Origin of the sequence: Mangrovicoccus algicola (assembly GCF_014903745.1) — a bacterium.
Lineage (GTDB): Bacteria > Pseudomonadota > Alphaproteobacteria > Rhodobacterales > Rhodobacteraceae > Mangrovicoccus > Mangrovicoccus algicola.
In genome coordinates, this window is the sequence record NZ_JACVXA010000034.1 from 1 (window position 1) to 56,113 (window position 56,113).

Here is a 56,113-nt window from a genome sequence, read left to right on the forward strand (position 1 = left end):
CGGCGGCTGGGACCGACGGCGGACTGGATCCGCGGCCTGGGGCCGGCGGCGGCGGCGGCCGGGGAGGCCGCGGCGCGGCCCGTCTTCCTGGGGGGGGATCACGCGATGGCGGCGGCGACCCTGCCGGCCATGGCCGCCCGCGCCGCCCGCAGGCGGCGGCCGCTCTTCCTGCTGTGGCTGGATGCCCATCCCGACCTGCACAGCCTCGACAGCACCACCAGCGGCAACCTGCACGGCACCCCGGTCGCCTATGCGATCGGCGAAAGCGGCTTCGCCGCCTTCCCGCCCCTGCCCGCGCGGGTCGATCCCGCGCATATCTGCATGATGGGGCTGCGCTCCGTCGATCCGGCCGAGGCCGACGGGATCACCCGCCACGGGATCGAGGCCCATTCCATGCAGGCGCTGCGCGCGCGCGGCCTCGCCGCGGTGCTGGAGCGGTTCCTGTGCCGCGTGGCGGCGGCAGGCGGCGATCTGCATGTCAGCTTCGACCTCGATTTCCTCGACCCAGCCCATGCCCCGGCCGTGGGCACCCCGGTGCCCGGCGGCGCGGCGCCGGGCGAGGCCGCCGCCATCGCCGCAACGCTTGCCGCCAGCGGTCTCGTCACCTCGATGGACCTGGCCGAGCTGAACCCCGCCCGCGACCCCGCGGGCACCTCCGCCGCGCTGATGGCCGGGCTTGCCGCGCGCATGCTGGCCCGTCCCGCGGCCCTTTCCCGCACAGGAAGCTGAGCCATGACCGATCTTTCCCCCGCCGCAACGCCGCAGACCCCCGCCCCCTCCGCGCTGGCCATGGTGCCCTTCGTCTCGGTCGGCGACATGATGCGGCTGGTCCATCGCGAGGGCATCGACCGCGTGCTGCGCGACCTGGCCGCGCATATCGAGGCGGATTTCCTGCGCTGGCCGGAATTCGACAAGACCCCGCGCGTCGCCAGCCATTCCGAGGGCGGGGTGATCGAGCTGATGCCTGCCGCCGATGCCCGGCTCTACGGGTTCAAATACGTCAACGGCCATCCCGGCAACACCCGCAGCGGCCACCAGACCGTGACCGCCTTCGGGGTGCTGTCGGACGTGGCGACGGGCTATCCGCTGCTCCTGAGCGAGATGACGCTGCTGACCGCCCTGCGCACGGCGGCGACCTCGGCGCTGGCGGCGCGGGCGCTGATGCCCGCGGGGGCGGCCACGATGGCGATGATCGGCAATGGCGCGCAATGCGAATTCCAGGCGCTGGCCTTCCGCGCGCTCTGCGGGATCGACCGGCTGCGGCTCTACGACACCGATCCGCGCGCCACCGCCAAGGCCATGGCCAACCTGCGCCGCCAGGGATTCGAGGTCACGGCCTGCGACGCGGCCGAGGCGGCGGTGGAGGGCGCGCAGGTCATCACCACCTGCACCGCCGACAAGCGCAACGCGACGATCCTGACCGACAACATGGTGGGGGCGGGCGTGCATGTGAACGCCATCGGCGGCGACTGTCCCGGCAAGACCGAGCTGCATCGCGACATCCTGGGCCGCGCCACGATCTTCGTCGAATACCCGCCCCAGACCCGGGTGGAGGGCGAGATCCAGCAGCTGGACCCCGATCACCCGGTGACCGAGCTGTGGCAGGTCCTGGCCGGACAGGCGCCGGGGCGCCGCGACGCGCGGGAGATCACGCTGTTCGACAGCGTCGGCTTCGCGATCGAGGATTTCTCGGCGCTGCGCTACCTGCTGGGCCGGGTGCGCGCAGGCGCCGCCCATGCGCGGCTGGACCTGCTGGCGGATCCCGACGACCCGCGCGACCTCTTCGGCATGCTGGAGCGCGCCCGGCCCGCGGGCTGAGCGCGCGCGCCCTCAGCCTTTCGGGGGTTTCAGGATCCCCGCGAGGATCTTGTCGGCGCGGGGGCCGAAGGGCGGGCGCAGCATCGTCGCGATGTTCCAGCGGCCCTGCACGAAGACCCCCTTGGCATGGCTCATCGCGCGGAATCCTTCGATCCCGTGATAGGCGCCCATGCCGCTGGGCCCGACCCCGCCGAAGGGCAGGTCGTCCTGCGCGACATGCAGCAGCGTGCCGTTGACCGTGACATTGCCCGAGACGGTGCGGGACAGGACCCGGTCGCGCTCCGCCCCCTCGGGGCCGAAGAAATACAGCGCCAGCGGCCGCGGCCGGGCATTCACATAGGCGATGGCATCGTCGATCCCGTCATGGCCGATCACCGGCAGGACGGGGCCGAAGATCTCCTCCTGCAGGATGCGCATCCCGTCCGTGGCGCCCAGCACGAGGGTCGGCGCCATCTTGTTGTGCAGCCCTTCCGCCGCCTGCGGGTGGTGGCCGACGGGGCGGATCTCGGCGCCGCCTGCCCGGGCCTCCTCGACCAGCGCGCTCAGCCGCGCATGGTGGCGCGCGTTGACGATGCTGGAGTAATCGGTGCCGGCCGGCCCCTCGGGATAGAGCGCCTTCACCGCGCGGTCATAGGCCTCGGCAAAGGCGCCGATCTCGGCGCGGGGGACCAGGACGTAATCGGTGGCGATGCAGGTCTGGCCGGAATTGGCCAGCTTGCCATAGGCGATGGAGGCCGCCGCCCGGTCCAGGTCCTGCCCCGCCGCGAGGATGGCGGGCGACTTGCCGCCCAGTTCCAGCGTCACGGGCACCAGGTTCTGTGCCGCCGCCGCCATCACCTTGCGCCCGATGCCGGTCCCGCCGGTGAAGAGGAGATGATCGAAGGGCAGCCCGGCAAAGGCCGCGCCGGTTTCCGCATCGCCGGTGACGATGGCCACCTCCTCCTGCGCGAAGATCTGCGGGATCAGCCGCGCCGCCAGCGCCGCGGAGGCCGGGGTCAGCTCCGACATCTTCACCATCGCGCGGTTGCCCGCCGCCAGCGCCGTCGCCAGCGGCAGCAGCGCCAGCTGCAGCGGATAGTTCCAGGGCGCGATGATGCCCACCACCCCCAGCGGCTGGTACTCCACCCGCGCCTGCCCGGCGCGCATGGTCAGCACCACATGCCGTTTCTCGGGCTTCATGAAGCGCTTGAGGTTCTTCAGCAGGTAGTCGATCGCCGTGACGACCGGCATGATCTCCATGATCCCGGTCTCGTGGCGCGAGCGGTGGCCGAAATCGGCGGTCAGCGCCGCCTCGATCTCGGCGCGATGGGCGATCAGCGCGGATTTCAGCCGGTTCAGCGCCGCGCGACGGGCCTCGGCCGGGGGCGGGCCATCGGCCAGGAAGGCCGCGCGCTGGCGCTCCAGGATCGCGGCAAGCCCGGCATCGGGAACGGGGGCGGCGGCGGAAAATTCGGTCTGGGCGGTCATGGCGGCATCCGGATCTGGGGTAAAAAGCATTTTCATCAGGCATGGCGGGCGGGCGCTGCCTTGTCAACGACGCGCTTCCGCCGCGGCAAAGCGGCCCGCGTCTTGACGCATTGGCACCCTGACGCGAAGCCGATAGCCTGGACATGCGCCCGTCCTGGCGCGCGATGCCCTGCCCTGCCGGGAGACCTCATGCCGAACCGAACCGATCCTGCCATCGGGCGCCCCGCCGCCTGGGCCCTGCTGGGCGTGCTCTCCGTGGCGGCGGCCGCCGCGCTGGAACTGGTGCGCCTGCCCGCCGCGCTGCTGCTGGGGCCGATGGCGGCGGCGATCTTCGTCGCGGCGGCCCGTCCCGCCCCTGCCGGACGACCGCTGTCGCTGCCCCGCGCGGCATTCGAGATCGCCCAGGCCGCGGTCGGCGTCTCGGTGGGCAGCCAGCTGCCCGCCAGCGTCCTCGACACGCTGCGCGCCGATTGGGCGGTGTTCGGGCTGGGCGTCGTCTCGGTGATCGCGGCCTCCTCCTGGCTGGGCTACCTGCTGGCGCGGCGGCAGGTTCTGCCGGGAACGACCGCCGTCTGGGGCGCCTCGCCCGGCGCGGCGCAGGCGATGGTCTTCCTCGCCGGGGCGCATGGCGCCGACATGCGGCTGGTCGCGGTGATGCAGTACCTGCGGGTCGGCATGGTGGCGGGGGGCGCGTCGCTGGTGGCGATGCTGGCCCATGCCGGGGGCGACGCCCCCGCCCCGCCGCCCTGGTTCCCGCCCCCCGATGCCGGGCTGGCGGCGGCCTGCGCGGTGATGGCGGCGGCGATCCTGGCCGCACGGCTGACGCGCATGGCGGCGGGCAGCTTCCTTCTGGCCCTGCTGTTCGGGGCGGTGGCGGCCAATGCCGGGCCGGTCGCCCCGGCCATGCCGCACTGGCTGATGGCGCTGGCCTATGGCGCGGCGGGCTGGGCGGTCGGGCTGCGCTTCACCCGCGCGATCCTGGCCCATGCGGCGCGGGCCCTGCCGCGGCTGGCGCTGTCCGTGCTGCTGCTTATGGGGCTGTGCGGCCTGATGGCGGCGGCGCTGGTGGCCTTTGCCGGGGTCGATCCGCTGACCGCCTACCTGGCGACCAGCCCCGGCGGCGCCGATACCGTGGCGATCATCGCCGCCTCCAGCAATGTGGACCTGCCCTTCGTGATGGCGATGCAGACGCTGCGCTTCGTCATGGTCCTGCTGAGCGGACCCTGGATCGCGCGGCAGGTGGCGCGGCGCCTGCCCGGCGCGCCGCAGGCGCCGGGCTGAACCGGGCGGCCGGGGGCCGCGCGGCTCAGGCCGCTCCGGCCGGTTCGGTCCCCACCAGCGCCGTCAGCACGTCGCGCATGGCCAGCACGCCGGTCTGGCGCCCGCGCTCCATCACCCGGAAGACCAGGTCGGCATCGCCGCCGCCCAGGGTGATGACCTCCTCCAGCGTGGCAGTGCCCGCGATCTCGACCGCGCCCTCCGGCGGCGAGATGTCGGTGCGGGTCATCACCGTGCGCGCGCGCAGCACCCGCGCGCGGTTGATGTCGGCGATGAAGTCCACGATGTAGGGATCGGAGGGGTTCATCAGGATATGCTGCGGCTCGCCCTGCTGCACGACCTCGCCATCCTTCAGGATCACCAGGTGATCGGCCAGTTTCAGCGCCTCGTCGAGATCATGGGTGATGAAGACGATGGTCTTCTGCAGCTCGCGCTGCAGCTCCAGCAGAAGGTCCTGCATGTCGGTGCGGATCAGCGGGTCCAGCGCCGAGAACGCCTCGTCCATCAGCATGATGTCGGAATTGGAGGTCAGCGCCCGGGCGATGCCGACGCGCTGCTGCATGCCGCCCGACAGCTGGTGGGGATACTGCTCCCCCTGCCCGTCCAGCCCGACCCGGTCCAGCCACTTGACCGCCTCCGCCTCGTAGTCGCGCCGCCTGGCGCCTTCCACGATCAGCGGCGTCGCGACGTTTTCCAGCACCGTGCGATGCGGCAGCAGGGCGAATTTCTGGAACACCATCGACATCGTGTGCCGCCGCATCCGGCGCAGCCGGGCGGGGCCGTATTCCATGATGTTCTCGCCATCGACCACGACCTCGCCCGCCGTGGGTTCGATCAGCCGGTTGAGATGCCGGATCAGGGTGGATTTCCCCGATCCCGACAGGCCCATGATGACGGTGATCTCGCCATCCTGCATGTCGACATTGATGTCGCGCAGGCCCAGCACGTGATTGTGCTGCTCCAGCAGCTCGGGCTTGTGCATCCCCGCCCGCGCCTGTTCCAGCGCCGCCGCGGGGGCGTCGCCGAAGATCTTGTAGAGGTTGCGGACGGAAATCTTGGGAGTGCTCATCGGCCGGTCCTCACTGTTTCTGCGCGGCATTGACACGCGCCAGCGCCGCCTTGGTGGACCGGTCGAGGATCACCGCCAGCAGCACGATCCCCAGCCCGGCGATCAGGCCCACGCCCAGTTCCAGGTTGCGGATGCCGCGCAGCACCAGCACGCCCAGCCCCGGCGCCGAGACCATCGAGGCGATGACGACCATGGCGAGGCTCATCATGATGGTCTGGTTCACCCCCGCCATGATGTTGGGCAGCGCCAGCGGGATCTGCACGCCGAACAGCTTCTGGCGGTCGGTCATGCCGAAGGCATCGGCGGCCTCGATCACCTCGGGATCCACGAGGCGGATGCCGAGATTGGTCAGCCGCACCACCGGCACGATCGCGTAGAGGATCACCGCAATGCCGTAGAGCTTGGGCTCGGTCACCGAGAAGAGGAAGATCAGCGGGATCAGGTAGACGAAGGGCGGCAGGGTCTGAAGCATGTCCAGAACCGGGATCATCACCCGTTCCAGCCGGTCCGAGCGCGACATGGCGATGCCGATCGGCACGCCCAGGATCACCGCGATCAGCGCGCAGACGGCGATGATCGCCAGGGTCTGCATCGCATAGTCGTAATAGTTGATGAAGGCCAGCCCGCCGAAGGCCAGCAGGATGAAGCCGGTCAGCCTGGCCGAGCGGCTGACCAGCGCCACGATCAGCGCCAGAACCGGGATCATCACGAACCAGGGCGTGGCCTGGAACAGCCACAGCGCGCCTTCCAGCGCCCAGGACAGCGGCTGCGTCAGCGGGTCGAGCACCACGGAGAGCGAGTCCTTGATGTCGAGAAATCCGCGCTCCAGCCCGCGGGTCAGGTCGCGGGACTGCGGAAAGCTGGCGCAGGCGTCGTTCAGGGCATCCATCGAGGGAAACGGCGTTTCCCAGACCGAGGCGTCGGGCGCGCTGCCCGTGCGGCTCATCAGGTCGGCCATGGACATGGGCGCGGCGGCGTCGCTGCCATCGCACCAGTCGCGCAGGCCGAGCGTGTCGAAAATCCAGTCATAGGTGGCCATGCACCTCTCCTTCTTCCGGGGGCGGGGCAGCCCGGGGAACCCGGGCCGCCGAAGGGTCCGGCGCAGGGCCGGACCGCGTCGCGCTTATTGCTGCAGCAGGGCCGAGAGGCGTTCGGTCGCGGCCTCGTTCAGCCAGGCGGACCAGATCTCGGGGTTGCTGGTCAGGAAATGGACCGCGCCTTCCTCGCCCGATGCGCCGTTCTCGTCCATCCAGCTGAGGAGGCCGTTCATCGTGTCGACCGGGAAGGTCATCTTGGACAGGAACTCGACCAGCTCGGGATGGTCGGTCTCGAAATCGGTGGTCACGGCGGTGGCGACCGGCGCCGGCGGGAAGGAGGTGCGCTCGACATCGGTGGCATCCTGGTCCTGCGCCGCCTCGTGCGCGGCCTGGTCATACTCGCCCATGTCGACCTGCACCATGTTGTAGCGCCCGATCACCGCGGTCGGCGCCCAGTAATAGCCGAACCAGGGTTCGCGGTTCTCGTAGGCCGAGGCGATGGAGGTCGCCAGGGTCTCGCCCGAGCCGTGGTTGAAGATCTCGATCCCCGCATCCGCGACGCCGAAGGCCGGCAGCAGGTTGTCGTTGAACACCCGGCAGCCCCAGCCCTCGGGGCAGTTGTGGAAGCGCCCGCCGACCAGCTCGGGATTGGCCAGGATGCCGTCGATCGTGGTCAGCTCGGGATGCTCTTCCGCCAGGTAGTCGGGGATCCACCACGCATCGATGCCGCCGGGATCCAGGACCGGGCCCAGCTCGACGATCCGGCCTTCCTCCTTCAGCCGCTCATAGACCTGCCCCGTCGCGTTGGTCCACAATTCGGTGACGATGTCGGGCTCGCCATTCTCGGCGACCGAGGTGATCGCGGGCACGGTATCCGACGGCACGATGGACACCTCGCAGCCATAGCCCTGCTGCAGGATGAAGCTGGCCACGTTGGTGACGACCGAGGCCGAGGCCCAGTTCATTTCGGTGATCGAGACCGCGCCGCAGGCATCGTCCTGGGCAAAAGCGGGGGCGGCAAGCAGCGACAGCGCCGCGCCGGTGAGGAATTTGTTCATCGGAAGCTCCTTTCAGGGGAGGGATCGGCCTGCCGGGCGGGCGCGGAAAAACGCGGCCGCCGGCGCCCCGGAGGGCGCCCGGTTATCGGGAAACAGCAGGTCATGCCGCGCCCCTATAGGCAAATTTGCGCCGAACCTGAACCGGAAATGTCGCAGGCGTTATTCCGCCTGTCGCAAAACGGCGATCTGCGCCCTGCACTGCCGGCCTGCCGCGGCGCCCCGCCGGGGGCGGCGGTCAGGCCTGCGATATGATTCGCACGCCAACGACCCCGCGGGCCAGGCCCGCCTCAGGGCTCGGCATAGGCCCCCGCGCCGAGCGCCACCTGCACCGCCGCCCATTCCGACGCCAGGTCGCGCACGGTTCCCGCCAGGCTGATCCGCGCCCCCGCCAGGGTGCTGTCATCATCCAGAAGGTCGGTCAGCTGCAGCGACCCGGCGGCAAAGGCCCCCCGCGACAGCCGCGCCGCCTCCTCGTAGGAGCGCACCGAGGTTTCCCGCAATTCCGCCTCCCGCCGCAGCCGCAGCCAGCGGCTATGCGCGGATTGCACGTCCTCCACCGCGCCCAGGATCGTCGCGCGCCAGTCGATCTCGGCCTGTTTCGCCTGGGAAATCGCCCGCGCCCGCTCGGCGCGCAGCCGCGGCTGCGACAGCACCGGCAGCGAGATGTCCGGCCCGAAGCTCCAGGCATTGCCGCGGGTCTGCGACAGCGTCCCCGACAGGCTGATGGAGGGCAGCAGATCGGCCTCGGCCACGCCGACATCCGCCGTCGCCCCGATCAGCGCCTGCTCGGCGGCGCGCACATCGGGGCGGTTGCGCAGCAATTCGGCGGGCATCCCCAGGCTCAGCCCCTGCCCCGCCCGCGGCTGCGCCCGGCCCGGCTCCATCGCGGCGATCAGCGGCCCCGAGGGTTCGCCCAGCAGCGTCGCGATGGCATAGACCTGCGCCAGGAAACTGGATTCCTGCCCCGGGATCCCCGCCTGCGACGCGTCGAAGGCCGCCTGCGCCTGCACCAGCTCGTACCGCGTCGCCGATCCGGCGGCCAGCTTGGCGCGGGTCATCTCCAGCGTCTCGCGCTGCAGCTCGATCTGCTGGCGGTTCAGCGCCAGCGCCTCCTGGTAATAGCGCGCGTCGATATAGGCGGCGGTGATGGCGCTCAGATAGGCCAGCCGCGCGGTGCCCTCGTCGGCCTCCGCCGCCGCCAGATCCGCCGCCGCCGATTGCGCGCCCCGGCGCAGCCCGCCGAAGAGATCCAGCACCACCGACCCCGACAGGGACACGGAATTGCCCTGGGTCACGCTCTGCCCGTCGCCGCCCTGCCGCGTCCAGGACCCGCCCGCATCGCCCGATACCGCCGCCGCCGCCCCCGCGGCGCGCAGCCCGGCCTCGGCCGCGCGGATCCGCTCCACCGCCACGGCAATGTCCAGGTTCTGGGCCAGGCCGCGCGCCACCAGGTCGTTCAGCATCGCGTCGTTATAGGCCGTCCACCAGCGACGGGTCGCCACCTCGCCGATCGCCGCCGCGTCGCCCTCGGCAAAGCGCGCCTGCATCGCCAGGTCGGGACGGACGTAATCCGGCCCCACCGGCGCGCAGGCCGCGGCAAGAAGGGCAAGGCAGATCAGGCTGCGGGTCATGGGCAGGGGTCCTTTCGCGGGCGGTCAGTCACGGCTCAGCGCGACCACCGGATCAAGCCGGGCCGCCGCGCGGGCGGGCAGGTAGCCGAAGGTGATGCCGATCAGGGTGGAGGAGGCGACGGCCGCCACGACCGACAGGGTCGAGAAGCTCAGCCGCAGCCCCTCGGCCAGCTGCATCGCCAGCGCGCCCCCCCCGAAGGCCAGCGCGATCCCCGCGATCCCGCCCGCGAGGCTGACCAGGACCGCCTCGATCAGGAATTGCGCGACGATGTCGGCGCGGCGCGCGCCGATGGCGATGCGCACGCCGATTTCCCGGGTGCGCTCGGTGACCGAGACCAGCATGATGTTCATCACGCCGATCCCCCCCACCACCAGCGAGATCACCGCGATCGCCGCGATCAGCACGGTCATGGTCCGCGTCGTCGAGGTGATCGTCTCGCGGATCGTGTCGCTGTTCTGCAGGAAGAAATCCTGGGTGCCGTGGCGCAGCGTCAGCAGCGTGGTGATCGCCGCCTCGGCATCGGCCATGTCATGGCCGTCGGCCACCTGCACGGTGATGCTGTCGAGGTTGCGCTGTCCCGAGACGCGGCCCATCACGGTGGTATAGGGCAGGAAGGCGTTCAGCGACTCCGGCCCGAAACTGGCCCCCGAGGACCGCACCACCCCGATCACCCGCACCGGCACATTGCCCAGCCGCAGCACCTGCCCCACCGCGTCGCCATCGGGAAAGAAGCTGTCGCGCGTCGCCTCGTCGATCACCGCCACCTGCGCCAGGTCCGCGATATCGGCCGCGTCGAACAGCCCGCCCGCGACGGTGCTGTAGGAGCGCAGCGCGAAGTAGTCGCTGCTGACCCCGCTGGCCGAGACGCTGGCCTCGGTCGCGCCGACCCGGCCCGTCAGGCTGGCCGAGACCGCGGGCGAGACCGCCGCGGCGTAATCCGCCCCCGACAAAGCGGCGGCATCCGAGGGCATCAGCGTCTTGATCCGCCCCGCGCCCCGCGCGCCGAAGCCCGATCCCGCGCGCACGGTGATCGTGCTGGTGCCCAGCGACGAGATGTTTTCCAGCACCCGCTGCTGGCTGCCGCTTCCCAGCGCGACGGTCAGCACCACCGAGGCGATGCCGATGATGATGCCCAGCATGGTCAGGAAACTGCGCAGCCGGTGCGCGGCGATGGCGCCGGTGGCCATGCGGAACGCCTCGAGGATCCGTGTCGCCGCCGCCCCGGGCCCCCGGCGCGGCGCCTGGGGCGCGGGGGCGGAGGCCCCGGGCGTGCTGCCGCCTGCCCCGCCATCGGACAGGATGCGCCCGTCGCTGATCTCGATCACCCGGTGCGCATGGGCGGCAACCTTGGGATCATGGGTGACGAGGATGATCGTGTGGCCCTGCCGGTTCAGCTCCAGCAGCAGATCCATCAGCTCGGCACCGCTGCGCGTGTCCAGCGCCCCGGTCGGCTCGTCCGCCAGGATCACCTCGCCGCCATTCATCAGCGCCCGCGCCACCGCCACGCGCTGCTGCTGTCCGCCCGAAAGCGCGGCGGGACGATGGCCCAGCCGGTCGCCCAGCCCCAGACGCGCCAGCAGGTCGCGCGCCCGGCGCCGCCGGCGCTCGCGCGGCTCGCCCGCATAGATCGCGGCGACCTCGACATTGCCGATCGCATCCAGCGTGCCCAGGAGCTGGTAGCGCTGGAAGATGAAGCCGAAATGCGCGCAGCGCAGCTCCGCCCGCGCCTCGGCATCCAGCCCCCCGACATCGCGGCCGCGGAACAGGTAGCGCCCCGCCGACGGCCGGTCGAGGCAGCCCAGCAGGTTCATCAGCGTCGATTTCCCCGACCCCGAGGCGCCGATGATCGCCACCAGTTCGCCCGCGCGGATCTCCAGGTCGACCCCGTGCAGCACGGTGACCATCTCCTCGCCCGCGCGGAACTGCCGGGTCAGCCCCTCCAGGCGGATCAGCGGATCTTCCATGGCGTCGCGTCCTCAGAACATCGGCGGCGGACGCATCCGGCCGGTGCCGCGCGCGGCGCCCGCCGGGGCTGCCGCGGCCAGTCCGCCGCCCGCGACGATCCTCTGGCCCTCGCTCAGCCCGTCGCGGATCTCGGCAGTGACCTTGTCGTTCAGCCCGACCTCGACGCGCTGCGGGCGCACCTGCCTAGCCGCCGGGTCCCAGATGCCCACCGCGCTGCCCCGCGGCGTGCTGCGCAGCGCCGCCGCGGGCACGGTCAGCACGTCCTCGGCGCGGCCCAGCTCGATGGAGACCTCGGCGCTCATGCCGATGCGCAGCCGTCCGTCGGGATTGGCCACCTCCATCAGCGCGTTGTAGTAAACCGCGGTTTCGCTGTCGATCGTGTCGGCCTCGGCGATCTCGTCGGGGGCGGGCTCGATCTCGCGCAGCGTCGCGCGGAACGGCGCATCCGGCGCGCCCAGCGTGGTGAAGGTGACCGCCTGCCCCGGCGCGACCTTCATCACGTCGGCCTCCGAGACCTCTGCCTTGACCACCATGGTCGACAGGTCCGCGATCTTGACGATGGTCGGCGCCGATTGCGAGGAGTTCACCGTCTGGCCCTGCTTGACGACCACGGCCACCACCGTGCCGGCGATCGGCGCGGTGATGCGCGTGCGTTCCAGTGCCACCCGCGCCGTGGCCAGGGTCACCGCGGCGCTGGATTTCTGCGCCTCCAGCGCCTCCAGATCGGCCCGGGCGACGCGCAGATCGGCTGTGGCGGCCTCGACATCCTCCTCGGTGGCATAGCTGCCGCCCTGCAGCGTCTGCAACCGCGCCAGCGCGCGCTCGGACTTGTCGATGGTGGCCTCGGTGGAGGTGATCTGCGCGGCCAGGTTGGCCAGCGCGGCCTCTGCCTGCAGCACCTCGTTCTGCTGGTCCTGGGAATCGATGCGCGCGATCAGGTCGCCCTCGGCCACCACGTCGCCAAGCGCTACGGCCAGGGTCTCCACCTGGCCCGACACCCGGGCCCCGACGCTGACCAGCTCATGCGCCTCCAGCATGCCCGAGACCAGGACCGTCTCGGCCACGGTGCCGCGCGTCACGGCCACCTGCGGCGGCGCCGCGACGCTTCCCTCGCCCGGGGCCAGCCGCCAGGCCGCGGCCGCCCCCAGTGCCGCCAGCACCAGGATCGCCGCCGCCGCGCTGCGCGCCCTCATCGTCCGACCTCCGCGCGGCCGGGACGCCGGCGGCACGGTTCCGCGATCACTGATAGAGTCATGTCACCCGTTCTTTCCCGGCCTTGCGACAGAAGATGGCTAGCAGCGCTGCGTTTCCGGCACATGTCCGGTGCGTGGCGAAAGATGTCCGGCGGCGGGCGCGATGCGGCCGAATCCCGCCGGTGGGCGCAGATAGAGGAAGAACCCCGGTCAAGGCAACATCGCCGAAGACCGCAGCCGCGGCTATTGCCATGAGCGGCGGCGCGGATCGGTCATCGCGACGGCATGGGGCGGCCCGGCCGCCCAGATCCAGAAGACCAGGTTCACATCCGCCGCCCCCGCCCCCCGCGCGAAGCTCGGCACGATCAGCGCCGCATAGCCGCGCGCCACCAGCCGTTCCGCCAGATCCTGCGACGGCACCCGGTCGCCGCGCATCTGCCGCAGCGCCCAGTCGGCGCAGTCCAGCTCCGCCGCCGCGACCCCCTCCGCGCGGCACATGGCCGGGTCGGTGGCGTCGAAGACGGCCGCGCAATCCACCGCGTATTCGCACAGCGTCACCGGCTTCATCGGGCGGCCCAGCGGGCTGGCCTCGAGGATCGCGGTCAGCGGCGACAGCGCGGTGTAGAGCGCGGCCCGCCCGGGGCGGTTGAACCGGCCGCCATGGCGCCGCGCCCCCTCCCCCGAGACCGGCGCGAAGGTCCATTCGGGATTATGCGCGCGGAAGACGGGACCCGTGAAACGCGTCCCCGGCCCGGCGCTCACGCAAAGCCGCCCGACATCACCCGGTCCAGATGCGCGCGCACGACATCGGCCCGGCCCTCGCGCACCAGCTGGTCGGCGGTCATGCCGCCGAACCCCGCCAGCGGCTCCGAGCGGAACCAGGCATAGGCGGCCAGGGGCGATCCCGCCTGCCCCTCGACGCGGTTGAGGATCTCGACCATCTCGCGCAGCCGCGTCTGGGTCTTGACCGCCCGGATTCGCTCCTTGCGGCTGAACGCGTCGCGGCCAAGGCCCAGGGTCGCGGCGATCTCGGCCCGCGTCGTGCGCAGCGCGGCCGAGATCAGCTCGGGGCTGAACCCCCCCTCATCGGTCAGGCTGCGGAAATCCATGGCGATACCTCATGTTTCATGACGCATATTAGCGTCATGATCCGCGTGGTGCAAGGCCGACCCGCCGGGATGACAGGGGCAGGCCGCCATCTCGGCGCAGGCGACCCCTATTCAGTTTCGCCGGTCATGTCAGGAAACTGTAGATCTTCGAGGGAAACATGATATGGGTAGGCAAAACAGAATCCCTGAGGCAGCCATGTCCGGCCGAATCCTGGCATCCGAACAGCTGATGTCCTTCAGCTCGATCATCGATACCGCGCTGACGCAGCAGCGCGAACTTCTTTATGCGCCGGACCAGCGCAAATCCGACAAGCCGCTGCGGCCCTTCTCGGTGCGCGAGGTCAGCCATGCGCTGAAGGTGAAGTACAATTCGCTGCGCCAGTATCTGAACACGCTCGAGGGCATGCCCGCCGGCACGCTGGAATCGGGCAACCGCAAGTATTTCACCGCCGAGGAAATCGCGGAGATCCAGGCCGTCCTGCACCGCGAGGGAAAGATCGGCGACGAGCGGTTTCCGCGCCGCAATCCCGGCGACGCGCAGGCGCGGCTGGTGGTCTACAACCTCAAGGGCGGGGTCTCCAAGACCTCGCTCTCGGTGAACCTCGCGCAATTCCTCGCGCTCAGGGGCTACCGGATCCTTGCCGTCGATCTCGACCCGCAAGCCAGTTTCTCGGACATGTTCGACATCCAGGCCGATCTGGACGGACAGGCCTCGATCTATGACGTGCTGCGCTATGCCGACCCTGCCTCCGGCGAGGGGCCGATCCCGATTACCGACGCGATTCAGGCCACTTACGTGCCGAATATCGATATCGTCCCGGGGTCGATGTCGATGACGGAATTCGAGTACGAAACCTCCGCCTCCTTCCGCGCGGGCGACGGCACGCCGTTTCACCGCCGCATCGCCGATGCGCTGGAACAGGTCGACGGATATTACGACCTGGTGCTGTTCGACACGCCGCCGCACATGTCCTTCGCCGTGATCGCCGCGGTCTTCGCCGCCACCGGGATGCTGATCCCGCTATCGGCGGGGATGCTCGACGTCGTGTCGCTGGCCAAGTTCCTGGAACTTGCCGCCTCCACCATGCAGGTGGTCGAGCAGCACCAGGACAAGCGCTATGACTTCATCCGCTTCGTGCTGACGCGCTATTCCGCCTCCGACCCCGCGCAGCTGCAGCTCAGCTCCTTCCTGCGCACCCATCTGGGCGGCGCCATGCTGAAACACGACTTCGTCAGCTCCACCGCCATCGCGGATGCCGGCAACACCATGAATCCGCTGCTGGAACTCGATCCGGGCAGCTTCCACCGCAAGACCTATGACCGCATCTTCGACAGCCTGTCGGGGATCGCGGACGAGGTCGATTCCGAGATCATGCGCGCCTGGGGCCGCAAGCCCTTCGAGAGGGAGGATAACTGATGGTCCGCCGTCCGCGACAGGCATTCCCCACCGCATCCGGTGACGGGACCGAGCCGCCCAAACCCGCCCAGCCCGCGCGCCGCGCGCCGATGTTCGCCCGCGGCGCGGCCAGCCTGGACACCGCCGCCCGGTCGGCCGCGGCCGAGGACAGGATGTACCGCAACCTCGCGGTCGAGCTGATCGACCCCTCCCCGATCCGCGACCGCATCGACCTGAGCGAGAATCTCGACGAGCTCAAGCGCAGCCTCGCCGAGGAAGGCCAGCAGATCCCGATCCTGGTGCGCCCGAAACCGGGCAGCGACCGGTTCGAGATCGTGACGGGGCGTCGGCGGCTCCAGGCCACCCGCGAACTGGGCCAGGCGACGATCCAGGCCTTCGTCCGGGTGATGAGCGACGAGGAGGCCTTCGTCGCCCAGGGGGTGGAGAACAACGCGCGGCTGGAAACCTCCTTCATCGAGCGGGCGCGGACCATCCTTTCGGCGCTGGAGGCCGGGTTCACGCAGACCCAGGTGGAGAAATTCCTCGGAACCGATCAGACGATGATCTCGCGGATGAAATCCATCTATACCGGCCTGGGCGAGGAGCTGGTGCTGGCGATCGGTCCGGCCCGCGGCATCGGGCGGCGCAAATGGGACAGGCTCCTCGCGCTGATCCGCGCCGATGGCCGCGCGCCGGAAAGCCTTGCCGCCATCGTGCCCGCGGACATCCCCGACAGCGCGGAGCGGTTCGATGCCTTCCTGCGGCAGATGGAGGAGGCGGCACCGCCCTCCCCTGCCCCGGCGCCGGCGCCGAAACCCGGAAAACCTGCCAGGGCGGCCCGCGATGACGGTCGTCCGCTGGTCACCGAACGCCGGTCGGACCGGCTGGTGATCCGCACGGGCGAGGGCGTGCCCCCGGCCTTTCTCGAATTCGTGGAAGCCTGCCTGCCGGGCCTTCTGCACCAGTATTACGAAAACGTTCCCGGGGAACCCGGGGACGACTGAGCCCGGCCCGCCAGGGCGCCGCAGAGCGCCGGGCCGAAACGACGGAAAACAAGAAGAGGAGCAGACGACAGGCAAAAGAAAACCCCTCAAAGCCGGGGCTCCGAAGGGTCTCCAAGATACGTAGCAGTTCCTTGGTACCCGAAAATCCGAATCTTTGGCAACACCGATTTTCGGTGAACGGGTGATTTTTGCCGTCTGATACAGGCATGAGTCATGAAACTTCGGCGGGTCTTCCGTCCGGAGACAGGGATCCTCTGTCTCCGCCTCCCCCCATCGGGCATTTCTCCCTCGACCGCTGGCAGGTGCTGCAGCTGGTCAAGGACACGGCGCGGGCGCTGGGTCTGGGCGAACGCGACATCGCGGTCCTGGCCGCCCATCTGAGCGTCCTTCCCAAGGGGCCCGTGCAGTCGGACCGTCTCTGCATGTCCTATGCCGAGATCGGCGGGCTTCTGGACCGCGCCAACTGCATGGATGAACGCCGGTTCCGGCGCGGAGAAACCCGGCTTGCCGAGGCCGGGCTGATCCTCCGCAAGCTTTCGGGAAACGGCCGACGCTATCCGGTGCGCGATGGCCGCGGTCAAATCGTCGATGCCTACGGGATCGACCTGCGGCCCCTGTTCCTGCGCGTCCCCGAACTTCGGCAGCTGCGCGATGACCTGGCCCAGGCAGAGGCCCGGCGCCGCGCGGTGAGATCGCGCCTCAGCGCCCGGCTCGGCGCGCTCCGCCGCGGCCTCGGGGACGCGCTGCCGCAAACCGTGCAGGAGATCATGGGCGAGCTGCAACGCCTGTGCCGCCGCAGCTCTGCCCGGATCGCGGAGCTCCAGGCCGCCGAGCGCCGCATGGACGAGATCGAAGCCGCGATTTCAGAGGCCCCGGAATGCAGGGACAGCCAGCCATCGCCGGACATTCCGGCCGCCGATGCCGGACAAACTGTCCGGCGCATGGAGTCCCCAGAAAAAGAAATACATACCCCGCACGATCCCCAAGCCCTGCTGCGGGCCTCTCCGAGAGTCGCAGGATACTTTCCGGAGACCCCGCGAAACGCCCAGGCCCTCAAAAGATCGATTCAGGATTTCATAGGATTTCTTGGATTGGACAGGGACAGAGGACGGCAGATCACGGATACCGTTCCGCTATCGGATTTGCTGCAGATGCTGGAGTACCTGATGGGGCGTCTCTCGGCGATACGGGATCCGGCAGGATACCTTCTGACGATCATAGCGCGTTATCAAACCGGGAACCCCGTGGCGGGCGGACAGGTCAGGAGGCGATGCCATGCCTTATGACCGCGGTCATATCCGCCATCCACCATCGGACGTGTTATGACCGCGGTCATAAGTGTCAGACCCCCGCAAGCCAGCCGCGCCAATATAAAATTACCGGACATTTGTGTTGATGCCGTTCGGAGCCTTCTTTCGCGCAGCGCTTTATCGGGGCGATCCGGGAAATCGGACATTTGCCCGCGGGCAGGCGTCGCCATCGGGTCTTCCGGTCCCGTTCCTTTGTGGAACCGCCCGGGCTTGGCCAGCCAAGCACGGCCGGTCGGATAGGCAAACGCTGTCCATATCTTGAGCAGGTTGTGATCGCGGCCGCGGAAACTTTCGCAGAACGGCGCGTTGGGTTCGGGAACGCAAGACGCAGTACGGGAGAACGACCATGTCCGGCATCACGACCATCAACCCGGCAACGGAAGAGCGGATCGGCAGCTATGACCTGATGAGCGACGCCCAGGTCTCGGACGCGGTCCAGGCATGTCACGCTGCATTCCGTGACTGGAGGGGAATGCCCGTCGAGGACCGCGCGGCGGTGATCCGGGCTATTGGCGGGAAACTGCGGGAAAACAAGGAGGAGTTCGCTGCGCTGATGACCCGGGAAGTGGGCAAGCTGATCGGGGACAGCCGTGACGAGATCGAGCTTTGCGCGGCGATCTGCGAGTTCACGGCCGATGCGGGACCGCGGGAACTGGCGGATGAGGAACGCGACATTCCAGGGGGCAGGGGTGTTGTCAGCTACGCGCCGGTCGGGGTTATCTACGGCATCCAGCCATGGAACTTCCCCTGCTACCAGGCGGTGCGCTACGCGGTTGCCAACCTGATGGCCGGCAATGGCGTCCTGCTGAAACATGCCGAGAACTGCACCGGATCGGGGCTGATGCTGAAACGCATCTTCGAGGCGGCGGGCCTGCCGCGGAACCTGTTCACCGTCCTGCTGATCGACCACGACCAGTCCGACCGGGTCATCGAGAACCCGCTGGTGCGCGGCGTGACCATGACCGGCAGCGACGGCGCCGGGCGGGTGATCGCCGCGAAGGCGGCCGAGAACCTCAAGAAGACGGTGCTGGAGCTGGGCTCCAACGACGCGTATATCGTGCTTGACGATGCCGATCTGGACGTGGCGGTCGAGGCCTGCGTGCAGGGCCGGATCTACAATAACGGCCAGACCTGCGTGAACGCCAAGCGCTTCGTGGTGACGGATCGCAATTACGACGCCTTCGTCGAGCGTTTCGCCGAGAAGATGGCGGCGATCGAAATGGGCGACCCCACCGAGGAGGCCACCCGGCTGGGCCCGATGGCGCGCAGCGACCTGCGCGACAAGCTGGCCGAGCAGGTCGAGGAGAGCATCCGCAAGGGGGCCCGCGCCATCGTCGGCGGCACCGTGCCGGACCGCAAGGGGGCCTATTACCCGGCAACCGTGCTGGTCGACGTGGCGCCCGGGCAGCCCGCCTATGATGACGAGCTGTTCGGCCCGGTGGCCTCGGTCATCCGCGCGACGGATGACGCGGACGCGATGCGCATCGCCAATGACAGTCGCTACGGGCTGGGCGGCGGCATCTTCTCGAAGGATGTGGAGCGGGCGCGGCGCCTGGCCTCGGAGCAATTCGATACCGGCATGATTTCGGTGAACGGGTTCAACGTCGCCATTCCCAACATGCCCTTCGGCGGCGTGAAGGATTCCGGCTATGGCCGCGAACATGGCGGGTTCGGCATGAAGGAATTCGTCAATGCCAAGTCGGTCTACCTGGCCGAGGCGTGACGGGCCTGCCGGAGGACCGCCCGGTTGCGGCCCGGTGCTGGCAGAGCCTCCGGGCCTGCCCGGGCCTGGTCGCCGCCACGGCCCGGACCGGTCCGATGACGCCGCCCGCGGGCGGTCCCGATCCCAGACGCAAGAAAGAGCAAGACGCATGAGCGACATGTCCCCCCTGTTCACCCCGCTGCGCGCGGGCAACCTGATGCTTCCCAACCGCGTGCTGATGGCACCGCTGACGCGCAACCGCGCGCCGGCGGATGGCACCCCGGCGCGCATGGCCGAAACCTATTACGCACAGCGCGCCTCGGCGGGGCTGATCGTGTCGGAGGCGACGCAGGTCAGCCCGATGGGCAAGGGCTATATCGACACGCCCGGCATCCACGAGCAGGCCCATGCCGATGCCTGGGCGCGGATCGTGGAGGCGGTGCATGCGGCGGGCGGGCGCATCGTGCTGCAGCTGTGGCATGTCGGACGCATCAGCCACAGCTCGCTCCTGCCCGGGGGCGCGGCGCCGGTATCGGCCAGCGCGGTGCGCGCCGAGAGCAAGACCTTCACCGCGAACGGGTTCGAACCCTGTTCCCCGCCAGAGGCGCTGAGCCTCGACGGGATCGCGCGCACCCTGGACGATTACGAAACCGCCGCGCGGCTGGCGAAGGCGGCGGGGTTCGACGGCGTCGAGGTCCATGGCGCCAATGGCTACCTGCTGGACCAGTTCCTGCAGGACGGGGTGAACCGGCGCGACGATGCCTATGGCGGTTCGGTGGAGAACCGGATGCGGCTGCTGCGCGAGGTGGTGGAGCGGGTGTCGTCGGTCTTCGACCCCGGCGATGTGGGCGTGCGCCTCTCGCCCCTGGGGCAGGCCAACGACATCTCGGACAGCGACCCCGAGGGGCTGTTCTCGGCGGTGATCGACATGCTGTCCGGGCGGGGCCTGGCCTATCTGCACCTGATCGAGGAATTCTACGGCGCCGATACGACCGATGCCGATCGCGACATGCTGCGCCGCCTGCGCGGGCGCTTCGACGGGGTGTATTTCGGCAATGGCGGCTATGACGGCGCACGGGCGGCGGCGGCGATCCGCGAGGGCGGGGCCGATGCCATCGCCTTCGGGCGGCCCTTCATCGCCAATCCCGACCTGCCGGAACGGTTCCGCCGCGGCGCCGCGCTGACCCCGCCGGATCAGGACACGTTCTATGGCGGGGACGAGACCGGCTATACCGACTATCCCTTCCTGGATCGCTGATCCGCCGGGGGCAGGGCAGGGCGGCCGGGGCCGCCCGCCCGAGGCGCCGGGGGCTTGACGGACCGGCCATCGCCCTGACACGGTCACGCGCCCGCAAGCGGCGCGCCCGGCGGCCTGCCGCGCGTCTGCCGGGACCGATACCGGAGATGACCGCATGACCCATCCGTCCCCGCAACAGCGCAGCTTCATCGCGAAGGCCGGCGTCATGCTGGAGGGGCTGGGCCCGGATGGCGGGATGCGCCTGCGCCATGACGTGGCGATCCGCGTGGAGGACGGCGTCATCGCGCAGATCGGACCTTTGCCGGGCCTGGTCGAGGGGCATGAGCAGCTGCCGCAATTCGGCGGGCCGGGCATGGTCGCGATGCCGGGGCTGGTGAATGCGCATCATCATTTCGGGGTCACGCCGCTGATGAACGGGGTCCCCTTCGCGCCGCTGGAGTTCTGGCTTCCGCAATTCCGGGCGAAGCGGCAGGTCGGGACGCGGCTCGATACGCTCTTCTCGGCGATCGAGATGCTGGAATCCGGCGTGACGGCGACCCACCACATCGCCAGCGGCCTTGTCGGGGGGCGCGAGGACTGGAACCGCGCGGCCGACGAGACCCTGGCGGCCTATGACGAGATCGGCATGCGGGTCGGCTATTCGGCGATGCTGCGCGACCAGAACATCCTGCATTACGACGGCGACGCGGCGGTTCTCGCGGCAATGCCCGAGGCGGCGCGGGCCTGGTTCGCCGCGCGGCTGCATCCAACCGGGGGATCGGTGCGCGCCTATGCCGGGTTCCACGATGCCCTGCGGGCGCGCCATGCGGCCAACCCGGCGGTGCGGATCAACTACGCCCCCGCGAACCTGCACTGGTGTTCGGACGCGCTGCTGGAATTCGTGGCGGGGGATGCCCGGGCCGCCGGGGCGCAGGTGCACATGCACCTGGCCGAGACCGAGAGACAGGCCGCCCATGCGCGGCGCCGCTTCGGACGGTCGGCGGTCGCGCGGCTGCGCGACCTCGGGCTCCTGGGCCCGAACGTGACGCTGGGACATTGCAACTGGCTGGATCCGGGCGATGTCGAGATGCTGGCGGATTGCGGCTGCACGGTCTGCCACAATGCCTCGTCCGGCCAGCGTCTGGGAAGCGGCAAGGCGGATGTGCCGGCCCTGCGGCGCGGGGCGGTTCCCGTCGCCCTGGGCATTGACCAGTCGACCATTGCCGATGATCGCGACATGCTGCTGGAAATGAAGCTGGCCTGGGCGCTGAACCGCGGCACGCAGCTGCACGAGACGGGCCCCGACGCGGCGGCGGTGATCGGCATGGCGACCGAGACCGGGGCCGCCACGCTGGGCTTCGGCGGGCTGGCGGGGCGGCTGGAATGCGGCATGCGGGCGGATATGGTGCTGCTGTCGCGCGAGCGGCTGGAACACCCCTATGTCGATCCGCGCGTCCCGGTCGCGGAGCTGATCCTGCACCGGGCGCGTCCGGGGGCCGTCGCGCATGTCTTCGTGGACGGGCGGCAGGTGGTGGCCGGGGGGCGGGTGATCACCATCGACCGCGAGGCCGTCTTTGCCGGGATCCGCGCGCGTCTGGCCGCGCCCTGGAGCGACCGCGAACGCGAAGCCGCCGAGATGGTCGCCGCGGCGATGCCCGCGATCCGCCGCGCCCATGCCTGAGCCGGTCCGGGGCGGGGCCCGGCGGCCCATCCGGACCGGAAGCCGGCAGACCGGCGAAGGTCGCGCTGGCGCGGGAAGATCGCATAATTACCGGACATGACAAGCGCGGAAAGCTGCGGCGCATCGTGACGGTATTTCCGCGATAATGCGCCGCCCCGGTGCGGTGAACGCCGCCGGGACGGGCGGTTTCACGGGCGCGGGCGGTTGCGCAGGGCGGTGATCGTGGTCCGCGTCGAGATCTGTTCGGGATCGGTCATCAGCTCGATCACCGTGGGGCGGTCCGCGGCGAAGGCGGCCTGCAGCGCAGGCAGGAATTCCTCGGTGCGGGTGACGCGATGCGCCGCCGCGCCCAGACCCTCGGCGATGCGGCAGATGTCGGAACTGGCGATATCCGTGCCGGAGACCCGGCCGGGATGTTCGCGTTCCTGGTGCATCCGGATCGTGCCGTAGCTGCCATTGTTGAAGACCAGGATGACGGGTCTGCCGCCATGCTGCACGGCGGTCGCGATCTCCATGCCGCTCATCATGAAGCCGCCATCGCCGACGAAGGCGATGGCCTGGCGGGCCGGGTCCATCAGCGAGGCGGCGACGGCGGCGGGCACCGCATAGCCCATCGATCCGCAGGTCGAGCCCAGCTGCCGCCCCGGCCGGCCATAGCGCAGGAAGCGCTGCGCCCAGCCGGTATGGTTGCCCGCATCCAGCGTGATGACCGCATCGGCGGGCAGGATCCCGCGCATCGCGACCATCGCCCGGCCCATGTCCAGCGGGTGATCATGGGCGGGCGGTTCGCTGTCGGCCAGGTATTCCCCGCGCAGCACCCGCCGCCAGCCGGGATCGCGCGGGGCGACCGGCGCGCAGGCGGCCAGCGCGGCGATCGCCGCATCCGCCCCCGAGACCGCGGCGATGGCCGGGGAATAGACCCGGCCGATCTCGTCGGCATCGGCATGGACATGGATCAGCCTCTGGCGCGGCGTGGGCACGGACAGCGTGGCATAGGTGCCGGTCGTGATCTCGCCCAGCCGCGCGCCGATCACCAGGAGCAGATCGGCCTCGGCCAGGCGCCGCACCAGCGAGGGCGCGACGCCGGTGCCGAAATCGCCGACATAGTGGTCGCTGCGATTGTCGATCAGGTCCTGGCGGCGGAAGGAGGTCGCCACGGGCAGGTCGTTGGCCCGCGCGAAATCCAGAAGGCGCGCGGCGCCCGCATCGCTCCAGCCGGGACCGCCGGCGAGCAGCAGCGGCCGCTCTGCCGCCGCCAGCGCCGCCATGATCTCGGCCGCGGCCTCCGCCTGCAGCGCCGGGATGGCGGGGGCGTAGGGCAGGGCATCGGCCACCTCGACCACATCGGTCAGCATGTCCTCGGGCAGGGCCAGCACCACCGGGCCGGGGCGGCCGGAAGTGGCGAGGCGGAAGGCGCGGGCCATGTATTCGGGAATGCGGGCCGCATCGTCGATCTGCGCCGCCCATTTCGCCACCGGCGCGAACATCCGGCGATAGTCGATTTCCTGGAAGCTTTCGCGGTCGACGGTGCCGCGGCCGACCTGGCCGACCAGCAGGATCATCGGCGTCGAATCCTGGAAGGCCACATGCACGCCCACCGCCGCCTGGCAGGCGCCGGGACCGCGCGTGACCATGCAGATCCCCGGCCGACCGGTCAGCTTGCCATGGGCCTCGGCCATGTCGGCGGCGCCGGCCTCGTGGCGGGCATTGATCAGGCGAAAAGCTCCGCCGGTGTCATGCAGCGCGTCCAGCACCTCCAGGTAGCTTTCGCCGGGGACGCAATAGGCGCAGTCGGCGCCGTGGATCAGCAGCTGGTCGACCAGCACCTGGCCGCCGCTGCGCCTGGTCAGTTCCGTCATCGGGTCTCCTCCCTCATCGGCCGTCGCCGGGACTGACGATGCAGGCCGGGTCGATCTGCCCGCCCGTCGCATGGGCGCGGATATTCCCGGCCCAGTGCCGCACCATCCGGTCGAAATTGTCCAGTGTCCGCCCCGCGACATGCGGCAGCGTCACGGTGTTCTCCATCTCCAGCAGCGGGTTCGGCCCGGCCACCGGCTCCGTCTCGAAGACATCGAGCCCCGCTGCCCCGATCCGCCCGTCCCGCAGCGCCGCGACCAGCGCGGCCTCGTCGACCAGCCCGCCGCGCGCGGTGTTGATCAGCACCGCGCCGGGTTTCATCCGGGCGATGGCCGCCGCGCCGACCATGTGGCGCGTGCCGGGGGTCAGCGGCAGGTGCAGGCTGAGCACGTCGGACCAGCCCAGCAGATCGTCGAAGCTGCGGAAAGGCAGGTCCAGGGCCGGATCGGGGCCGGAGGGGCGGGTATAGGCGATCTCGCAGCCGAAGCCCGCCAGCCGCCGGGCGGTTTCGCGGCCGATCGCGCCCATCCCCACCAATCCGACGCGGCAGGCCCCCAGATCGCGCGCCTGCCGCCACAGATCGGGCATGTCCCAGCGGCCCGCGCGGAACGCGGCCTGCACCGCGGGAAGCCGGCGGAGCGTCGCCAGCATCAGCGCCACCGCCGCCTCCGCCACGGTGGGTGCATTCATCCCGGGGCTGCGCATCACCGCGATGCCGCGGGCGCGCGCGGCCTCCAGCGGGATGCCGTCGATGCCGGTGCCCCATTGGTGGATCAGCCGCAGCGCCGGGGCCCGCTCCAGCAGCTCTGCGGGCAGGCGCAGTCCGCGGGTGACGGCATATCGCGCCCCGTCGAGGGCGGCGGCGAACTGTGCCGGATCGGGCCCCTCCGCGACGCGCAGGTCGAAATCGGGGCACAGATCGGCCAGACGCGCCCGCATGCCGGGGCTTGCGGGGTCGAGGATGGCGACGGGTCCGTGCGGCATCACAGGTGTCCCGCGATCCCCCGTCGAACGGCCGGGACGGGCTGCGCGCGCCCCGCCCCCGCGACGATCTCGGTCGGCATCCGCGAGACCGCCTTGTCCCCGGCATCGGCCGCGACCGGTCCCGCGCCCGCGCGATCCGACGGCAAGGCCAGGGGGGCTGCGATGGGGCCGGGCACCGTGCCGACCCCGGTCTCAACGGGAGAGATGGCGCAGGGGCGCTGGCAGCTGCGCATGGCGCGACAGGGCTGGATGGGTGCGATCATCTCCGGGATCTCCTCCTGCGCGTGGGGGGCGGGGCCGGGTGGCTGCAACGACCGGCCGCCGACGCGGCGGTCCGTCGCTGCCGCAAACCTCCCCGCGCGGCAATCTGCGTCCCCTCTTGAAATACACTAATATTTTAGTCTACCAGGGGTGTCAACATGTCCGGAGCCGGGACAGGATCGCGCGCCGGAACCGGGAACCGGGAACAGGGCCGGAGGCCGATGGACAGAAATTTTCAGCCCCCGCCGGAGCCCTTCCGCCATGAGCCCGGCTCTGGCCGGGTCACGGCAGCATCGCGCATCTATGACGATCTGCGCCAGCGGATCCTGTCGCTGGAGCTGCCGCCGGGCGCGGCGCTTCTGCGCGCGGACCTGGCGAAGGCATATGATGTCAGCCAGACGCCCTTGCGCGACGCGCTGCAGCGGCTGGAGCAGGACGGGCTGATCCGGGTCCATCCGCAGTCGCGGACCCTGGTGACCCGCATCGACCTGCCCAAGATCGACGAGGCCATGTTCCTGCGCCTGGCGCTGGAAACCGAGGTCGTGACCGGGCTGGCCCGGGGCAATGCGGCGGACGGGCTGGCTGCAACGCTGGCACAGGCGCGGCGGCTGATCGAGCTGCAGCGCAGCGTCGCGCGCGACCGCGCCCGCCTGCGCGATTTCCAGCAGCTCGACGAGGTCTTCCATCACACCCTGTTCGCCGGTCTGGGCCGCGAGGCGCTGCATGCCCTGCTGCGGTCGAAATCGGGGGACATGGACCGGGTGCGGCGGCTGCAGCGGCATTCCGAAAGCAAGCTCGACGGCATGATCGATGATCACCTGCGGATCGTCGAGGCGGTCGAGGCGGGCGATGCCGCGCGTGCGGCGCGCAGCATCCGGGCGCATCTGCACAAGCCCGCGGACTGGGTCGAGGAATACCGCCTGGCGCATCCGGGATATTTCACCTGAGGCGCCGCCATCGGGAAGGGCGGGCAAGCGCGGACCCGGTCTGAGAAGGGCGGCCGGGTCCGGCAGCGCAGCGACCGGCGGGCCGAACATCCCGCCGGGGCGCCGCGCGTCAGTCGGGATCGGGGTCGCGCTTCGGGGCGAGGGGGTTCGCGGCCCGGCCCGGGACGGTCAGAAATCCTCCCACTCATCCGGCTCCGGCGCGGCAGCCCGTGCCGTCGCGGCGGCCAGGGCGGGGCCTGCGGCCCCGGCCGCAGAGGGCGCCGCCTGCGTCGGCCCGGACGGAGCGGACGGGGCCTGGCGGAAGGCGTCGGGCGCGGTCTCCGCGGATTTTCCGGTGCGGAAGCTGGTCATCGCCTCGTCCAGCGCGCGCGATTCCCCGGCCAGTTCCTTGCTGGTGTCGAGCGCGGTGGCGAAGAGCGCGGTATTGGCCTGGGTCGAATGGTCGAGCTGCGAGACAGAGGTGTTGATCTCGCTCAGCCCCGTCGATTGCTCATTCGCCGATCGGGCGATATCGGAGACCAGCTTGGAGATGGTGGAGACCGATCCGAGGATCTGGCGGAGGGTCTTGCCCGCCTCGCTGACGAGGTCCACGCCCTTGCGGACCTGATCGCTGCTCTGGGAGATGAGCTGGTTGATGTCGCGCGCCGCATCCGAGGAACGCTGCGAAAGCGCGCGCACCTCGGAGGCCACGACGGCAAAGCCCCGTCCGGCCTCGCCGGCGCGGGCGGCCTCCACCCCGGCATTCAGCGCCAGAAGGTTGGTCTGGAAGGCGATTTCGTCGATGACATGGACGATCTTCGATATCGCCTGGGAGGATTTGGAGATCTCGCCCATCGCGTCTACGGTCTGTTCGACAACGGTGCCGCTGCGCTCCGCGCTGTCGCGGGCCTCGCTGACGATCTTGTCCGCCTCGGCGGCCCCGGCGGCGGCATTGGCGACCGAGGCGGTCAGCTGTTCCAGCGCGGCGGCGGTTTCCTCCAGCGTGGCGGCGGAATGCTCCGCCCGCTTGCCGAAGGTCTCGCCGGTATCGGTGATGATCCCGCTATGGGCACTGATTTTCTGGCTGGACCGGCGGATGCGGTCGACGATCTGTTCCAGGTTGCCGGTCGTGGCATTGAAATCCAGGCGCAGGCGTTCGTAGGCCTCGGGAAAGGCGCGGTCGATGCGTGTCTGCAGATCGCCCTCCGACAGGCGGTGCAGCGCCTCGGCCAGCGCGCCGACGACGGATTCCTGCTCGGCGGCGGTGGCGTTGCGCTCCTCTTCGGTGCGGCGGCGGATGGCCTCGCGCTCCTCCTGTTCCTGGCGCTCGCGCTCCTGCTGCTCGCGCTCGGTCGCCTGGCGGCGCGCGACCTCTTCGGCCTCGCGGCTGCGCCGATCCTCCTCGGCACGCTGCTGCGTCTCGGCGGCGGCGGCTTTCTGGCGCAACGCCTCTTCCTCGGCGGCGATCTTGTGCAGGATGTTCATGCGGAAGGTCTCCACCGAACGGGCCATCTCCCCGACCTCGTCGCGCTTGCCCAGATGGGGGATCGGCGCGTCCAGCTCGCTGGCGGTCAGGGCCTGCATGCGGGCGTTGAGACTGCGGATCGGCCCGGTGATGCTGCGCGCCAGAAGCGTGCCGATCACGAAGAGCAGTCCCAGTCCGATCGCCGATGCGCCCGCCGCCGCGATCCAGAACCGGCGGATCATCGCGTCGATATCCTCGACATAGCTGCCGGTCGCGATGACCCAGCCCCAGGGCGCGAAATCCCGGGCGAAGGTGATCTTGGGGATCAGTTCCTCCGCGCCTTCGGTCGCCCGGGCGGAGCTGTAGCGGACGATGCCGCCGCCCTCGGCCTTCGCCACCGCGATCATCTCGCGGTAGATGTAGACACCGTCCGGGTCCTGCAGATCCCAGGCATTCGTGCCCAGTCTGGCGGGCTTGGCATGGGCGACGACATTGCCGTCGTAATCCGAGGCGAAGAGGTAGTTTCCGTCATCGTAGCGGGCATTTCCCAGGATCTGCGCGCCCAGGTCGCGGGCCTCTGCCGGGGTCAGGGTTCCGGCCTCCACCTGCGTCTGCAGCGCGGCCAGCTGCGAGACCGAGGCGTCGACCACGTCGCGCAGATGCAGTTCGCGCAGCGCATAGACATAGCCCGAGACGCGTTCGTTCAGCGTGACGACCAGCAGGCAGCAGATGATGATGGACATGCCGATCAGGCAGTAGATCTTGGCGCCGATGCCGAAGCGGAGCTTTGCGAGCATGTAAGGGATCCCAGCAGCTGACTTTGCCGTCAGCTAGCCGGGGCGGGGTTAAGATCCTGTTCCCGCGGGCGGGATGCATTGCATTTGATGCAGTTCCCGGCCTCCGATGACCGGCCGTCCGGGCCCGGCCCGTCGCGGTCAGCCGGCCGCCAGGCTGCGCGCGGCCGCCTCGTGCAGCAGCGTCACCTGCTGATAGGCGCGCTGGCCGGTGACCTCGCGGCCCAGCCAGGGCGGGCGCGGGAAGCGCTGGGTCTCGGTGGTCAGTTCGATCTCGCAGAAGACCAGTCCCGCCAGCGCGCCGGCGAATTCGTCGACGGTCCAGGCGAACCCGTCATGGAACACGTGATGGCGGGTCTTCTCCACCCGGCCGAAGGGGCTGAGCCGGTCAAGCATGGCGCGGCCGTCGGCGGCGGGGATCTCGTATTCGAACTCGTCGCGGGCCAGTCCCTGCCGCGGGCCCTTGAGCGTCAGCGTGGCGCGCCCGTCGCAGAAGCGCACGCGCAGCTTGATCCCGTCCTGCTGGCAGATGAAGCCATCGCGGATTTCGCTGCTGCGGGTGACATTCTCGCGCCAGCGCTCGTCGCGGAGCAGAAACTTGCGTTCGATTTCCTTGGCCATGATCCTGCGGCAGATGCGGTTTCGGCCCGGGACAACCGCGCCCCGGGCGGGGAGGCCCGGGGCCCGGCACCCGGCATGCCGCAACCGCCCCGCCGCCGTCAAGCGGATATGCCGGGTCGGGCGGCGCGCCGCCGGGTCAAGCCGGTCAGCCCTCCAGCGCGCGCAAGGTCCGCAGGATGCCGCGCAGCTCCGCCAGGCCGCGCATCCGCCCGATCAGCGGATAGCCCGGCGCCGTGCGCCGCCGCTGGTCGTCCGCCATGGCATGGCCGTGATCGGGCCGGAAGGGCAGGGCGCGGCCGCTGGCCGCGCCGATCGCCAGGGCGGCCCGCATCACGGCGACCATGTCGACATCGCCGTCCAGATGCGGCGCCTCGTGGAAGCTGAGCGGATCGGCCTCGCGCTTGGTCGCGCGCAGATGCAGGAAATGCACGCGATCGCCGAATTCGGCCAGCATGGCGGGCAGGTCGTTGTCGGCGCGCACGCCGAGCGAGCCGGTGCAGAAGGTCAGCCCGTTGGCGGGGCTGTCGACCATTGCCAGGATCGCGCGCAGGTCATCGGCGGTGGACACGATCCGCGGCAGGCCGAAAAGCGGCCGCGGCGGGTCGTCGGGATGCATCCCCATCACCGCGCCCTCGGCCTCCACGACCGGCACGACGATCTCCAGGAACTTCGCCAGGTTGGCGCGCAGACCGGCATGGCCCAGCCCGTCATAGCGCGCCAGCTGCGCGCGGAAGCTCTCGACGGTGAAGCTTTCCTCCGACCCGGGCAGCCCGGCGATGATCGTGCGGGTCAGCCGGTCCTTCGCGGCAGCGTCCATCGCGGCAAAGCGCGCCGCGGCGCGGGCCGCGACCTCGGGCCCGTGATCCTCCGCCGCGCCGGGACGCTCAAGGATGTGGATGTCGAAGGCCGCCATGTCGTCATTGTCGAAGCGCAGGCAGGTCGCGCCGTCGGGCAGGGCGTGTTCCAGGTCGGTCCGCGTCCAGTCCAGCACCGGCATGAAGTTGTAGCAGATGGTGCGGATGCCCGACCGCGCCAGGTTGCGCGCGCTTTCCGCCCAGGCCTCGGCATGGCGTTCCCAGCCCGGTGCGCCGGTCTTGATGTCCTCGTGGACGGGAATGCTCTCGACCACCTCCCAGCGGAGCCCGGCCGCGGCGATCATGTCGCGCCGCGCCTCGATGGCCTCCACGGGCCAGACGGTGCCGTTGGGCAGGTCGTGCAGCGCGGTGACGATGCCGGTCGCGCCGGTCTGGCGCACATCGGCGAGCGTCACCGGATCGTTCGGGCCGAACCAGCGCCAGGTCTCGATCATCAGAAAAGCCTCTGTCTTGTCAGGCGCCCGGGGATCTGGCGATCTCCGGGACGGGTTGGAAAAGGTAGCCGTCGAAGGACGGGTCGTCGCTGTCCGACACGCTCAGCAGCGTCTCGCGGACATGGCCCAGATGCGCCCACATGGCGCGGCGCGCGGCCTCGGGATTGCGGGCGCGCAGGGCGTCGAGGATCGCCTGGTGGTCGTCCAGCCAGCTGGTGCGGTAATCCTGGTTGAAGATCCGCGCATGCAGACGGGCCCACATCGGGCTGCGGTCGCGCACGGCCCAGAGTTCCTCCACCATCGAGGTGAGGACGGAATTCTGCGTGGCCTCGGCGATCAGCCGGTGGAACAGCTCGTCGGAGGCATAGTCGGGCCCGCCGCCGGCCTCGATATAGGCGCGCTCGGCTTCCAGCGCGTCGCGCATCTTGAGGATGTCGCCCTTGGTCACCTGCTCGGCGGCGAAGGCGGCGATCGTGCTTTCCAGAAGCTGCCGCGCCTGCAGGAGCTCGAAGGGCCCGACATCGTCCTGCGCCGCGGGGGCCGGGTCCCCCGGTTCCGCCAGCAGGTAGATGCCCGAGCCCTGGCGGACCTCGACGAGGCCCTGGATCTCCAGCATGATGACCGCCTCGCGCACCAGCGAGCGCGAGACCCCCAGCGCCTGGGACCATTGCCGCTCCGTGTCCAGCCGGGCGCCGGCAGGCAGGCGGCGCGCGGCCACCTCCGCGCGGATCATCGCGGCCACGTCCTGGTAGCGGCGGCCCGGCGTCACGCCCCGGCCTCCGCCGGCTGCGCGGCCTCCGCACGGGCCAGTTCCGCATAATAGGCGGCGAGGATGGCGAAGGCGGGTTTCTTCGCCTGCTTGTCCCCGGCGATCAGCCCCTTGCGGTTCCAGCCGCGCTGGAACGGGTTCTGCCGCCGTTCCACGCGGAAATCATAGAGGATCCAGGGCGACATGCCCTTGACGTAATCCAGCCCGCGCAGCGTCTCGATCTGCTTGCGGTAGACCTCCGACTGGTAATCCAGCGAGAAGAGCCCGCGCGCGGGGCCCGCCTCGCTGTCGCCATCGGCACCGGTTTCCGAGATCACCACGGGACGGTCGGGCGCGGAATTGCGGCCGATGATGCCCAGTTCCTCGAAATTCTCCTCGTACCAGCCGTAATATTCGTTGAGCCCGATCACGTCGATATGCTGCGCCAGCCGGTCCTCGATCTTCAGCTTGGCATGGTTCACCAGGCAGGCGGCGGAGGTCAGGCGGGTGGGATCCTCGGCCTTGGCCAGGTCGGCCAGTCCCTTCATGAAGTCCAGCCGCGCATCCGTGTCGGGGTTCTCGTTGCCCACCGACCAGATGATGACGCTGGCGCGGTTGCGGTCGCGGCGGATCAGTTCGCGCAGCTGGTTTTCCGCGTCGCGCCGCGTGGCGGGATTGGCGAAGTCGATGGCCCAGTAGACGGGGACTTCCTCCCACAGCATCAGGCCCAGCTCGTCGGCGATCTTCGCGGCCAGTTCGTGATGCGGGTAATGCGCCAGCCGCAGGTAGTTGCAGCCCAGCTCCTTCGCATGGACGAAGCGGCGGCGGATATCGGCCTCCGACGTGACCTTGCCCAGCCTGGCGTCATCCTCGTGGACCGAGATGCCGCGCAGGAAGACCGGGCGCCCGTTCAGCAGGATGTCGGTGCCGCGCCGCTCGATGCTGCGGAAGCCCACGCGATCCGTCACGCGGTCAGCCCCCGCGGCAAGCGAAAGGTCATAAAGCACCGGGTTGTCCGGCGACCACAGGTCCGGATCGGCGGGCAGGACGGCCTCGCCCTTGCCGCCGCTGAGGGGGATGGCGGCGCGGATGCCGAGCCCGGGAATGTCAAGCACCGCCTCGGCGGCGGGGCCGTCGACCTCCACCTGCGCGCGGATGCCGCCCGGGGCGAGATGCACGAAGACATCGCGGATCACCGTTTCGGCGGTCTCGTAGAGCGTCACCTCGCGATAGATGCCGCCATAGTTGAACCAGTCGGTATTGCGCATCGGCACCCGGTCCAGCGTCCGGGTGTTGTTGACGCAGAACATGATCCAGTTCCGCCCCTCGCGCAGCACCTCGGTCAGCTCGGCGCAGAAGGGGGTGGAGCCGCCATAATGGTTGCCGATGAACTGGCCGTTGACGAACAGCTTGCAGTCATATTGCGCCGCGCCCACATGCAGGAAGCGGCGGGTGCCGGGGGCAGGGGGGCCTGCCTCCAGCGCGCGGGTGTACCAGGCGGAGCCTTCGAAGAAATACCATTTCTCCTTCTGCATCTGCCAGCAGGACGGCACCTGCACGGTCTCGCCCGCATAGGGATCGTAATCCCAGGGTTCGGCCCGGTCCTCTGGGGCTTCGGGCGTCATGGCGAACCATTTCTGCCGCAGCCCCGTATCCAGAAGATCGACGCAGAAATTCCACGTCCCCCCCAGCGACAGGCCTGACCTGCCGCCGGTGAAGATCATCGTGTCCGCGTTCAGCGACTGCGTGTTGAAAGGACGGTCATAGTCCTCGTCATGCAGGCATTGAAGCGCGTTCTCCGCCAGGTCGGACCGTTCCAGCATGGCTTACTCTTCCGCCGCGGCCTGGATGCGCTCGATCAGGTCGCGCAGGTTGTCGGAACGTGCCGCGACTTCCTCGATCATCGGCGCGACGGCCTCGGAGAAGGGCGCCTTGTCGACCTCGTGGATCTCGACGCCCATCTCGGCCTTGGCTTCCTCGATGGCCGCATCGGAGGCGACTTTCCACGCCTCGAACTGGTCTTCCATCGATTCCAGCGCGGCGGTGTGCAGCGCCTCCTGCTCCTCGGGGCTCATCCGGTCCCAGGCACAGCTGGAGATCACCACGACCGACGGGATCATGGTGTGTTCATCCAGCGAGAAGTGCTTGGCCACCTCGCCATGGCGCGCGGTGGTCAGCGCGGTGGGGTTGTTCTCGGCGGCATCGACGACGCCCTGCTGCAGCGCGCTGTAGAGCTCGCCCCAGGAGATCGGGGTCGGGCTGCCGCCCAGCAGTTCCACCATGCGGATGGCCGAGGGCGAGGGCTGGACGCGGACCTTCACGCCTCCCAGGTCGGCCGGCGACAGGATCGGCTTGTTGGCATAGAAGCTGCGCGCGCCCTCGGTGTAGAAGGCCACGCCGCGGAATCCCTTCTCGGCGGATGAGGCCAGGATGTCGGCGCCGATATCGCCCATCACGACCTTCTCGAAATGCTCTTCGGACTGGAAGATGTAGGGCAGGTTCAGCGCCGAGTAGCTTTCCTCGAAGGCTTCGAGTTCCGAGGCGTTCGACCGCGCCATGTCCAGCGCGCAGTTCTGCACCAGTTCCATCGACTCGCGCTGCGTGCCCAGCTGGCCGTTCGGGAAGATCTGGATCTTGATGTCGCCGTCGGTCAGCTCTTCCACGCGGTCGGCCATCTGCTGCATGGCCAGGTGCACGGGGTGATCCGGCGGGTTGTTGTGATTCAGGCGCAGCGTGCGCGCATCGGCGGATGCGGCGGCGGCGACAAGCGCGGTGGTGGCCAGCGCGGCGGTCAGAACGGATTTCATGTCATCCTCCCGGGACTTCAGTAGCGGCCGGACCGCATTGGTTAAATTGGCCGACCAAACGCGGATATTCATGCCGGGTAATCGGCAAGTCGTCAAGCGGTCCGACAAATTGGTTGACCAGTTTCTCCGAATGGATAAGTTTCGCGCAAATGCGGACCCCTTGCCGGGTCAGACCGCGGAGGAGACGATGATCGTGCAAACAGTCCCGCAACTCGCCATGGCCATGGCCCAGATCCCCGGAGCCGGGTCGTGATCCGCGTGCTCGACATCCTGCTGCGCGTCATCGTCATCGCGATCTTCGCGGTGCTGGTCTGCTGCGTGGTCTGGCAGGTGCTCAGCCGCTACGCGCTGGGAACGCCCTCGACCGTGACCGACGAAATGGCGCGGTTCCTGTTCATGTGGCTGGCGCTGATCGGCGGCGCCTATACCCTGGGACAGCGGCGCCACCTGGCGATCGACTTCCTGACCGGCACGCTGAAGGGCCGGGCGCGGACCGTGTCCGAGGCGGTGATCCTGGCGATCGTGGCGCTGTTCGCGGGCCTCGTGCTGGTCTGGGGCGGCGCCATGCTGACCCTGCGCACGCTGGCCTCCGGCCAGGTGACTCCGGCGCTGCAGATCCCGATGGCCTGGGTCTATGCCGCCATTCCCTTCGCCGGGCTGGTGATGCTGGTCTATTGCGCGCATTTCCTGATCGACCTGGCCCGCCACGGCGCGCAGGAGCAAACCGACGCCCCCGTGGGCGGCCCCCTGGACTGAGGACGACATAATGGCCAGTGCAATCCTGCTGCTTTTCGGCTCCTTCGCCGTTCTCATGGTCATCGGCGTGCCCATCGCCTTTTCGATCGGCGCCGCGACCTTCCTGACCTTCCTGCTGTTCATGAGCTTCGACCAGTCGCTGTTCATCGTCGCCCAGCAGATGGCGAGCGGGCTGGACAGCTTCACGCTGCTGGCGATCCCGTTCTTCATCCTGGCGGGCAACATCATGAACCGCGGCGGCATCGCCATGCGGCTGATCAATTTCGCCCAGGTGCTGGGCGGGCGGCTGCCCGGCGCGCTGGCGCATTGCAACGTCATCGCCAACATGATGTTCGGCTCGATCTCGGGCTCCGCCGTGGCCTCGGCCGCCGCCGTGGGCGGCGTCATGGCGCCGCTGCAGAAGAAGGAGGGCTATGACCCGGCCTATTCGGCAGCGGTCAACATCGCCTCCTGTCCGACGGGCCTGCTGATCCCGCCCAGCTCGACCTTCATCGTCTATTCGCTGATCACCGGCGGCACGTCCATCGCCGCGCTCTTCGTGGCGGGCTACGTGCCCGGCATCCTGATGGGGCTGGGGCTGATGATCGTGGCGGGCATCATCGCCAAGCGCCGCGGCTATCCGGTCGCGCCGCGCCCGAGCCTCTGCCAGGTCTGGCAGGCGGCGCGCGACGCGATCCTGCCCCTGGGCCTGATCGTGGTCATCATGGGGGGCATCATCTCGGGCGCCTTCACCGCCACCGAGGCCTCGGCCGCGGCGGTCGTCTACACGCTGTTCCTGGCGCTGGTGTGGTACCGCGAGATCGGCATCCGCGACCTGCCCGCGATCATCATGGAAAGCGCGGTGACGACCTCCATCGTCCTGCTGATGATCGGCGCCTCGATCGCGATGAGCCGGGTGATGGCCTTCGGCGGCATCCCCTACCTGATCTCGGACACGCTGCTGGCGCTGTCGGACAATCCGCTGGCGATCCTTCTGCTGATCAACATCGCGCTGCTGATCGTCGGCACCTTCATGGACATGACGCCGGCGCTTCTGATCTTCACGCCGATCTTCCTGCCGGTCGTGCAGGAGCTGGGCATGGACCCGGTGCATTTCGGCGTGATGATGACGCTGAACCTGTGCATCGGCATCTGCACGCCCCCGGTGGGCTCGGCGCTGTTCGTCGGCTGCTCGGTCGGCAACACTTCCATCGCCTCGGTGATCCGGCCGCTCCTGCCCTTCTATGCCGTGCTCTTCGGCCTCCTGCTTCTCGTGACCTACGTGCCCGAGATCAGCCTGTTCCTGCCCCGCATCCTTGGTATCTACTGATGAAGACCCTGACCGACTGGACCCTCACCGACCGCAGCGAAACCGGGCTGGAGCTGTCGATCGACGGCCGCCACCTGCTGCGGGTGTCGGTGCTCGACGAGACGCTGTTCCGGGTCTCGCTGCTGAAGGACGGGACGTGGCGGCTGGATCGCGGCTGGTGCGTGGCCCCCGAGGGCGACACGCCCTGGCAGGGACGCGGGCGCGACGACCTGTCGGGCCATCCCTGCCCGGGCTTCACCGTCGAGGAGGAGGGCGGCACGCTGGCCATCGCCACCTCCGCGATGCGGCTGGTGATCGAGACGCCGCTGCGCCTGGTCTGGCAGCGCCGGGACGGCGCGGGCTGGGCCAGCTTCGCCGAGGAGCGCCCGACCGGCGGCGTCATGCTTGGCCTGCGCGACCATCGCCACAGCCATTTCCTGCGCCGCTTTACGGGCGAGAAGGTTTACGGGCTGGGCGAGAAGGGCGGCAACCTGGAACGTTCCGGCCGCCGCTTCGAGATGCGCAATCTCGATGCGATGGGCTATGATGCGGAAAGCACCGATCCGCTTTACAAGCACATCCCCTTCACCCTGACGAAGACGCCGGAACAGGGCTGCTGGTCGATCTATTACGACAACATGGCAGGCGCCTGGTTCGATCTGGGCAACGAGCTGGACAATTACCACCTGGCCTATCGCGCCTATCGCGCCGAGGATGGCGACCTCGACTATTACATGCGGTGGGCGCCCTCGCTGACCGAGCTGGTCAAGGGCCAGGTGCGGCTCACGGGGGGCACCGCCTTCCCGCCGCGCTGGTCGCTGGGCTATTCGGGCTCGACCATGAGCTATACCGACGCCCCCGACGCGCAGGCCCAGCTGGAAAGCTTCCTCGCGCGGATCGAGGAGCACGACATCCCCTGCGACAGCTTCCAGATGTCCTCGGGCTACACCTCGATCGGGCCGAAGCGCTACGTGTTCAACTGGAACTTCGACAAATGCCCGGATCCCAAGGCGATGTCGGCGAAATTCGCCGCCTCGGACGTGCACCTGATCGCCAATATCAAGCCCTGCCTGCTGCAGGACCATCCCCGCTATGACCAGGCGGCGGCAGAGGGGCTGTTCATCCGCGCCAGCGCCGAGATGGACCCCGATTGCGGCCCGGAACGGTCGATCTACTGGGACGATACCGGCTCGCACCTGGATTTCACCAACCCCGCCACGGTCGATTGGTGGAAGGACGGGGTGACGAGCCAGCTGCTGGAATACGGCATCGGCTCGACCTGGAACGACAATAACGAATACGAGATCTGGGACGACGCCGCGCAATGCGCGGGCTTCGGCGAGGGGATCGACGTGTCGCTGATCCGCCCGGTCCACTCGGTGCTGATGACCCGCGCCAGCGAGGAGGCGCAGCGCGCCCATGCGCCGGGCAAGCGGCCCTACCTGATCTCGCGTTCGGGCATGCCCGGCATCCAGCGCCATGCCCAGACCTGGTCGGGCGACAACCGCACCATGTGGAAGACCATCCGCTACAACAGCCGGATGGGGCTGGGCATGTCGATGTCGGGGCTCTACAATATCGGACACGATGTCGGCGGCTTCTCCGGCCCGCGGCCGGAGCCCGAGCTCTTCGTCCGCTGGGTGCAGAACGGCATCTTCCACCCGCGCTTCACCATCCATTCCTGGAATGACGACGCGACGGTGAACGAGCCCTGGATGTTCCCGGAGGTGACGCATCACATCCGCGACGCGATCCGCCTGCGCTACCGGCTGCTGCCCTATCTGTATACGGTGCTGTGGCAGGCGGCGGAGCAGGACGAGCCGATGATCCGCCCGCCCTTCATGGATTTCCCCGAGGACGAGGGCGCCTATGCGGAATGCGACGAGTTCCTGCTGGGCCGCGACCTGCTGGTGGCGACGGTGATGGACGAGGGCGCCACGACCCGGACCCTGCGCCTGCCCGCCTGTCCGACCGGCTGGTGGGATTTCCACGCGGGCACCTGGCACGAGGGCGGCACGACCGTCACGCTCGATGTCGACCTGGGGTCCATGCCGCTTTTCGTGCGCGGCGGCGCGGTGATCCCGATGGGCAATTCCACCACCCGCGCCCATCCGGGCGCCGAGACCGAGCGCGTGCTGGCGGTCTTCCCGGCGCCGGGCGGTTTCGAGGAAACGAGCCTGCTCTACGAGGATGACGGCGTGAGCGAGGGCGGGGCATCCTGCGTGACCCGCTTGACCTTGTCGGGCGGCGCGGACAGCCTGTCGCTGACCGCGGCCCGTTCGGGCGAGGGGGCCCCGGCGATCCCGGTGGCCCGCATCGTCCTGCCCGCGGGCGAAACCCGCAGCCTGCCCGAGGAGATCGCGCTGTGAGCACCGAAATCGTCAAGATCGGCTTCGATGCCGAAGCCCTGAAACCGCGCATCCTGCATCTGGGCTTCGGCGCCTTCGCCCGCGCCCATCCGATGGTCTACCTGTCCGAAGGGCTGGCGAAGGCCGGGGGCGACTGGGGCGTGGTCGTGGCGCGGCTGAATTCCGGCCGCGCGGATATGGACGCGCTGGATGCCGCCGACGGGCGCTATCACGTGGCCGAAGCCGATGGCGAGGGCGTGACCCTGCGCGAGATCGGCGTCGTCGCCGCGACCCGTCACCCGGCCCGCGACGGGGTGGATGCGATCCCCGACCTGATCGCCAGCCCGGCCATGTCGGTGATCCTGCTGACCGTCACCGAGAAGGGCTATTGCGCGCGCTCCGGCCGTCTGGACCGCGACAATCCCGGGGTGATCGCCGATCTGGCCGCGCCCGCGCAGCCCGGCACCGCCATCGGCGTGATCGCCGAGGGGCTGGCGCGGCGCCGCGCGGCCGGGCATGGCGGGCTGACGGTGCTCAGCTGCGACAACCAGCCCGAGAACGGCCATCTGACCCGACAGGTCGTGCTGGATTTCGCCGAGGCGCGGGATCCGGCCCTGGCCGCGTGGATCGCCGAGACCTGCACCTTCCCCTCCTCGATGGTTGACCGGATCGTGCCGGCGATGACGGAGGAGAGCCATGCACTGCTGGCGGACCTGCTGGGCCGGCCCGATCCCAACGGCATCGTCTGCGAACCCTTCCGCCAATGGGTGATCGAGGACAGCTTCGCCGCCGGGCGGCCGCCCTTCGCCGAGGGCGGGGCCGAGCTGGTCGAGGATGTGCGCCCCTTCGAGGAGATGAAGCTGCGCATGCTCAACGGCTCGCACACGATGCTGGCCTGCTATGGCCAGCTGGCCGGGCATGAGACGGTCGATGGCTGCATGGGCGATGCGGGGCTGCGCGAGCTGGCGCGGCGGCTGATGGAGGAGGAGCAGGCGCCGACCCTGTCGGTTCCCGCCAGCGTCGATCTGCCGGGCTATGCCGCGGCGCTGCTGGCGCGGTTCGCCAATCCGCGGCTGCGCCACCGGCTGGCCCAGATCGCCTCGGACACGTCGCAGAAGATGCCGCAGCGGCTGTTTGCCCCCGCTAGCGCGCATCTGGACCGGGCCGAGCCCTGGCCGGTCACGGCGCTCGGCATCGCGGCCTGGATCCGCCTTCTTGTGCTGGGCCGCGGAAGCGCCGATCCGCGCGCGGCCGAGCTGTCGGCGGCGGCGGGTGCGGCCGATCCGGTGGCGGCGGTGCTGGCGCTGCCGGGGCTGGTGCCTGCCGATCTGGCCGCGGCGCCGGGATTCCTGCCCGCGATCCGCGCGGCCTATGCCGATCTCGCTGCCTGAGCCGCGCCTCCCGCGGGCCGCTCAGCCCGCGGGCCAGTAGCCATCGTCCCGCCGCTCCAGCAGCGGCGAGGCGAAGACCCCGCAGACCGGCAGGCCGGGGGGCAGCACCCCCTGCCAGCGCCGGGTCTGCAGCATCGCCGCGCCGATCGCCACGGGCTCCGCCCCGGCGAGGCGCAGCAGATCCAGCGCCGCCATCATCGAACTGCCCGTGCTCAGCGCATCGTCGATCACCGCGATCCGCGCGCCAGCCAGCAGGGGCAGCATCCGCGGGTCCAGATACAGCCGCTTGCCGCCGCCGGGGCTGGTGACGGAGCGCAGCGGCACCGACAGGGCCTCGTCATACCAGAACTTGCGCGAGGTCCCCAGCGGCACGTAGCGGTCGTGACCCAGCCGCCGCGCGGTCGCCGCGGCCAGCCCCAGCCCCAGCGTCGGCAGCCCGACCAGAAGATCGGGCGCATGCGGATGCAGCGCCGCGGCAAGGTGCAAGGCCAGTGCATCCTCCACCGCGAAACTCGCCTGGTTGAGGATCAGCGAGGCCAGCGCGGTGGCGGTGCCCTCCAGCGGCCTCAGCGGCAGGTGCAGGATCCGCCCGTCGGGCAGCTCTGCCGGAAAGCGGTCGCGATGGGGCGGCGGCGGGGCGGGCCCGTCCTCGACCCGCTGCCAGAAGCCGTGCGGCTCCATCCGCTCAGAGCGCCAGCGCGGCGCCATCGGCGCGCGGATCGCTGGCTGCCTCGCGCAGCCCGCCGGGATGCAGCACCACCGCCCCCGCATGGCCCGCGAGATCGGAGAAGGCCGGGATCGTCTCCACCTCGTGCCCGGCCGCGCGCAGCGCCGCGACCAGCGCGGGGTCGAACCGGTCCTCCAGCTTCAGCGTGGTGGACTCCTCCCCCCAGGTCTTGCCCAGCAGCCAGCGCGGCGCCGTCACCGCCGCCTGCAGCCCCTGGCCGAAGACGGCATAGCGCGAGAAGACCGCCGCCTGGGTCTGCGGCTGTCCCTCGCCGCCCATCGTGCCATAGGCCATGACGCGCCCGTCCTGCAGTTCCGCCAGCGCCGGGTTCAGCGTGTGGAAGGGGCGCCGCCCCGGGGCCAGCCCGTTCGGCCCGCCCGCCAGCGAGAAGGCCGCGCCGCGGTTCTGGAACACCACGCCGGTCTCGGGACAGGTCAGCCCCGAGCCGAATTCCCAGAACACGCTCTGGATAAAGCTGACCACCGTGCCGTCGCGATCGGCCGCCCCCATCCAGATCGTGTCGCCTTCCTTCGGCTCGTGGGGCCAGGGCAGGGCGCGGGCCGGGTCGATCCGCGCGGCCATTTCGTCGAGGGCCTCCTCCGTCAGCCACTCCTGCGCGGGCGCGCCGTCGCCCAGTTCGGCATTGCGCTTCAGGAAGGCCTGCTTGGTCGCCTCGATCAGCCCGTGCAGGTGGTCGAACCCCTCGGGATCGGTCACGCCCAGCCGGTCGAAGAGCGCGAGGATCATCAGCGAGGCCGCGCCCTGGGTCGGCGGGATCATGTTCCACAGCCGCCCGGCCGAGGTCTTGACCGACAGGGGCTCCACCTTCTCGGGGGCATAGGCGGCCAGGTCGGCGGCGCGCAGCGGGCTGCCCGCCGCTTCGAGGAACCGGCCATGGGTGGTGGCGATGTCGCCGCGGTAATAGTCGCCCGCCCCGGCCCGCGCGATCTGCTCCAGCGTGGCGCCGAGTGCGGCCTGCACCAGTCGGCTGCCGCGCGCCGGGGCGGCGCCGCCGGGCATGTAGAGATCGGCGAAACCCGGCACGTCGCGCAGCCCCGGCGCCTTCTCGGCGGTGCAGGCGGACTGGTTGCCGGTGACGGCGATGCCCTCGCGGGCCAGCGCTATGGCGGGCGCCAGGAGCCGGGTCAGCGGCATCGGATCCTCGCAAAGCGCCAGCGCCGCGCCCCAGCCGCCCACCGTGCCCGGCACGGTCAGCGCCGCCAGCGGGCCGCGCGCCGGGATCGCCGCCGCATGGCCCTGCGCGCGGTACCAGTCGGGCGTGGCCAGAGCCGCCGCCTGCCCGCCCGCGAAGATGCCCACCGGCGCCTGGCCGGGACGCTTGATCAGCCAGAAGCCGTCTCCGCCGATGCCGTTCATGTGCGGATAGGCGACCGCCACGGCGGCGGCAGCGGCCACCATCGCCTCGATCGCGGAGCCGCCCTCGGCCAGCACGCCGAGCCCGGCCTGGGTTGCGGCTTGGTGGGGGGCGGTCATGGCACCGTTCAGCCCGAGCGCGGAATTCAGCATGTGGTCTCCTGCCTGTCGTGATCACGTCCTTGCGGCGCAGCTAGCGCCGGGAGGCGGCCGCTGTCGAGGGCGTGGGGACGGAATTCCGCATCATGGAACACCCTCCCGCGCCGCCTCCGGCGCGGCCGTCCTTCCGATCCTGCCCTGCGATGCGCAGGGGCGCCCCTGCGCGGGGTGCCGCGGGGGAAGAAGTTCTCAGCCTGCATCAATTCTCCGCGCTTTTCCGGCCGCCTTGGCAATTAATTGGTATGCTGATTATATGTACAGGTCCTTTTCCCGCTGCTAGCCTTTCCGACGTAGCGAAGCGGAAGAGTTGCCCTGATGACCAGCATTCCCGGCCCCGTCCCGATAAAGTCGGTCCCGTCCCCGCAGGGCATGTCGGGGGCCCGGAAATGAGCCTGGATCTGCAAGGGGTGGCCAAGAGCTATGGCGACGTGGCGGCGGTGCATGCGCTGGATCTGCATTGTCCCACCGGCCAGATGCTGGGTCTCCTGGGCCCCTCGGGCTGCGGCAAGTCGACGACGCTGAAGATGATCGCGGGGATCGAGGAAGTCAGCGCGGGGCGCATCCTGTTTTCCGGGCGCGAGGTGCAGGCCCTGCCGCCGGGAGCGCGCAACATCGCCATGGTCTTCGAGGATTACGCGCTTTATGCGCATCTGTCGGTCTTCGAGAACATCGCCTTCCCCCTGCGCGTCCGCGGCACGCCGAAGCCGGAAGTGGCCGGGAAGGTCGGCGCGATCCTGAAGCTGCTGCGGCTCGACGGCATCGCGGGCGAGAAGGTGCGCAAGCTTTCGGGCGGCGCGCAGCAGCGGGTGTCCATCGGACGGGCGCTGGTGCGCAACCCAGAGGTCATCGTCTTCGACGAGCCGCTGAGCCACCTGGATGCGGATCAGAAGGTGGAGCTGCGCACCGAGATCAAGCGGCTGCAGCAGCTGCAGGGGCTGACCTCGATCCTCGTCACCCATGACCAGACCGAGGCGATCGCCATGTGCGACGTGATCGCGGTGATGAATGCCGGGGAATTGCAGCAGCTTGGCAGCCCGCAGGAGCTGTATGACCGCCCCGCCAATACCTTCGTGGCGCAGTTCATCGGCGAGCCGCCGATGAACCTGCTGGCCGCGGAGCTGGCGCCGGACGGCAGGCTGACGGGGCCGGACTGGCGCCTGCCCCCGGCTGCGGCGCGTGCCGGGCTGACCGGCGGGCCCGTGACGGCCGGGCTGCGTCCCGAGGCGCTGCGCCTGCTGCGCGATGAGACCGGAGGGGACGGGCTGGCCGTGCTGGCGGGCCGGGTGGCGTTCCGCGAACATCGCGGCGACACCGACATCCTCCTGGTGGCGCTGGACGCGCCGGGCCCGGACGGGGCAGAGCTCCATGTCTCCGCCGATGTGCCCGGACCCAGCCCGCTGCGCCAAGGCGACCGGGTGCGGCTGGGCTTCGACGGGTCGCGGCTGTGCCTCTTCGACCCGGTCACGGGACGCAACCTGCAGGCGGATGCCCCTCTTGCGACGGAGGCCGCGGCATGACCCATGAGGGACTGATCCTGTCGGATCTGGCGCGGCGCTTCTCGGGCGAGGCCGGGATCGGCCCGCTGGGGCTGGATATCCGCCCGGGCGAGATCGTGGCGCTGACCGGGCCCTCGGGCACCGGGAAAACCACGGTCTGCCGGATGATCAGCGGGCTGGAACGCCCGGATGCCGGGGAGGTCGTGCTTGGCGGTCGCGCCCTGTCCGCCCTGCCGGTGCAGGCGCGCGGCGTGGCGCATATGTTCGAATCCTACGCGCTCTATTCCCATCTCAGCGTCGCGCAGAACGTCGCCTTTCCGCTTCTTGCCCCCGGCAAGCCGAGGCTCGGCCGCGACGCGCTGGCCGCGCGGGTGCAGGAGCTGCTGGATGTCGCGCAGATCGGCCATCTGGGCGCGCGCAAGCCGGGCGCGCTGTCGGGCGGGCAGAAGCAGCGCGTCGCGCTGTGCCGCTGCCTGGTGCAGGATGCCGCGGTCTTCCTGCTGGACGAACCGATCTCGCATCTCGACGCCAAGCTCAGGAACGAGCTGCGCGGCTGGATCCGGCGCCGCCAGACCGCGCTGGGGGTGCCGACGCTGTGGTCGACGCCGGACGCGATGGAGGCGCTGTCCGTGGCCGATCGCGTCGCGGTGATGATCGACGGGCGCATCGCGCAGTTCGCCGCGCCCGAGGAGGTCTATTTCCGCCCGGCCACCACCGAGGTGGCGCGGCTGGTGGGGGATCCGGCGATGAACCTGGTCGAGGGACGGCTGGAGGCGCGGGATGGCGGGGCGCCGGGATTCCGCGGCAAGGGCATCGACCTGGCGCTGCCCGGCGATCTGGCCGCGCGCCTGTCCGGCGGGCCGCGCGACGTGGTGCTGGGCCTGCGGCCTTCGGCCATGAGCCCGGGGGGGCGCGACGCATCCCTGAAGGTCTATGCCTGGGAACCCTTCGGCAAGCACGCGATCATCACCGCGATGCTCGAGGACACGATGCTGCGGCTCAAGACGCCGCGGCTGGACCGGTTCGAGGCCAACCAGGAGATCGGCGTGACGATCGATCCCGCGGGGCTGGTGCTGTTCGACGCAACGACGCGAAGGGCGCTGTGATGCAGGGCAGGACCGGTGAAGAAAATCAACAAGACCAACAGGAACAGGGAAACGCGGACCATGGCTGCGATGCGGATGAGACGAAAGAGCCTGACTGCTGCGGGGCTGAGTGCCCTGGCACTTGCCGCCGCTGGGCAAGCTTCGGCCTGGAGCTATGAGGAGGCTGCGGCCCCCTATCAGGGGGTGGAGATCAGCATCCTCGACGAGGTGACGCCGCTGCAGGAGCAATTCGCCGAGATCGTGCCGGAATTCGAGGCGCTCACCGGCATCAAGGTCAATTACCAGCTGCTGAACCATTTCGAGGTCATCAATCGCGGCCAGGCCGACATGCTGTCGGGGCGCGGCGAATACGATGCCGTCATGGCCCACAGCCTTCAGGTCGGGCTGCTGATGGATGCGGGCGTGCTGATGCCGATCGACGGGTTTCTCGCCGACCCGGCCCTGACCGATCCCGAATTCGCCCAGGACGACCTGATCGACCCGGCCTTCCGCAGCCTCGCCTTCCTCGGGGACAGCCAGTATTCGTTCCTCAACTGGAACTACAACATGGTCTACTGGGCGCGCGGCGACCTGCTGGGCGATCCCGCCGAGATGGAGGCTTTCGAGGCCGCCTACGGCTATCCGCTGGCGCCCGCGCAGACATTCGACCAGCTGCGCGACATCGCCGAGTTCTTCACCCGCAAGGCCGGCGAGACGCTGGCGGGCGAGACGCTGGACAGCGATTTCTACGGCATCGTCATGGAGGGCATGAATGGCGGCGGCACCTATGTGCCGGTCTGGCAGGTCTTCATCAAGAATGCCGGCGGCGACATCTTCGACGAGGCGGGCCACCCGACCTTTGACAGCCTGGCGGTCATCAAGGGCCTGCAGACCTGGGGCGATCTCTGGCAGTTCTCGCCGCCCGGCCAGGCGGAATACTCGCTGATCGACGTGCCCACCGTGATGGGCAACGGCATCGCCGCGCAGTCCATCGCCTATTCCGATTTCGTTCTGGGCATCGACCGCGAAGGCGCCTCGGCGCTGCACGGGAAATTCACCTACGGGCCGACGCCGGTCTACGAGGAAGGCGGCGACTATCACGCGGCGGGGGAACCCTCGGGCTATTTCATCTCGAAGCATTCGGAGAATCCCGAGGCGACCTACCTGTTCCTGCAATGGGCGGCAGAGCGCAAGACCCAGGCCGATCTTCTGTCCTCGGGCGTGGGCGTGCCGGTGCGCGACAGTTCCTGGGCCACGCTGATGACCGAGGGCAACAAGCTCAACGGCCTCTATGACGCGATGAAGGCCAGCCTCGCGGGGGTCGAGGCCACGCCGAAAGCCCCGCGCTGGTTCCAGATCTCGGACGTGATGAACCGCATCTTCCAGCAGGTCGGCCTTGGCCAGATGAGCGCCGAGGAAGCCGCCGCCGCGCTGCAATCCGAAGTCTCCGCGATCTGCGATCCCTGTCTCCTGCAGTGATCCCAGTCCCGGACGGCGCCGCCCCCCGGTGCCGTCCGGCCTTTCCCCGCAAATTCCGCCCGGGACCGTCATGACCGACATCACCCCCCGCCTCGGCACGGTGGCCGCCCCTCCGGGGGCCGGATCCTATCACCGTGAAAGCCGCTGGTATCCCTATGCGCTGATCGCGCCCACCATGCTGACGCTGACCGTCGTCGCGCTGGTGCCGTTCCTCTACATGGGCTGGATCAGCCTGCACGAGGCCCGCTATGGCCAGGTCGGCGCCTTTGCCGGGCTGGAGAATTACCGCAAGCTGCTGGGCGATCCGCGCTTCTGGAACTCGATGTCGGTGGCCGGGCTGTTCGTCGCCATCGCCGTGCCGGTCGAATTCATGCTGGGCCTGATCGGCGCGCTGGTGCTGTCGCAGAAGATCCGGTTCCGCTCCGTGCTGATCCCGTTCCTGTTCATCCCCTCGATGATGGCGCCGATCATCGTCGGGCTGGTCTGGAAGACCATGCTGGCGGGCAGCTGGGGCTTCTTCAGCTACAACATCCTCGAACGCTTCGGCATCCTGCAGGGCAGTTCCGTTTTCGCCTCGCCGGATCTGGCGCTTTACGGGCTGATCTTCGTCGATATCTGGGAATGGACGCCCTTCATGGTGCTGACCTTCTTCGCCGGGATGCAGGCGCTGCCGGCCAACCCGTTCTGGGCGGCGCAGGTCGATGGTGCCAACCCGGTGCAGATCTTCTTCCGGCTGACCCTGCCGATGCTGGCGCCCTTGCTGGTCGTGATCGGGCTGATCCGCACCATCGACGCCTTCAAGGTCTATGACACGATCTACATCCTGACCAATGGCGGGCCGGGCATCACCACCGAAAGCCCCTCGGTGCTGGGCTACAAATACACCTTCGATTTCTGGGAGATCGGCACCGCCTCGGCGCTGGCCGTGGTGATCTGGCTGCTGTTCTTCGTCTTCTGCAACATCTTCTACCAGATCGCCAAGCGGCGGCTGAACGTGTTCTGAGAGGCGCGCCCCATGCACAAGTCCCGCGCCAACAGCCTGGTCTTCACCACGCTTTCCATCGCCTATGCGGCGCTGATCCTGTTCCCGGTCTTCTGGATGTGGAGCTATGCCTTCAAATCCGAGGCCGAGATGTTCGCCCGCCCGACGGTCTGGCTGTTCACGCCCACCTTCGAGCATTTCGGCTACATGATCGAGAACGGCTATCACCATTACCTGGTCAATTCGCTGATCGTCTCGGGCGCCTCCACCGCGCTGGTGGTGATCATCGGCACGCCCGCAGCCTATGCCTTCGCCCGCTACCGGGACATGAAATTCCGCGACGACCTGTTCCTGTTCGTGCTGGCCACGCGGATGGCGCCGCCCGTCTGCCTGGTGATCCCCTATTACCTGATCTACGCGAAGTTCGACCTGCTCGACACCTATCTGGGGCTGGTCATCGCCTATCTGACCTTCAATCTCAGCTTCTATGTCTGGGTTCTGTCGAGCTTCTGCCGCGACCTGCCGCTAGAGCTGGAGGAGGCCGCGCGGGTCGAGGGCTATTCCCGCGCCCGGGCCTTCGTGAAGGTGCTGCTGCCGCTTCTGCGGCCGGGGATCACCGCGACGGCCGTGCTGTGCTTCATCTTCGCCTGGAACGAATTCATGTATGCGTTCCTCCTTGGCGGCCAGAACGTCAAGACGCTGCCCGTGGGCATTCCCTCGCTGATCACCACGCAGGGCGTGCGCTGGGGCGAGATGGCGATCATCGGCATGGTCGGCACGCTGCCGGTGATGGTGGTGGTCTTCTTCCTGCAGAAACATATCGTCCGCGGCCTGACCATGGGCGCGGTGAAAGGCTGAGCCATGGCGCAACACTTCCTTCCCGCCACGCCTGAAACCGTCGCCTGGGGCAGTTTCGACGCCGCCCGCCCTGCGGTCCTGACCATCGACAGCGGCGATACCGTGACCTTCGAGACGCTCTCGGGCGAGCCCGAGGACATGCCGCCCGAGGGTGCGGGATTCGAGATCCTGCCGGGGCATCTGGAGGTCCACGCCCAATGCCCGCGCGGCCGCGGTCCGCATTTCCTGACCGGCCCGGTCTGGATCAACGGCGCCCGGCCGGGCGACGTGCTGGAGCTGCGCATCCTCGCCTGCGAGCTGCGCGCCGACTGGGGCTGGAACGTGGTCGAGCCGCTTCTGGGCACGCTGCCGGAGGATTTCCCCGAACGGCGGCTTTTGCACATGCCGATCGATTTGGAGGCCAGGACGGTCAAGACGACTTGGGGCAAGACCCTGCCGCTGGACCCGTTTTTCGGCATTCTCGGCGTGGCGCCCCCGGCCTCCTATGGGCGGATCAGCACCGCCGAGCCGCGCGAGCATGGCGGCAACATGGACAACAAGGAGCTGAAGGCCGGCGTCACGCTCTACCTGCCGGTCTGGAACGAGGGCGCGCTCTTCTCGGTCGGCGACGGGCATGGCGTGCAGGGCGATGGCGAGGTCTGCCTGACCGCGCTTGAAACCTGCATGACCGGGTCGTTCGAGTTCCATCTCCGCAAGGACCTCAGCCTCGGCCTGCCCAGGGCCGAGAGCGATGACTGGCTGATGACCATGGGTTTAGATCCCGATCTCGACGACGCGGCGAAGACCGCGCTGCGGCTTATGATCGACTGGCTGGAAACGGACCACGCGATGCACCGGGGCGATGCCTATACGCTGTGTTCGCTGGCCGCCGACATGCGCGTGACGCAGCTGGTCGACGGCAACAAGGGCATTCACTGCGTCCTGCCGAAATCGGCACTCGGACGCGACTGAGACGAGGGAAAACCATGAACCCGCACAGCTATGACGAGATCGACGGGCTGAAGCATTACAAGCTCTTCATCGACGGAGCGTGGCGCGCCTCGTCGCGCAATGCGCTGCTTGACTGTATCAACCCGGCCAATGGCGAGGTCTTCGCCCGCTGCTATCAGGCCGGGACCGCCGAGATCGACGAAGCGATTGCCTCCTCCGACCGCGCGGCGAAGGACTGGGGGGCCACGATGGTGGCCGAACGCGAGATCATGCTGGGCCGCATCGCCGAGGTGATCCGCGACCGCACGCCGGAGATCCAGGCGCTGCTGATCGAGGAATGCGGCTCGGTCCATGGCAAGGCGCTGTGGGAAATCGAGTATGTGCTCGACTGCATCCGTTCGGCCGCGGGCGATGTGCGCCATGTCATGGGCGAGACCATGCCGATGACCATGCCGGGGCAGATCGGCATGTCGGTGCGCCGTCCGCTGGGCGTCATTGCCGGGATCGCGCCCTTCAACTCGCCCTTCCTGCTGTCGATGAAGAAGATCGTCTACGCGCTGGCGGCGGGCAACAGCTTCATCCTGAAACCGTCGGAGGAAACCCCGGTCTCGGGCGCCGTGATGGCCGATCTCTGTGCCGAGGCGGGGCTGCCTGCGGGGGTGCTGAACGTCATCCCGGGCGTCCCCGCCGAGGTCGGCGACCGGCTGATGGCCGATCCGCGGGTCAAGATGATCACCTTCACCGGCTCGACGAAGACCGGCCGCCACCTGGCGGTGGAGGCCGCGAAGAACCTGAAGAAATTCACGCTGGAGATGGGCGGGAAAAGCCCGCTCGTCGTGCTGAAGGATGCCGATATCGACTATGCCGTCGATGCCGCCGCCTGGGGCGTCTTCCTGCATCAGGGCCAGGTCTGCATGGCCAATTCCAAGGTCATCGTCGAGAAGGAGATCTTCGACACCTTCCGCGACAAGTTCGTGGCCAAGACCAGGGGCATCAAGGTCGGCGACCCGCGCGACCCCGAAACCGTCATCGGGCCGCTGATCCGCGCGCGGCAATGCCAGTTCATCGACGGCCATATCTCTGACGCCACCGAGAAGGGCGCAACGATCCTGACCGGCGGCACCCATGACGGGCGCATCTACCAGCCGACCGTTCTGGACGGCGTCACCCCCGAGATGCGCATCTATCACGAGGAAACCTTCGGGCCGGTCGTGTCGCTGATCGTGGCCGAGGACAGCGAGGACGCGCTGCGGATCGCCAATGACACCACCTACGGGCTGTCGGCGGCGGTGATCACCAACGACATGCAAAAGGCGATGGACTTCTCGATGCGCATGGAGGCCGGCATGGTGCATATCAATGACTGTACCATCTCCGACGAGCCGCATGTGCCCTTCGGCGGCACCAAGAATTCGGGCTTCGGCCGCGAGGGCGGGCGCTATTCCATGGAAGAGCTGACCGAGGTGAAATGGGTCACCATCCAGATGGGCAAGCGCGAATTCTCGTTCTGAGCGCCATCGCATGCAGGGCAGGGGCCGTCTTCCGGGGAACCGGGGGGCGGCCCCTGTCTTCGCGGGCCGCTCTGTTCCGCGAACTTTGCAGCATGCTGACGGAATGACCATGCCGCAGGGGCGCCGATGAAAGATTCCTCACGGTCGCATGAATTTCACGTGTCGCCCCATTGAATCGTTAATGCACCGTATACTGACGATATGGTCGGGGCGCGGATACCGCCGCCGGAAGCGGAGAGACAGCCGGCACCGGTGCAGCCAACGAGGAGACGCGAAGATGACCCCGACACGACCCATCCAGGCCCTCTCTGCCGCCCTTGCCGCGCTTGCGCTCGGCACGGCCGCCCAGGCCGAGGACGTGCTGAAGATCGGCGCGCCGCTGGCGCTGACCGGCGGGCTGGCCGACGAGGGCCACAAGCAGGAACTGGTCTGGAAGATGTGGACCGACAAGGTGAATGCCGCGGGCGGCATCGATGTCGGCGGCACCAAGATGAAGGTCGAGGTCGTCGAATACGACTACCAGACCGACGGCAAGCGCGCGGGCCAGCTGGCCGAGAAGCTGATCAACGACGACGAGGTCGACGTGCTGATGGCGCCCTTCGGGTCCGGTCATACCAAGATCGTGGCCGCCGTGGCCGAACGGTACCAGGTGCCGCTGGTGGCCTGCGTGGCCTCCTCCACCTCGGTCTATGATCAGGGGTTCGAGTATCTCTTCGGCACGCTGGCGCCCAATACCGGCATGACCGAGTCCATGGTGGCCGAGTTCAAGGCGAAGATGCCCGAGCTGGGCACGGTCGCCATCTATGGCCGCGACGACGTCTTCCCGAAATCCATGGCGACGGCGACCTCGGATTCGGCGAAGGCGGCGGGGCTGGAGGTCGTCTATGAGGAGCTTTATCCCGTCGGCGCCATCGACCATTCCGCCGCGCTCTCCAGCATCAAGGCGCTGGCGCCCGACTGGATCTACATGACCGGCTATACCCAGGACCTGATCCTGGGCCGCAAGCAGATGCAGGATCTGGGCATCGAGGCGCCGATCATCACCATGGTCACGGGCCCGGCCTACAAGGAATTCACCGAAGGCCTGGGCGAGCTGGCGGATGGCGTGACCAGCTCCACCTGGTGGCACCATGCGACCGGCTACACGGACGTGGCCGGGGCCTGGTCCTCCACCGATGCCTTCTACCAGGACTTCCTGGAGGCCTCCGGCGGCGAGGATCCCGACTATGTCCACGGCTCCTGCGCCGCGGCGCTGGACGTGGTGGCGGATGCCGCGGCGCGGGCGGGGACGACCGAACCCGTCGCCCTGCGCGACGCGCTGGCCGCCACCGACCTGGAGACCTTCTACGGGCCGATCAAGTTCGGCGCCAACGGCATGAACCAGGGGCGCGAGATGCCGATCATCCAGGTGCAGGGCGAGGCGATCAAGATCCTCTATCCCGAGAATATCGCCGATGCCGAGATGACCTTCCTGCAGTGACACCCGACGATCCCGGCCGGAGCCGTCCGGCCGGGGACCTTCCAAGGAAAGGACCCTCATGGGTTTCGCGCAGATTCTCGCCAACGGCATGGTGCTGGGCACGCTTTATGCCTGCATCGCCATCGGCTTTTCGCTGGTCTGGGGCGTCTTGAACGTCATCAACATGCTGCATGGCTCCTTCATCGTGCTGGGCGGCTACCTGACCTATTTCGCCTGGGCCTATACCGGCATCAGTCCGGTGCTGATCCTGCCTTTCGTGGCCGCGCTCCTGTTCGGGCTGGGCTACGGGCTGCAATACCTGTTCATCAACAAGGTCGTCTCGGCGCCGGTGCTGACGACGCTGACGCTGACCTTCGGGCTGGACATGATCCTCTACAACCTGATGACCGTGTTCTTCACCGCCACCCCGCGGCGGGTGTCGATGGAGTTCGGGCGGCTGGAATTCTGGGGCGTCGCGATGCCGGTGGACCGGCTGATCGGCATGGGGCTGGCGCTTCTCTTGACGGCGCTGCTGTTCGTCGTTCTCAAGACCTCGCGCATCGGCCGCGCCATCGTTGCGGTGCGCATGGACCGCGAGGCGGCGGCGCTGATGGGGATCAAGGTCAACCATATCTATGCCATCACCTTCGGGATCGCCGCGCTGATGGCCGGCGCGGCCGGGTCGGTCTTTGCCATGGTCTTCCCGGTGACCACCAACCTGTCGGGCGTGTTCCTGGGCAAGGCCTTCGTGATCTGCGTCATCGGCGGGCTGGGCGGCGTCTCGGGCGCGCTGGTCGGCGGGCTGGCGCTCGGCATCATCGAGAGCTTCGCCGGCGTGCTGATCGGCCCGCAGAACGCGATCACCGTCGGCTTCGTGCTGATGCTGGTGCTGCTGATCGTGCGGCCGCAGGGCCTGGTCGGCGTGAAAGGATACGAATGATGGCCAAGAAATCCCCCTGGCCGCTGATCGTCATGGCACTGTGGGTGGCGGCGCTGGCGCTGACCCCGGTGGCCCTGGGCAATTACGAGGTGCGCATCGCCATCTCGATCGCCATGTTCACCGCGCTGGCGCTGAGCTGGAACATCATCGGCGGCTTCACCGGCTATCCGTCCTTCGCGACCGCGGCCTTCTACGGCATCGGCTGCTATGTCGGCGCGCTGGCGCAGCGCGCGGGCGTGCCCGCCGCGCTGGCCTGGCTGGCGGCGGCGGCCTTCGTCGGCGGCGTGTCCTTCCTCTTGGGATCGATCGTGCTGCGGCTGAAGGGCCATTACTTCGCCATCGGCTCCATCGCGCTGGTCGACATCTCGCGGCTGGTCGTCTCGTCCTGGGGCGGGGTCACGGGCGGCGGCAACGGGCTGAACGTGCCGCTCCTGGAGGGCCGCCCGCCTGAGGTCTCGGCGCTGGTGCTGCATGTCATGCTGGTCATCGTGGTCGCGGCCTTCCTCGCCAATCTCCTGACCGACCGGTCCCGGCTGGGCTTCGGGCTGCGCTGCATCGAGCAGAACGAGGATGCCGCGGACATGGTGGGCATCGACACCACCCGCTACAAGATCGCCGCCTTCGTCCTGTCGGCGATCTTCCCCGGCGCGGTGGGGGCGGTCTATGCCTCCTGGGTCGGCTATATCGACCCGACCGACAGTTTCGACATCCTGACCACCGTCAAGGTGCCGGTCATGGCGATGCTGGGGGGCGCGGGCACGCTGCTGGGCCCGGTCGTGGGTGCGGTCAGCTTCGTCCTGCTCGAAGAGCTGTTCTGGGCCAATTTCCTGGAATGGAACCGGGCGATCATGGGCGCCATCGTCGTCGCGCTGATCTTCTTCCTGCCGGGCGGCATCCTGAAACTGGACTGGCGCGCGATCCTGCGCCGCGCCCCCCGCGGCAAGCCTGCCGAAAGGAAGACCGGATGAGCGCGATCCTGGAATTGCAGAACGTCTCGCGCGCCTTCGGCGGCATCAAGGCGGTCAATGACGTCTCCTTCAAGCTGCAGGAAGGCGAGATCGTCGCGCTGATCGGGCCGAACGGCGCGGGCAAGACCACGCTGGTCAATGCGATCACCGGGGTCCACACGCCCACTGCCGGAAAGGTGCTGTTCGAGGGACAGGACGTGACCCGGCAGAAACCCTTCCAGGCCGCGCGGCGCGGGCTGGCGCGGACCTTCCAGATCGTCCAGCCCTTTCCCCGGATGACCGTGCTGGAGAATGTCGCCGCCTCGGCGCTGTTCGGCGGCCATCCCGAAAGCGTGGCGGAGGCGCATGAGCATGCCGCGCGGGAACTGGACTTCGTCGGGCTGGGCCATGTCGCGCACAGCCCGGCCTCGGCCCTGACCCTGCCCAACCGCAAGCGGCTGGAACTGGCGAAAAGCCTGGCCATGTCGCCCAAGGTGCTGCTGCTGGACGAGGTGAATGCCGGGCTCAACGCTACCGAGATCGACGGCGCGCTGGACCTGATCCGGCGCATCGCGGCGCGGGGCGTGTCGATCCTGATCATCGAGCACCTGATGAAGGTGGTCCTGAGCCTGTCCTCGCGGGTGCTGGTGCTGCATCACGGCGAGCTGATCGCCGAGGGTCCGCCCGCCGAGATGGTCCATGACCGCAAGGTGATCGAGGCCTATCTGGGTCCGAAATTCGCCGAGAGATTCCAGAAGGAGATGGCCGGTGCCTGAGACGATCCTAGAAATCGACGGCCTGGCCGCGGGCTATGGCGACGTGCAGGTGCTGTGGGACATCTCGCTGCGCGTGGAGGCCGGCGCGATCACCTGCATCGTCGGCTCGAACGGGGCGGGCAAGACGACGCTCCTGCGCACCATCTCGGGGCTGATCGCGCCGCGGGCCGGGTCGATCCGGCTGGACGGGGCGGAGATCGGCGGGGCGGATCCCGATGCCGTCCTGGGCGCGGGGGTGGCCCATGTTCCGGAGGGGCGGCGCCTGTTCCGGGGGCTGTCGGTCAGGGACAACCTGATGCTGGGCGCCTATCTGCGGCGCGACCGGGCGCAGGTGGCGCGCGACCTCGATTTCGTGATGGAGACCTTTCCGATCCTGCGCGAGCGCGCGGGCCAGGATGCGACCACCATGTCGGGGGGCGAACAGCAGATGTGCGCCATCGGCCGGGGCATCATGTCGGCGCCGCGGCTCTTGATGATCGACGAGCTGAGCCTGGGCCTGGCACCGCGGCTGGTGGAGACGCTGGGCGAGGCGCTGAAGGAGGTGAACCGCACCGGCCTGTCGATCTTGCTGGTCGAACAGGACGTGCTGACCGCGCTGGACCTGGCCAGCCACGGCTTCGTCATCGAGACCGGCCGCGTGACCATGACCGGCGCCAGCGCGCAGCTGGCCGGGGATGCCCGCATCCGCGAGGCCTATATGGGGCTGTGACGCCGATGGCGGCCGGGCGCGCCCGGCCGTCTCAGAAGGACTTGCGTTCCAGGTCGGGATAGGTGTCGACGATGCGGCGCATGGCCTGCATCAGCGCGCGCCGCTGCTCGGGGTCCAGCGGTTCCAGCGTGCGGGTATGGGCCGCGGAGGCGGCGGCATCGATCCGCGCCAGCACCGCCTCGCCCACCTCGGTCAGGGTCGCGATCTTGGAACGGCGATCCTTGGGCGAGGTGCGCCTCCGGATCATCTTGCGCTTCTCCAGCCGCTGCATCACATCCGCGGTGCTGGTCCGGTCCAGCCCCACCGCGCGGGAAATCGCGATCTGCTCGGACGGGCCCATCTGGTCGAGCGCGGTGAGCACCGAATACTGCACCGGCGTGATGCCCTCGCCCGCGCATTCCTGCATGAACAGCGCGGTGTGGATCTGGTGCAGCCGCCGGATCAGGAATCCCGGCCGGTCGCGCAGCCCGGTCCCGGCCCAGTCATTCGAGCGCGCGGCCCGGCGCAGCGCCGGTGTCTCGCCGTCATCTTCCGTTCCTTCCGCGAGGAACTGCATGTCTTCGGTCACGGGGAGCCTCCGTCGCGTTTGCGCCTGAAGATAGGCCGCAATGCCGCCATGATCAAACCGAAGGCGCCGGGGGCGCGGCGCCCGGGCGAGGGCGTCCCCGCCGCCGCCGCCGCGACATTGGCGGCGAAATCCTGCAGCATGCGATCGACGATCCCGGCCACGATGGCGGGCCGTCCCAGCTGGGCCAGCGGGCCGGTCAGGCGGTAGGCGATGCGGCTGTCCAGCCTGCAGGCCGCGTCGCCCTCGGGATGCAGCGCGAAGCCGATCTCGCCGCGCGCCCCCGAGCGCGATCCGCTGTCGCCGCCCGCCCCGGCCACATGGCCGGTCATGGCGGCGGCGTCATGGCGGACCCGCGCCGTGCCGGTGAAGCGCGCGGTCATCGGGCCGATGCGCGTCGCGAAGGCGCCCGAGACGATATCGCCCTCGATTGTCTCGACCGAGGCGCCGGGCAGGCAGTCGGCGACGCGGCGGATATCGCCCAGCACGGCCCAGACCTCGGCGGCGGGGCGCGCGATGGCGACCGTGCGCTGCAGCGTCGTGGCCCCCTCCAGCGGCGCGTCGGGGAGGCCCCGGGTCAGGCCCGGGGCGGGACGGCGCCGGGG

At 69.3% G+C, this 56,113-nt stretch carries 48 protein-coding genes; 26 read left to right on the plus strand and 22 right to left on the minus strand.

What is annotated here, in order from left to right; genetic code table 11:
* The coding region (locus ICN82_RS11680) for an arginase family protein (protein WP_193182917.1) at positions 1-729 on the plus strand (729 nt) is incomplete at its 5' end.
* A gap of 3 nt (positions 730-732) precedes the next feature.
* Entirely contained in the window at positions 733-1,818 is a 1,086-nt protein-coding gene (locus tag ICN82_RS11685; protein WP_193182918.1) for an ornithine cyclodeaminase, read from the plus strand.
* A 12-nt stretch (positions 1,819-1,830) separates the two neighbouring features.
* On the opposite strand, the gene ICN82_RS11690 is transcribed toward ICN82_RS11685, so the two are convergent.
* Positions 1,831-3,285, minus strand: coding sequence for a coniferyl aldehyde dehydrogenase (locus tag ICN82_RS11690; protein WP_193182920.1), 1,455 nt, complete (start codon positions 3,283-3,285; stop codon positions 1,831-1,833).
* Between the two features lie 189 nt (positions 3,286-3,474).
* Between ICN82_RS11690 and ICN82_RS11695 the strand changes: the two genes are divergently transcribed.
* Positions 3,475-4,566, plus strand: a complete 1,092-nt coding sequence (locus ICN82_RS11695) for an AbrB family transcriptional regulator (RefSeq protein ID WP_193182922.1) — start codon at positions 3,475-3,477, stop codon at positions 4,564-4,566.
* Positions 4,567-4,591: 25 nt separating this feature from the next.
* On the opposite strand, the gene ICN82_RS11700 is transcribed toward ICN82_RS11695, so the two are convergent.
* The 8 genes from ICN82_RS11700 to ICN82_RS11735 form a co-directional block, all read right to left on the minus strand.
* On the minus strand, positions 4,592-5,632 hold the full coding sequence (locus tag ICN82_RS11700) for a quaternary amine ABC transporter ATP-binding protein (protein WP_193182924.1): 1,041 nt from the start codon (positions 5,630-5,632) through the stop codon (positions 4,592-4,594).
* A gap of 10 nt (positions 5,633-5,642) precedes the next feature.
* Positions 5,643-6,671: an ABC transporter permease gene (locus ICN82_RS11705; protein ID WP_193182926.1), complete on the minus strand. Its 1,029-nt coding sequence runs from the start codon at positions 6,669-6,671 to the stop codon at positions 5,643-5,645.
* A gap of 84 nt (positions 6,672-6,755) precedes the next feature.
* Entirely contained in the window at positions 6,756-7,727 is a 972-nt protein-coding gene (locus ICN82_RS11710) for an ABC transporter substrate-binding protein (RefSeq protein ID WP_193182928.1), read from the minus strand.
* Positions 7,728-8,014: 287 nt separating this feature from the next.
* Positions 8,015-9,358 carry an efflux transporter outer membrane subunit gene (locus ICN82_RS11715; RefSeq protein ID WP_193182930.1) on the minus strand — a complete coding sequence of 448 codons (1,344 nt, stop codon included), beginning with the start codon at positions 9,356-9,358 and terminating at the stop codon, positions 8,015-8,017.
* Between the two features lie 24 nt (positions 9,359-9,382).
* On the minus strand, positions 9,383-11,323 hold the full coding sequence (locus ICN82_RS11720; RefSeq protein WP_193182932.1) for a MacB family efflux pump subunit: 1,941 nt from the start codon (positions 11,321-11,323) through the stop codon (positions 9,383-9,385).
* 12 nt (positions 11,324-11,335) lie between these two features.
* On the minus strand, positions 11,336-12,517 hold the full coding sequence (locus ICN82_RS11725; protein ID WP_193182934.1) for an efflux RND transporter periplasmic adaptor subunit: 1,182 nt from the start codon (positions 12,515-12,517) through the stop codon (positions 11,336-11,338).
* 243 nt (positions 12,518-12,760) lie between these two features.
* Positions 12,761-13,279, minus strand: a complete 519-nt coding sequence (locus ICN82_RS11730) for an RES family NAD+ phosphorylase (RefSeq protein ID WP_193182936.1) — start codon at positions 13,277-13,279, stop codon at positions 12,761-12,763.
* Positions 13,276-13,626, minus strand: coding sequence for an antitoxin Xre/MbcA/ParS toxin-binding domain-containing protein (locus ICN82_RS11735; RefSeq protein WP_193182938.1), 351 nt, complete (start codon positions 13,624-13,626; stop codon positions 13,276-13,278). The genes ICN82_RS11730 and ICN82_RS11735 overlap by 4 nt, the downstream gene beginning before the upstream one ends.
* A gap of 196 nt (positions 13,627-13,822) precedes the next feature.
* On the opposite strand from ICN82_RS11735, the gene repA reads away from it, so the two are divergent.
* From repA to ICN82_RS11765, 6 genes are all read left to right on the plus strand, one after another.
* A complete protein-coding gene (gene repA, locus ICN82_RS11740) occupies positions 13,823-15,043 on the plus strand; it encodes a plasmid partitioning protein RepA (protein ID WP_193182940.1) in 1,221 nt (406 codons plus the stop codon).
* Positions 15,043-16,026 carry a ParB/RepB/Spo0J family partition protein gene (locus ICN82_RS11745; RefSeq protein WP_193182942.1) on the plus strand — a complete coding sequence of 328 codons (984 nt, stop codon included), beginning with the start codon at positions 15,043-15,045 and terminating at the stop codon, positions 16,024-16,026. The genes repA and ICN82_RS11745 overlap by 1 nt, the downstream gene beginning before the upstream one ends.
* A gap of 206 nt (positions 16,027-16,232) precedes the next feature.
* Complete coding sequence (locus ICN82_RS11750) at positions 16,233-17,312, plus strand: helix-turn-helix domain-containing protein (RefSeq protein WP_193182944.1); 1,080 nt, start codon at positions 16,233-16,235, stop codon at positions 17,310-17,312.
* 370 nt (positions 17,313-17,682) lie between these two features.
* On the plus strand, positions 17,683-19,059 hold the full coding sequence (locus ICN82_RS11755) for an NAD-dependent succinate-semialdehyde dehydrogenase (protein ID WP_193182946.1): 1,377 nt from the start codon (positions 17,683-17,685) through the stop codon (positions 19,057-19,059).
* A gap of 148 nt (positions 19,060-19,207) precedes the next feature.
* Entirely contained in the window at positions 19,208-20,296 is a 1,089-nt protein-coding gene (locus ICN82_RS11760) for an alkene reductase (protein ID WP_193182948.1), read from the plus strand.
* A 154-nt stretch (positions 20,297-20,450) separates the two neighbouring features.
* A complete protein-coding gene (locus tag ICN82_RS11765; RefSeq protein ID WP_193182957.1) occupies positions 20,451-21,956 on the plus strand; it encodes an amidohydrolase family protein in 1,506 nt (501 codons plus the stop codon).
* Between the two features lie 188 nt (positions 21,957-22,144).
* Here ICN82_RS11765 and ICN82_RS11770 read toward each other — a convergent pair whose 3' ends face one another.
* Genes ICN82_RS11770 through ICN82_RS11780 form a run of 3 tightly spaced genes read right to left on the minus strand, consistent with a single transcriptional unit; the run spans position 22,145 to position 25,060 of the window.
* Complete coding sequence (locus ICN82_RS11770) at positions 22,145-23,815, minus strand: thiamine pyrophosphate-dependent enzyme (protein ID WP_193182959.1); 1,671 nt, start codon at positions 23,813-23,815, stop codon at positions 22,145-22,147.
* Between the two features lie 13 nt (positions 23,816-23,828).
* Positions 23,829-24,797: a 2-hydroxyacid dehydrogenase gene (locus tag ICN82_RS11775; RefSeq protein WP_193182961.1), complete on the minus strand. Its 969-nt coding sequence runs from the start codon at positions 24,795-24,797 to the stop codon at positions 23,829-23,831.
* Complete coding sequence (locus ICN82_RS11780; protein WP_193182963.1) at positions 24,797-25,060, minus strand: hypothetical protein; 264 nt, start codon at positions 25,058-25,060, stop codon at positions 24,797-24,799. The genes ICN82_RS11775 and ICN82_RS11780 overlap by 1 nt, the downstream gene beginning before the upstream one ends.
* Positions 25,061-25,279: 219 nt before the next feature.
* Between ICN82_RS11780 and ICN82_RS11785 the strand changes: the two genes are divergently transcribed.
* The gene (locus ICN82_RS11785) at positions 25,280-26,005 is read left to right on the plus strand and encodes a GntR family transcriptional regulator (RefSeq protein WP_193182965.1); all 726 of its coding nucleotides are present in this window, start codon (positions 25,280-25,282) and stop codon (positions 26,003-26,005) included.
* A gap of 168 nt (positions 26,006-26,173) precedes the next feature.
* Here ICN82_RS11785 and ICN82_RS11790 read toward each other — a convergent pair whose 3' ends face one another.
* From ICN82_RS11790 to ICN82_RS11815, 6 genes are all read right to left on the minus strand, one after another.
* The gene (locus ICN82_RS11790; protein WP_193182967.1) at positions 26,174-28,246 is read right to left on the minus strand and encodes a methyl-accepting chemotaxis protein; all 2,073 of its coding nucleotides are present in this window, start codon (positions 28,244-28,246) and stop codon (positions 26,174-26,176) included.
* 138 nt (positions 28,247-28,384) lie between these two features.
* Positions 28,385-28,864 (minus strand): CYTH domain-containing protein, encoded by a 480-nt coding sequence (locus ICN82_RS11795; RefSeq protein WP_193182969.1) that lies wholly within the window; start codon positions 28,862-28,864, stop codon positions 28,385-28,387.
* 145 nt (positions 28,865-29,009) lie between these two features.
* Positions 29,010-30,173 carry a mannonate dehydratase gene (gene uxuA, locus ICN82_RS11800; protein WP_193182971.1) on the minus strand — a complete coding sequence of 388 codons (1,164 nt, stop codon included), beginning with the start codon at positions 30,171-30,173 and terminating at the stop codon, positions 29,010-29,012.
* A gap of 19 nt (positions 30,174-30,192) precedes the next feature.
* Positions 30,193-30,942, minus strand: coding sequence for an FCD domain-containing protein (locus tag ICN82_RS11805; RefSeq protein WP_193182973.1), 750 nt, complete (start codon positions 30,940-30,942; stop codon positions 30,193-30,195).
* Complete coding sequence (locus ICN82_RS11810; RefSeq protein WP_193182975.1) at positions 30,939-32,744, minus strand: glycoside hydrolase family 2 protein; 1,806 nt, start codon at positions 32,742-32,744, stop codon at positions 30,939-30,941. The genes ICN82_RS11805 and ICN82_RS11810 overlap by 4 nt, the downstream gene beginning before the upstream one ends.
* Positions 32,745-32,747: 3 nt before the next feature.
* The gene (locus ICN82_RS11815; protein WP_193182977.1) at positions 32,748-33,728 is read right to left on the minus strand and encodes a TRAP transporter substrate-binding protein; all 981 of its coding nucleotides are present in this window, start codon (positions 33,726-33,728) and stop codon (positions 32,748-32,750) included.
* Positions 33,729-33,977: 249 nt separating this feature from the next.
* Here ICN82_RS11815 and ICN82_RS11820 point away from each other — a divergent pair, with 249 nt between their 5' ends.
* The 4 genes from ICN82_RS11820 to ICN82_RS11835 are packed head-to-tail and all read left to right on the plus strand — an operon-like array spanning position 33,978 to position 39,511.
* The gene (locus ICN82_RS11820; RefSeq protein ID WP_193182979.1) at positions 33,978-34,484 is read left to right on the plus strand and encodes a TRAP transporter small permease; all 507 of its coding nucleotides are present in this window, start codon (positions 33,978-33,980) and stop codon (positions 34,482-34,484) included.
* A 10-nt stretch (positions 34,485-34,494) separates the two neighbouring features.
* Entirely contained in the window at positions 34,495-35,793 is a 1,299-nt protein-coding gene (locus ICN82_RS11825; RefSeq protein WP_193182981.1) for a TRAP transporter large permease, read from the plus strand.
* Complete coding sequence (locus ICN82_RS11830) at positions 35,793-38,141, plus strand: glycoside hydrolase family 31 protein (RefSeq protein ID WP_193182983.1); 2,349 nt, start codon at positions 35,793-35,795, stop codon at positions 38,139-38,141. Before ICN82_RS11825 ends, ICN82_RS11830 begins: the two co-directional genes overlap by 1 nt.
* Complete coding sequence (locus ICN82_RS11835) at positions 38,138-39,511, plus strand: mannitol dehydrogenase family protein (protein WP_193182985.1); 1,374 nt, start codon at positions 38,138-38,140, stop codon at positions 39,509-39,511. Before ICN82_RS11830 ends, ICN82_RS11835 begins: the two co-directional genes overlap by 4 nt.
* A 21-nt stretch (positions 39,512-39,532) precedes the next feature.
* On the opposite strand, the gene ICN82_RS11840 is transcribed toward ICN82_RS11835, so the two are convergent.
* Together ICN82_RS11840 and ICN82_RS11845 are read right to left on the minus strand one after the other, a co-directional pair.
* Positions 39,533-40,219 carry a phosphoribosyltransferase gene (locus tag ICN82_RS11840; protein ID WP_226898446.1) on the minus strand — a complete coding sequence of 229 codons (687 nt, stop codon included), beginning with the start codon at positions 40,217-40,219 and terminating at the stop codon, positions 39,533-39,535.
* Positions 40,197-41,765: a gamma-glutamyltransferase family protein gene (locus ICN82_RS11845; RefSeq protein WP_193182987.1), complete on the minus strand. Its 1,569-nt coding sequence runs from the start codon at positions 41,763-41,765 to the stop codon at positions 40,197-40,199. The genes ICN82_RS11840 and ICN82_RS11845 overlap by 23 nt, the downstream gene beginning before the upstream one ends.
* Positions 41,766-42,157: 392 nt before the next feature.
* Here ICN82_RS11845 and ICN82_RS11850 point away from each other — a divergent pair, with 392 nt between their 5' ends.
* From ICN82_RS11850 to ICN82_RS11905, 12 genes are all read left to right on the plus strand, one after another.
* Positions 42,158-43,288: an ABC transporter ATP-binding protein gene (locus ICN82_RS11850; protein ID WP_193182989.1), complete on the plus strand. Its 1,131-nt coding sequence runs from the start codon at positions 42,158-42,160 to the stop codon at positions 43,286-43,288.
* Positions 43,285-44,373: an ABC transporter ATP-binding protein gene (locus ICN82_RS11855; RefSeq protein ID WP_193182992.1), complete on the plus strand. Its 1,089-nt coding sequence runs from the start codon at positions 43,285-43,287 to the stop codon at positions 44,371-44,373. The genes ICN82_RS11850 and ICN82_RS11855 overlap by 4 nt, the downstream gene beginning before the upstream one ends.
* 60 nt (positions 44,374-44,433) lie before the next feature.
* Entirely contained in the window at positions 44,434-45,831 is a 1,398-nt protein-coding gene (locus tag ICN82_RS11860) for an extracellular solute-binding protein (protein ID WP_226898447.1), read from the plus strand.
* A 70-nt stretch (positions 45,832-45,901) separates the two neighbouring features.
* Positions 45,902-46,834 carry a carbohydrate ABC transporter permease gene (locus ICN82_RS11865; protein WP_226898448.1) on the plus strand — a complete coding sequence of 311 codons (933 nt, stop codon included), beginning with the start codon at positions 45,902-45,904 and terminating at the stop codon, positions 46,832-46,834.
* A gap of 12 nt (positions 46,835-46,846) precedes the next feature.
* Positions 46,847-47,671, plus strand: coding sequence for a carbohydrate ABC transporter permease (locus ICN82_RS11870; RefSeq protein WP_193182994.1), 825 nt, complete (start codon positions 46,847-46,849; stop codon positions 47,669-47,671).
* 3 nt (positions 47,672-47,674) lie between these two features.
* Positions 47,675-48,622: an acetamidase/formamidase family protein gene (locus ICN82_RS11875; protein ID WP_193182996.1), complete on the plus strand. Its 948-nt coding sequence runs from the start codon at positions 47,675-47,677 to the stop codon at positions 48,620-48,622.
* 14 nt (positions 48,623-48,636) lie between these two features.
* Positions 48,637-50,112: an aldehyde dehydrogenase family protein gene (locus tag ICN82_RS11880; protein WP_193182998.1), complete on the plus strand. Its 1,476-nt coding sequence runs from the start codon at positions 48,637-48,639 to the stop codon at positions 50,110-50,112.
* A 277-nt stretch (positions 50,113-50,389) separates the two neighbouring features.
* The gene (locus ICN82_RS11885; RefSeq protein WP_193183000.1) at positions 50,390-51,592 is read left to right on the plus strand and encodes an amino acid ABC transporter substrate-binding protein; all 1,203 of its coding nucleotides are present in this window, start codon (positions 50,390-50,392) and stop codon (positions 51,590-51,592) included.
* A 58-nt stretch (positions 51,593-51,650) separates the two neighbouring features.
* Positions 51,651-52,511 (plus strand): branched-chain amino acid ABC transporter permease, encoded by an 861-nt coding sequence (locus ICN82_RS11890; protein ID WP_193183002.1) that lies wholly within the window; start codon positions 51,651-51,653, stop codon positions 52,509-52,511.
* On the plus strand, positions 52,511-53,479 hold the full coding sequence (locus ICN82_RS11895) for a branched-chain amino acid ABC transporter permease (RefSeq protein WP_193183003.1): 969 nt from the start codon (positions 52,511-52,513) through the stop codon (positions 53,477-53,479). The genes ICN82_RS11890 and ICN82_RS11895 overlap by 1 nt, the downstream gene beginning before the upstream one ends.
* Positions 53,476-54,234, plus strand: a complete 759-nt coding sequence (locus tag ICN82_RS11900) for an ABC transporter ATP-binding protein (RefSeq protein ID WP_193183005.1) — start codon at positions 53,476-53,478, stop codon at positions 54,232-54,234. The genes ICN82_RS11895 and ICN82_RS11900 overlap by 4 nt, the downstream gene beginning before the upstream one ends.
* Entirely contained in the window at positions 54,227-54,943 is a 717-nt protein-coding gene (locus ICN82_RS11905; RefSeq protein ID WP_193183007.1) for an ABC transporter ATP-binding protein, read from the plus strand. The genes ICN82_RS11900 and ICN82_RS11905 overlap by 8 nt, the downstream gene beginning before the upstream one ends.
* Before the next feature lie 31 nt (positions 54,944-54,974).
* Here ICN82_RS11905 and ICN82_RS11910 read toward each other — a convergent pair whose 3' ends face one another.
* The gene (locus tag ICN82_RS11910; RefSeq protein WP_330998997.1) at positions 54,975-55,511 is read right to left on the minus strand and encodes a MarR family winged helix-turn-helix transcriptional regulator; all 537 of its coding nucleotides are present in this window, start codon (positions 55,509-55,511) and stop codon (positions 54,975-54,977) included.
* On the minus strand, positions 55,508-56,113 hold a 606-nt coding region (locus tag ICN82_RS11915; protein ID WP_193183009.1), incomplete at its 5' end, for an SRPBCC domain-containing protein. The genes ICN82_RS11910 and ICN82_RS11915, both read right to left, overlap by 4 nt.

Excerpts from the sequence above, each read along its gene's own strand:
- ICN82_RS11790 (WP_193182967.1), bottom strand. The coding sequence starts at position 28,246 with ATGCTCGCAAAGCTCCGCTTCGGCATCGGCGCCAAGATCTACTGCCTG.
- ICN82_RS11875 (WP_193182996.1), top strand. The coding sequence starts at position 47,675 with ATGGCGCAACACTTCCTTCCCGCCACGCCTGAAACCGTCGCCTGGGGC.
- ICN82_RS11870 (WP_193182994.1), top strand. The coding sequence starts at position 46,847 with ATGCACAAGTCCCGCGCCAACAGCCTGGTCTTCACCACGCTTTCCATC.
- ICN82_RS11720 (WP_193182932.1), bottom strand. The coding sequence starts at position 11,323 with ATGGAAGATCCGCTGATCCGCCTGGAGGGGCTGACCCGGCAGTTCCGC.
- ICN82_RS11865 (WP_226898448.1), top strand. The coding sequence starts at position 45,902 with ATGACCGACATCACCCCCCGCCTCGGCACGGTGGCCGCCCCTCCGGGG.
- ICN82_RS11785 (WP_193182965.1), top strand. The coding sequence starts at position 25,280 with ATGGACAGAAATTTTCAGCCCCCGCCGGAGCCCTTCCGCCATGAGCCC.
- ICN82_RS11760 (WP_193182948.1), top strand. The coding sequence starts at position 19,208 with ATGAGCGACATGTCCCCCCTGTTCACCCCGCTGCGCGCGGGCAACCTG.
- ICN82_RS11690 (WP_193182920.1), bottom strand. The coding sequence starts at position 3,285 with ATGACCGCCCAGACCGAATTTTCCGCCGCCGCCCCCGTTCCCGATGCC.
- ICN82_RS11810 (WP_193182975.1), bottom strand. The coding sequence starts at position 32,744 with ATGCTGGAACGGTCCGACCTGGCGGAGAACGCGCTTCAATGCCTGCAT.
- ICN82_RS11780 (WP_193182963.1), bottom strand. The coding sequence starts at position 25,060 with ATGATCGCACCCATCCAGCCCTGTCGCGCCATGCGCAGCTGCCAGCGC.
- ICN82_RS11705 (WP_193182926.1), bottom strand. The coding sequence starts at position 6,671 with ATGGCCACCTATGACTGGATTTTCGACACGCTCGGCCTGCGCGACTGG.
- ICN82_RS11895 (WP_193183003.1), top strand. The coding sequence starts at position 52,511 with ATGGCCAAGAAATCCCCCTGGCCGCTGATCGTCATGGCACTGTGGGTG.
- ICN82_RS11685 (WP_193182918.1), top strand. The coding sequence starts at position 733 with ATGACCGATCTTTCCCCCGCCGCAACGCCGCAGACCCCCGCCCCCTCC.
- ICN82_RS11880 (WP_193182998.1), top strand. The coding sequence starts at position 48,637 with ATGAACCCGCACAGCTATGACGAGATCGACGGGCTGAAGCATTACAAG.
- ICN82_RS11700 (WP_193182924.1), bottom strand. The coding sequence starts at position 5,632 with ATGAGCACTCCCAAGATTTCCGTCCGCAACCTCTACAAGATCTTCGGC.
- ICN82_RS11750 (WP_193182944.1), top strand. The coding sequence starts at position 16,233 with ATGAGTCATGAAACTTCGGCGGGTCTTCCGTCCGGAGACAGGGATCCT.
- ICN82_RS11845 (WP_193182987.1), bottom strand. The coding sequence starts at position 41,765 with ATGCTGAATTCCGCGCTCGGGCTGAACGGTGCCATGACCGCCCCCCAC.
- ICN82_RS11775 (WP_193182961.1), bottom strand. The coding sequence starts at position 24,797 with ATGCCGCACGGACCCGTCGCCATCCTCGACCCCGCAAGCCCCGGCATG.
- ICN82_RS11885 (WP_193183000.1), top strand. The coding sequence starts at position 50,390 with ATGACCCCGACACGACCCATCCAGGCCCTCTCTGCCGCCCTTGCCGCG.
- ICN82_RS11830 (WP_193182983.1), top strand. The coding sequence starts at position 35,793 with ATGAAGACCCTGACCGACTGGACCCTCACCGACCGCAGCGAAACCGGG.
- ICN82_RS11900 (WP_193183005.1), top strand. The coding sequence starts at position 53,476 with ATGAGCGCGATCCTGGAATTGCAGAACGTCTCGCGCGCCTTCGGCGGC.
- ICN82_RS11795 (WP_193182969.1), bottom strand. The coding sequence starts at position 28,864 with ATGGCCAAGGAAATCGAACGCAAGTTTCTGCTCCGCGACGAGCGCTGG.
- ICN82_RS11860 (WP_226898447.1), top strand. The coding sequence starts at position 44,434 with ATGGCTGCGATGCGGATGAGACGAAAGAGCCTGACTGCTGCGGGGCTG.
- ICN82_RS11725 (WP_193182934.1), bottom strand. The coding sequence starts at position 12,517 with ATGAGGGCGCGCAGCGCGGCGGCGGCGATCCTGGTGCTGGCGGCACTG.
- ICN82_RS11855 (WP_193182992.1), top strand. The coding sequence starts at position 43,285 with ATGACCCATGAGGGACTGATCCTGTCGGATCTGGCGCGGCGCTTCTCG.
- repA (WP_193182940.1), top strand. The coding sequence starts at position 13,823 with ATGTCCGGCCGAATCCTGGCATCCGAACAGCTGATGTCCTTCAGCTCG.
- ICN82_RS11840 (WP_226898446.1), bottom strand. The coding sequence starts at position 40,219 with ATGGCGCCGCGCTGGCGCTCTGAGCGGATGGAGCCGCACGGCTTCTGG.
- ICN82_RS11745 (WP_193182942.1), top strand. The coding sequence starts at position 15,043 with ATGGTCCGCCGTCCGCGACAGGCATTCCCCACCGCATCCGGTGACGGG.
- uxuA (WP_193182971.1), bottom strand. The coding sequence starts at position 30,173 with ATGATCGAGACCTGGCGCTGGTTCGGCCCGAACGATCCGGTGACGCTC.
- ICN82_RS11850 (WP_193182989.1), top strand. The coding sequence starts at position 42,158 with ATGAGCCTGGATCTGCAAGGGGTGGCCAAGAGCTATGGCGACGTGGCG.
- ICN82_RS11710 (WP_193182928.1), bottom strand. The coding sequence starts at position 7,727 with ATGAACAAATTCCTCACCGGCGCGGCGCTGTCGCTGCTTGCCGCCCCC.
- ICN82_RS11755 (WP_193182946.1), top strand. The coding sequence starts at position 17,683 with ATGTCCGGCATCACGACCATCAACCCGGCAACGGAAGAGCGGATCGGC.
- ICN82_RS11765 (WP_193182957.1), top strand. The coding sequence starts at position 20,451 with ATGACCCATCCGTCCCCGCAACAGCGCAGCTTCATCGCGAAGGCCGGC.
- ICN82_RS11770 (WP_193182959.1), bottom strand. The coding sequence starts at position 23,815 with ATGACGGAACTGACCAGGCGCAGCGGCGGCCAGGTGCTGGTCGACCAG.
- ICN82_RS11715 (WP_193182930.1), bottom strand. The coding sequence starts at position 9,358 with ATGACCCGCAGCCTGATCTGCCTTGCCCTTCTTGCCGCGGCCTGCGCG.
- ICN82_RS11815 (WP_193182977.1), bottom strand. The coding sequence starts at position 33,728 with ATGAAATCCGTTCTGACCGCCGCGCTGGCCACCACCGCGCTTGTCGCC.
- ICN82_RS11890 (WP_193183002.1), top strand. The coding sequence starts at position 51,651 with ATGGGTTTCGCGCAGATTCTCGCCAACGGCATGGTGCTGGGCACGCTT.
- ICN82_RS11735 (WP_193182938.1), bottom strand. The coding sequence starts at position 13,626 with ATGGATTTCCGCAGCCTGACCGATGAGGGGGGGTTCAGCCCCGAGCTG.
- ICN82_RS11695 (WP_193182922.1), top strand. The coding sequence starts at position 3,475 with ATGCCGAACCGAACCGATCCTGCCATCGGGCGCCCCGCCGCCTGGGCC.
- ICN82_RS11825 (WP_193182981.1), top strand. The coding sequence starts at position 34,495 with ATGGCCAGTGCAATCCTGCTGCTTTTCGGCTCCTTCGCCGTTCTCATG.